The sequence below is a fragment of the Streptomyces sp. NBC_00461 genome, from assembly GCF_036013935.1.
Classification (GTDB): Bacteria; Actinomycetota; Actinomycetes; order Streptomycetales; family Streptomycetaceae; genus Streptomyces.
Genome location: NZ_CP107902.1, coordinates 4046160 through 4102464 on the forward strand (window position 1 = coordinate 4046160; position 56305 = coordinate 4102464).

Sequence of the window (56305 nt, forward strand, 5' to 3'; positions counted from 1 at the left end):
CGGTTTGTAGGTGCCGGTGAGGTCGGGGATCTCGATCGGGTCGCCGGACTTGATGGCCTCGGAGTTGGTCGGCCCCTCCACATGCACGGTGCCCTTGTCGGCGCCGCCCAGGGCCACCTCCATCGACGGTTTGACCGAACCCTTCGGGATGTCGGCCGGACTGTCCATCACCGACTTCTTGAACTGCACGGTGAGGGCGAAACTCCCGCCGTCCTTCTTGGCGTTGATCTGGATGGGCGAGGTCGCCTTCTTCTCTCCGATGGGCGACTGGCAGGTGTAGGGAGTGTCGACTTCCTTGCCGGTGAAGTCCGACTGGTCGCTGCCCGTGCCGTCACTGGCGGAAGCCGACGCGCTCGCCGTGTCGGAGGCCGACGCGGACGGCGATGCCGACTGCGAGGCCGAGCCCGTCGGGTCCGGCGTCGTGCTCGGCGAGCTTGTGCCCCCGGCGGCCACCTCGATGGTCGCCGCCTTCTGCACCGTCTGCGTGGGCGTGCACTTGGTGTCCGTCGACATGGCGTTGACGGTGTAGGCGTCCGGTGTCAGCGTCACCTCGCCCGGCGCCGTCAGTTTCAGGGTGCCCTTCATGTCGGACAGCACCATGGCGCCGCCCTTGGGGATGGCCGGGTTCTCCCGCGTCCCCTGCATCGCGACGGCGGCGGTCTGGGCGCCGGCCGCCTTGAGGGTGCCGGAGGGCTGGACCGAGTTCGCGGGCAGGTCGATGATGTCCGGGTTCTTGGAGGCGGCCTGGACGAACTTCCATACGACGTTCACCGTGTCGCCCACCTTCGCCGTGGCGGGCGCGGTGACCTCGACCTTCGTGGTGCCGTCGACGGGAGGGATGCCCGCGGGCGGCACGCAGTGCGTCGCGAACGACACCTCCGCGGCCTGCGCGGGCCCGGCGGCCAGCCCCAGCATGGCTCCCGCGCCGCCGAGCACCAGCGCGGCGGCCGCCGCGACCGGCCTCCCCGTGCCGGCCGGTGTGACTCTCCTTCGCTTTCTCACGTGGGTCCCTTCCTGGTGGGAGTCGTTGGACTCGTCGGGCTGTCGTCGTGCGGTGCGGAGAGCCGGCCGGCCGTCCCCGGATCGGAGTCCGGGGTGAACCACGGCAGGGTCGTAGGGGAGGCGGGCGCCTGTTCCGCCCGCGTGGTGAACTTCGGCAGGTGCAGGGCGAGTTCGGGCAGGCGCAGCCCCCGGTGCCGGATCCCGCCGGCGCGCCGTGGCCGTACCCGGTCCACGACGGCCATCCCGGTGCGGAACACCGCGGCGGGCACGACCAGGCAGACCAGGATCCAGAACAGGGTCACGCCCCAGGGCCGGCCCACGCCCCAGGGCTGTTCGGCGAGGACCTTGCCGCCGTACTTGAGCGAGACGGTGTAGTCGCCGTGCGCGCCCGCCGTGAGTTCGACGGGGAGCTTCATCTGTGCCTTGCGGCCGGGCTCGATGGTGCCGCGCCACTGCTGGTCGTCCCACTGCGGGGCGAACACGCCGTGGGACGTGCCGACCTGGAAGACGGGGTTCTTGACCGGGGTCGTGCCGGCGTTGCCGACGGTGAAGACGAGGGTGCGCGAGGCCGGAGCGCCGAACCAGGTGAGCAGTCCGCCGGCGCCGTCGAGCCGGGTGTCCGTGAGGACCGACAGCCGACCTCCGGACGCCACGGCGGGCAGCGGTTCGACCGCGTGCCCGGCCACCTGGAGGACCGCGTCGGCCTGCGCCTTCGCGCCCTCGACGGTCGCCACGTGCACCACGCACGGGCAGGGCACGGGCGGTTCGGTGACGGGCAGCTTCTTGCTGAAGGCTCCCCTGGCATCGGTGGTGACGGCTCTTCCGTCCGCGTTGGCACAGGAGTTGGTGCCGCCGATCACGCCCCGGGACGGCACGGACCGTCCGCAGACCAGCATCATCAGCAGGGCCTGCGACCGCCAGCCGCTGCCGCTGACGGTGACCGAACCACCGGTCCCGGCCTGGGACTTGGAGAGCCTCACGCTCGGCCCGTCCGCCGCGGCCGTGCCCGCCAGGGGCAGCAGGAGCAGCGCGAGCACCGCCAGCAGCGCCGGTATCCGCAGCTTGCCGTTCACATCACCGCTCCCGTCAACTCGACTTCCGTACGCGGGGATTCGAGGGCCTCGCCGTCGGCCTTGCGGCGCCTGCGACGTCGTACGAGAAGCAGCGCGGCGCCCGCCGTCACCGTCCCGGCGGCCCCCGCCACCGCGCCCCACGGCACGAAGCCTGCCGACGCTCCGGCCGAGTCGTGTGCGCCGCCCGCCGCGGTCACGGTCAGCCGGACGTCGACCGAGTCCAGGGCGGGGCGGTCGGGCCAGGGCTCGGTGAGCCGCAGCCGCCGGCCGGGCGGGAGGCGGACGGGCAGGGTGCGCGGGGCGCGGTCGAGGACCTGGCCGAAGAACCCGTCGGCGTGCACGGCGATCCTCGGCACGAGGGCCGTGGTGCCACGGTTGACCAGGTCGTAGGTGATGCGGTCGCCGCGCACGGCCACGTGCTCGACGGTGAGCGCGGACAGCGCCGGTCCGCCCACCCTCAGACGGACCGGGACCGTGGCCGTGCGGCCGTCCCGGTCACGGGCGACGATCGTGCCCGTGCGGTCGTCGCGCCCGCTCACCGTGAAGGGGACGTCCGCCCGGGTGCGGGCGGGCACCCGTACCCGTCCGTCGGCGAAGACGACCGGGACGCCGGTGCCGCTCAGCCGTACCGTGACCGCCCGCCCGCTCCGGTTGATCACCGACACCGTGTCCTGCAGGACCGCCCCGGGGGCGCCCTCGGCGTAGAAGGACGGGCGGGAGCCGCCGGAGGGCGACAGCGACCAGCCGTCGGCGGCCGAGGCCGACGGGGCGACGGTCAGCACCAGCAGCAGGGACACGAGCAGAACACGGGCGGCGGACGACATCCGGCGGCTCCAGCGGTGGTGGCAGCGGTTCAGCGGCGGGCCGGCTGGTTCCTCCGCGTGATCCACAGCGCCCCCGCCGCTCCGGCGAGGAGCACCGTGCCGCCGAGCGTGCCGAGGGCGATGGCGGAGTCGTCGGGGCCGGTCTGCGGGAGGGAGGAGCCTCCCGAGGACGAGCCGCTGTCAGCCGCCGCGCCGCCGCTCTGTCCCGTCCCGCCGGAGGAGCCGCCGCCCGCCGCCGTCACGTCCAGCGTGAGGGCCGGGCCGGGGTTGTTGGACGGCGTGCAGGTGGTCGTGGTGCCGAGCGCCTTGATGGTGAGGATGCCCGGGGTGAAGGTGACCTTGCCGGTCTTCTTCGGCGTGTACGTGCCCGTCAAGTCGTTGATCTTTATGGGGGTGTTGGCCGGGATGGCGGCCTGGTTGGCGGGCCCGGACACGGACACGGTGCCGCTGTCGGCGCCGCCCAGCCTGATGGTGGCGCTCGGGCTCATCGCACCCTTGCCCAGCTCGACCGGGCTGGAGGAGACGCCCTTCTGCCACGACATGGTGAGCTTGTAGCCGCTGCCGCTCCTGACGCCCTTGATGTCGATGGGCGAGACGGCGCTCTTGTTCCCGATCGGCGTCTTGCACTGGTAGTTGACGTCGACGACCGAGGCCTCGGCTGCGGGGGCGGCGAGCAGCACCGCCGAGCCGGCCAGGGCCGCGGCGGACGCGAGCGCGGCGGTTCGTTTCCGGTACGACACGGTTTCCGCTCCCTCTTCGAGTTCCTGACGGGACATCAGATTGGGCCGTCAAGGTACGCCCGGGGTCTTGAGGAAGGAAGAGACGGTGCGGGCCGGAGTTGTGGGGATCCGGCGCGCACGAAAGGGGGTTCGGGTGGAGGAGGCGGCCCGCGGGTGACCCTCGGTAACACCAGCCGGCCCGGTCCGAGCCGGCTCGACCGGAAGATGCCGGCCACGCCCCGGCGGCCGGCCGACGGCGCATGTCCTTCCCCGCGCCCGGGAGGGGACTCGCTCCGGAGCGCGAGGCGGCGTTCACAGCGGGTGGCGGCTCGCCGGGCTCGCGTGGGTCTGGGCTACGTGTCTCGTCGGGGCGAGGGCTGCTCCTTGTCCCCATCGGCGCAAGGACTCCTCGCCCGCGTCGGCGCGCGCAGACGAAGGCGGGCAGCCGCCGAGCGCCCGGCAGAGCGGATCACGCGGGTGCACCCGGCACACAGCGGACTACGCGGGTGCGCCCAGCTCCGCCCACACGCTCTTGCCCGTTGCCCCGGGCGTCCGTACGACGCCCCAGTCCAGGCACAGGCGCTGCACGATGAACATGCCGTGCCCGCCGGGGCGGCCCGCGCGGTGCGGGGTGCGGGGTGCGGGCTGGCCCGAGCCCTTGTCCGAGACCTCGATGCGGATCACCTTCTTGTCGCAGGAGATCCACAGCTCGTCCGGGCCGTCGGCATGGAGACAGGCGTTGGTGACCAGCTCGGAGACGACCAGCAGGACATCCTCCGCGGCGGCCCGCTGGTCGGCGGTGGCGGCGGGCAGCCACCCCCACGCGTACAACGCCTGGCGGGTGAAATCGCGGGCGAGCGGCACGACGCCGCTCTCTCCGTCGAAGTTCAGCCTGCGGACCTGGCCGCTCCCGGACGACACGGGTGCAGCCGACGATTCGGCCGCATCACCCTCGGACCCCCCGGAAGCGCCGCTGGGCTCCGGGCCGCGGTCGCCCGGCGAGTATGGCCGGGTGGTGCTCATCAGCGCTTCACCTCACCGATTCACCAGTTCACGATTCAAGAGTCAGTACGTAGATCGACGGTGGATCCGTCGCCGTGCTGCCGACATGTTCAGGATGTCTCCTGCCCGACCGAACCGGCAGAACACCCCCTTATTCGGCGCGGAGGGCCGGACGCCCGGAAATTGCGGTCCCGCAGGGGGACCGCGCAGGGGGTCTGGGGGCATGACACGGCCTCGGGCCCGCCGCCGCACTCAGCCGGCTTCGTCGGCCAGGGCCGCTTCGAGGGTGTCGTGGACGGTGAAGACCGCTTCCGCCCCGGTGATCTCGAAAACGCGCGCCACCACGGGCTGCATCCCCGCGAGGTGCACCCCGCCTCCGGCGGCCTCCGCCTTGAGGCGGGCGCCGAGCAGCACATTGAGTCCGGTGGAGTCACAGAACTCGAGCCGTGAGCAGTCCACGACCAGCCGGCTGAAGCCCTTGGCAAGACATGCCTCGAGTGGCTCACGCAACAGATCGGCGGTGTGGTGGTCCAACTCACCCGCCGGTGTCACGACGGCACTGAGGCCTTCTTCCCTGACCTCCACCAGTAGCCGGCCAGACTGTGCGCTGCCGACCGTCCCACGGTCCATGCCGTCTATCTCCCGACGTCGGGGCTGCTGACTCACGCCCTCGAACACTACGCCTTCCTCACACTCTCCGACACCCGAACAATCGCCCACAAACGGACATATCCCCAGGTAACGCACTTGCGGTGGGTGTGGGAAAACGGGTAGGGCTAGTAGAGATACGTAACCGACACGGCCGGCTTTGGAGGCGCCGCACACCGCAGTGCACAAACTGGCTTCGGCAGCCATATGCCGAGAACGATGGAGGACATCATGTCACCCCGGCTCGACGCATCGCACGCCCAGGAGGCGACGTCGACGTCCCCTCCGGAACATCTGGATCCCATCGAGAGCATCGAGAGCGACGACCCAGACGCGCTTGCCGGGCTTGCCGGGCTTCCGGAGATCCCCCCGTACGACGAAGTGGGACCGGTGGACGCCCGAGCGCTGTCCAAGACCCTCTTCGAGCGGCTGGAGTCCCTGGAGGAAGGCACGTACGAGTACTCGTACGTGCGGAACACGCTCGTCGAACTGAACCTCGCCCTGGTCAAGTTCGCCGCCTCCCGCTTCCGCTCGCGCAGCGAGCCGATGGAGGACATCGTCCAGGTCGGCACGATCGGCCTGATCAAGGCGATCGACCGGTTCGAGCTCGCACGCGGGGTGGAGTTCCCCACGTTCGCGATGCCAACCATCGTCGGTGAGATCAAGCGCTTCTTCCGTGACACCTCGTGGTCCGTGCGCGTGCCGCGCCGACTGCAGGAGCTCCGGCTCGACCTGGCCAAGGCCGGCGACGAGCTGGCCCAGAAGCTCGACCGGGCACCGACCGTGGCGGAGCTCGCGGAGCGCCTCGACCTCTCCAAGGACGAGGTCGTCGAGGGCATGGCGGCGTCGAACGCGTACACCGCCTCCTCGCTGGACGCCCAGCCCGAGGAGGACGACGCCGAGGGCGCGCTCGCGGACCGGATCGGGTACGAGGACCACGGGCTCGAAGGCATCGAGTACGTGGAGTCACTCAAGCCGCTGATCGCCGAGCTGCCGCCGCGGGACCGGAAGATCCTCTCGCTGCGCTTCGTCGCGGGCATGACCCAGTCGGAGATAGGCGACGAGCTCGGCATCTCGCAGATGCATGTGTCGCGACTGCTGTCGCGGACGCTGGTGCGATTGCGCAAGGGGCTGACCATCGAGGAGTGACGCCTCCCTGGTGGGACATCTCCCTCGTGGGACGCCTTCTGAGCGCGGTGCCGCCCGGACTGCCGGGCACGCCGCGCTCAGCCGTGTACCGGGTTACCCACAGAAACCCTTTCCCCAGAGGTTTCCATCCCTCACTATGGGCCCCCATACCCACCGGTAGGTCAGGACTCCGGCGGGCGCGGGGCGCAAGGAGGCGGGTGGATGGCTCGGGCCGACGGGACCGACAAAGGTGTCGAGACCGGGGGCGGGGTTCATGCGGACGCGCCCGACGCGCGGCTGACCGAACTGCTGCGCACCAGCTCCGCCACCGTCTATCCGGCCCTGCAGGAGCTTCGCACCCGGCATCAGCCGGGCGTTCTCGCCTATGCCCGGCTGTGCACGGCGAGCGAGTCCGCCGCACGGCAACTGGCCGCGCAGGCTTTCACCCTGGCCGCCCGGCAAACCGCGCGCGGCGCCGAGCCCCTCGTGCCGCTGCGGCTTCAACTCCTGCTGCTGACCGGGCGGCTGGCCGCTTCGTGGGCGGGCGAGGAGCGGGCCGGTGGCCTCGACCCCGGTCTGCTGCTGGTCCTGAGCACGGCGGGCGCCGAGGGCCCCGTACCGCCCATGCTCACCGCCTTCCAGTCGCTGCCCTCCCGCGTCCAGGGCCTGGTCTGGTACGGCGTCGTGGAGCGGGAGACGGACGACAGGACGGCCGGCTTCCTGGGCCTGACCCGCGAGGACGTGAGCCACGAGACCGCGTCCGCACTGCAGGCCATGGGCCAGGCCTGTCTGCGCGCCCGCCTCGCCGCCTCGGACGACCCGCGCTGCGGCAACTTCGGCCGGCTCATCGAGGAGTCGGTACGCCCGGACAGTCCGCGCGAGAGCGCCGACCTGCACGCCCACATGGCCCGGTGCCCGCACTGCACCACGGCCTACGAGGAGCTGTCGGCCCTGCGGGACTCCCCGCGCACCGCGCTGGCCGAGGGGCTGTTGCCCTGGGCGGGCACGGCGTACGTCACACGTGAGGCTCCGCGCCCGAGGGCCCTCGCGGACGTGTCGGCCTGGCCGCCCTCGCGCCGCTTCCTGCTGGCCTCGGTGGCCCTTGGCGTCGCCCTGACCCCCCTGCTCCTGTTCCTGCTGTCGCAGGGCGGTTCGTCGTCCTCCCCGTCCCCGCAGGCGGCGGGCGCCGTCAGCACACCGCCGAGCCGGCCACAGGTCACGGTCACGGCGACGGTCTCGCCCACGCCGTCCCCCTCGGCGACCGCCAAGTCGCCCTCCCCGACGAAGAGTTCCTCCCCCTCCGCCAAGCCCTCGACATCGCCGCGCCCCTCGCCCACCCCGGCCCACGCCCCGAACGGTGCCTACGCCCAGGTCGTGAACGTCGCCACCGGCTTCTGCCTGGACATCCGCGACGGCGACCTGGAGAACGGCACGGACGTGGTGACGGCACCCTGCTCCTCGTCCCGCACACAGCGCTGGCGCGTCGACTCCGCACGCGGCGTCGTGCAGTCCTCCGCCGATCCCGGCTTCTGCCTGGACAGCCGCGGCGACGTGGACAAGGGCGCGGGCATCTGGGACTGCGGCTCGGTCGACGGCGACCACGGCCGGAACCTGAGCTTCACCGTCGACCCCGACGGAGTGATCCGCCCCGCGATCGCCATCGAGACCGCCCTGACCCCGTACGACGGCGACGGGGTGGCCTTGCGTCCGCTGAGCGGGGGCGGCCGGCAGCGGTGGCGGGCGGGGGCGGCCTGATCGCCCCGATTGCCGTCTGATCATGGTCCGATCGCGGGTCTGATTGCCGCCTGATCAGGTCTGTTGTACGCCTCGGCGCCACACGGCGGCGACCAGGGGCACTCCCGGCCGGTAGGCGAGGTGTACGTGGCTCGGGGCGTCGAGGGTGATGAGGTCCGCGTAGGCGCCGGGCGTCAGCCGGCCGATGTCGTCGCGGCGCAGGGCCCGCGCTCCGCCCGCGGTGGCCGACCAGAGCGCCTCGTCGGGGGTCATCCCCATGTCGCGTACCGCGAGGGCGATGCAGAAGGGGACCGAGGAGGTGAAGGAGGAGCCCGGGTTGCAGTCGGTGGAGAGGGCGACGGTGACGCCGGCGTTGAGGAGGCGGCGGGCGTCCGGCCACTCGGCGCGGGTGGAGAACTCGGCGCCGGGGAGGAGGGTGGCGACCGTGTCGCCGTTCGCGAGGGCGTCGATGTCCGCGTCGGTGAGGTGGGTGCAGTGGTCGGCGCTGGCCGCGTCGAGTTCGACGGCCAGTTGCACGCCGGGGCCGTAGGAGAGCTGGTTGGCGTGGACCCGCGGGTGCAGGCCCTTGGCCTTGCCGGCGGTGAGGATCGTGCGGGCCTGGTCGCCGTCGAAGGCGCCCTTCTCGCAGAACACGTCGATCCAACGGGCGTACGGCGCGCAGGCGTCGAGCATCTCGCCGGTGACGAGGGCGACGTAGGCGGCGGGGTCGTCGGCGTAGTCCGGGGAGACGATGTGGGCGCCGAGGTAGGTGACCTCGTCGGTGTGCGCGGCGGCGATGCGCAGGGCGCGGGACTCGTCGGCGACGGTGAGGCCGTAGCCGGACTTGGTCTCGAAGGTGGTGGTGCCCTGGCGGAGGGCCTCGGCGAGGTAGCGGGTGAGGTTGGCCTCCAGCGCCTCGTCGCTCGCGGCCCGGGTGGCGGCGACCGTGGTGCGGATGCCGCCCGCGGTGTACGACCGCCCGGACATACGGGCGTTGAACTCCTGCGTCCGGTCGCCCGCGAAGACCAGGTGCGAGTGGGAGTCGACGAAGCCCGGGACGACCGCCCGGCCACCGGCGTCGACCCGGTTGTCAGTGGCGGGTGCTTTGCTTGATTCACCGGTCCACGCGACGCGGTCGCCGTCGATGACGAGCGCCGCGTCCTGGATCAGTCCGAGAGGACCGTCACCGAGGGAGGGGTCGTTGGTGACCAGCGTGGCGATGTTGGTGATGACGGTGCTGCTCATGGCGTCCTCAGGGATGACGGTGGGTTTCAGGCTCGCAGCGCTTCGACGGCGTCCGCGAGCGCTGTCGGCACATCGGGTACGAGTGTGTGGGCGCCGTCCCGCACGACGTGTCGGCCACCCACGACCGTATGGCGTACGTCCGCCGCTGAGGCCGCGAATACCGCCGTCTCCGCGCCGAGTCGCGGCAGGGGCCCGGCAGTCCTGACCGAGTCGAGCGCGATCGTCGTGAAGTCGGCGAGCGCGCCCGGTTCCAGGACGCCCGCACCTTCCCAGCCCAGGGCCGCATGGCCGTCCGCCGAAGCCGCGCGCAGCAGTGCCGCGGCGGTCCAGTGACCGCGGGTGCGGGTGCGCAGACGCTCGTTGAGCTCCATCGCGCGTGCCTCTTCGAGCAGGTCGATGACGGCGTGGCTGTCGGAGCCGAGGGAGAGCGGAGAGCCTGCCTTCTGCAGGGCGACGGCCGGGCCGATGCCGTCCGCGAGGTCCCGCTCGGTCGTCGGGCACATGCAGGTGCCGGTGCCGGAGCCGCCGATGAGCGCGATGTCCTCGTCCGTGAGGTGCGTGTTGTGGACACCGGTGGTGCGGGGCCCGAGCACGCCGTGCTCGGAGAGGAGCTGCGTGGGCGTGCACCCGTGGGCGGCCCGGCAGGCGTCGTTCTCGGCGGTCTGCTCGGACAGGTGCACATGCAGCGGGGCCCGCCGCTCCTCGGCCCAGCGCGCCACGGTCGCCAACTGGCCGGCGGGCACGGCCCGTACGGAGTGGATGGCCGCCCCGATCCGCGCGTGATCCCGTTCCTTGAGAACTGAACAGCGTTCGGCCCAGGCCTCCGCGCTGCCGTCGGAGAAGCGCAGCTGGTGGGTGTTGGGCGCCTCACCGCTGTGCTCGTTCACGATTCCGGCCGCGAGATAGGCGGTGTCGAGGAGGGTGATGCGGATGCCGGCGTCGGCGGCGGCCGCGATGAGCGCTTCGCCCATCGCGTTGGGGTCGGCGTAGGGGGTGCCGCCGGGGGCGTGGTGGACGTAGTGGAACTCGCCGACGCTCGTCACGCCCGCCAGCGCCATCTCGGCGTACACGGCGACGGCGAGTGCGTGGTAGGTCTCCGGGGTCAGCTTGTCGGCGACCGCGTACATGACCTCGCGCCAGGTCCAGAAGGTGCCGGAACCGACCTGGACGGTGGAGCGCAAAGCGCGGTGGAAGGCGTGCGAGTGGGCGTTCGCCAGCCCCGGGAGGGTCAGGCCGCGCAGGATCTCGGCGCCGGGGGGCGGGGTGGGCACGTCCGTGCGGACGGCGGTGATGCGGCCGTCCGCCACCTCCAGCGCCACGCCGGGCTCGACGTGGGTGTCGAGCCAGGCGTGCTCCAGCCAATACGTCCGCGTGGTCACCTGCAGGCCAGCCCTTCCAGTACGTCGGCGAGTGCGAGCACCCCGGCCACGCAGTCGTCCTCGGCGGCGAACTCGGCCGGGGAGTGCGAGACGCCCGTGGGGTTGCGCACGAACAGCATCGCGGTCGGGATGCTCCCGGAGAGGATTCCGGCGTCGTGTCCCGCACCGGTACCCAGGACGGGGACCGTGAGCTCGGTGTCCTTGCCCAGGATGCGGGCCAGTTCGTCCCGCAGGGCATGGTCGAACTCGACGACCGGCGTGAAGGACTCACGGACGACGTCGAGGTCGACACCGTGTGCGGCGGCGTACTCGCGGGCGGCCCGCTCGACACCGCCGACCACCTGGTCGAGGCTCTCCTGGTCGGCGGCGCGGGAGTCGAGCCAGCCGCGGACCAGCGAGGGGATGGCGTTGACGCCGTTCGGCTCGACGGCGATCTTGCCGAAGGTGGCGACGGCACCGGCGAGTTCGCCCTCGCGACGGGCGGCGAGGACGGTCTCGGCGTACGACAGCATGGGGTCGCGCCGGTCCACGAGCCGGGTCGTGCCGGCGTGGTTGGCCTCGCCCCGGAAGTCGAACCGCCAACGCCCGTGCGGCCAGATGGCGCTGGCGATGCCGACCCGGTCACCGGACAGGTCCAGCGCCCGCCCCTGCTCGACGTGCAGCTCGACGAAGGCGCCGATGCGTCCGAGGCGCTCCGGGTCCGCCCCGATGGCGTCGGGGTCGTAACCGGCGGCCTCCATCGCCCTGGGCAGCGTGATGCCGTCACCGTCGGTCAGCCGGTGCGCCTGCTCGACGGTCAGCTGCCCGGAGGTGAGCCGCGACCCGACACAGGCCAGTCCGAACCGGGCGCCCTCCTCGTCACCGAAGTTGACGATGGCGAGGGGCTTGTCGAACTGCGCGTTCCTGCCGCGCAGTTCATCGAGCGCGGCGAAGGAGGAGACGACGCCGAGGGGCCCGTCGAAGGCGCCGCCGTCGGGCACGGAGTCGAGATGCGACCCCGTGACGACTGCGTCCCCGGCGCCGGGGTCCCCGAGCCAGGCCCACTGGTTCCCGTTCCGGTCGACCTCGTGGCTCAGCCCGCGTGCCTCGGCCTGTTCCTTGAACCAGGCCCGGCACTCGGCATCGGCCCCGGTCCAGGCGAAGCGGCGGTAACCGCGGGAGTCGGGGTGCCGCCCGATGGGCCGCAGCTCACGCCACATGGAGTGGAACGAGCCGACACCGGCGGCCGGCCCAGGCTGTGGGCAGTCGTTCCGCAGGGCGATGGGGGTCCCCCCGCTCGAACGTAGTTGAGAGTGGGGGAGGGCGGGCACAGCCGAACCCGCACCCGCACCCGCACCCGCACCCGCACCCGCCGACGAGACCGCGGCCCCCACCGGACGGTTGCCGCCCCGCTCATCTCCCGGAAGGGTCACGCGTCGTCACCCTCGCGCATGGGAATCCGCACGCCCCGCTCGTCGGCGACCGACTCCGCGATGTCGTACCCGGCGTCGACGTGCCGGATGACACCCATGCCGGGGTCGTTCGTGAGCACGCGGTGGATCTTCTCGCCGGCGAGCTTGGTTCCGTCGGCGACGGAGACCTGCCCGGCGTGGATGGACCGCCCCATGCCGACGCCGCCGCCATGGTGGATGGAGACCCAGGACGCACCGGACGCCACGTTGACCATGGCGTTCAGCAGCGGCCAGTCGGCGATCGCGTCGGAGCCGTCGAGCATGGCCTCGGTCTCGCGGTAGGGGGACGCCACGGAACCGCAGTCGAGGTGGTCCCGCCCGATGGCCAGCGGAGCCGCCAGTTCACCGCTCGCGACCATGTCGTTGAAGCGCTCGCCGGCCTTGTCCCGCTCGCCGTAGCCGAGCCAGCAGATACGGGCGGGCAGGCCCTGGAAGTGGACGCGCTCCCCCGCCATCTTGATCCAGCGGTGCAGGGACTCGTTCTCCGGGAAGAGGTCGAGGAGGGCCTTGTCGGTCTTGGCGATGTCGGAGGCCTCGCCGGACAGGGCCGCCCAGCGGAAGGGGCCCTTGCCCTCGCAGAACAGCGGCCGGATGTAGGCGGGGACGAAGCCGGGGAAGGCGAACGCCCGCTCGTACCCGGCGAGTTGGGCCTCGCCGCGGATCGAGTTGCCGTAGTCGAAGACCTCCGCGCCGGCGTCCATGAAGCCGACCATCGCCTCGACGTGCCTGGCCATGGACTCACGGGCACGGGTGGTGAAGCCGGCCGGGTCCTTGGCCGCTGCGTCCGCCATGTCGTCGAAGTCGACGCCCACGGGCAGGTAGGACAGCGGGTCGTGGGCCGAGGTCTGGTCGGTGACGATGTCGATGGGGGCGCTCTCGGCGAGCATGCGCGGCAGCAGCTCGGCGGCGTTGCCCAGCAGGCCGATGGAGAGCGGGCGGCGGGCGTCACGGGCCTCGACGGCGAGCTGGAGGGCGTGCTCCAGGCTGTCGGCCTTCACGTCCAGGTAGCGGTGCTCGATGCGGCGCTCGATGGCGCGCGGGTCGACGTCGATACAGATCGCGACGCCGTCGTTCATGGTGACGGCGAGGGGCTGGGCGCCGCCCATGCCGCCGAGGCCGGCGGTGAGGGTGATCGTGCCGGCGAGGGTGCCCCTGAACTTCTTGGCGGCGACGGCGGCGAAGGTCTCGTAGGTGCCCTGGAGGATGCCCTGGGTGCCGATGTAGATCCAGGAGCCGGCGGTCATCTGCCCGTACATGGTCAGGCCGAGGGCCTCCAGGCGACGGAACTCCTCCCAGTTGGCCCAGTCGCCGACGAGGTTGGAGTTGGCGATCAGGACGCGCGGAGCCCACTCGTGGGTCTGCATCACGCCGACCGGGCGGCCGGACTGGACGAGCATGGTCTCGTCCTGCTTCAGCCCCTTCAGCGTCCGCACCATCGCGTCGAAGGAGCGCCAGTCGCGGGCCGCCTTGCCCGTGCCGCCGTAGACGACGAGCTTGTCGGGGTGCTCGGCGACCTCCGGGTCGAGGTTGTTCTGCAGCATCCGGAGGGCGGCTTCCTGCTGCCATCCCAGGGCGCTCAGTTCCGTACCGCGCGACGCTCGTACGGGGCGGGGTCCTGACATGGTCTGCCTCCTAGCGGATTGTTGCCATCGTTATTCACATCTTGGCTCCCTGAATAGAGCTAGTCAATACATGCGTGAGCCAGCGGTGGCGGGCCGCGGGTGTTTGGGTGGATGTACTGGATGTTCCGGCCGGACGCATCGGGGCCGGCGGCGAGATCACGGGGGACGCGATGAACAGCGGCAAGGACGGTCGGGTGAGCGGTGTCGACAGGGTGGTCCGGCGCGACGAGGCGGTGCGGGCCGCCGTGGAACAGGGGCTGCTGGGGCCCGGCACGCCCCTCGTGGGGCTGCTGGACGTCGTCGGCATCCGGGAGTCGGCCACGGAACTGCGCACGGCGTTCGACGCGGTCACGGCGCCCGGTACACCGGTGCTGCACGCCTTCGCGGTGAAGGCGAGCCCGCTGGTGCCGGTGTTGCGGCTGCTGTACGAGGAGGGCATCGGCGCCGAGGTGGCGAGCCCGGGCGAGCTGGCGCTGACGCGGGCGGCGGGGGTGCCGCCGAACCGCACCGTGCTGGACTCGCCCGCGAAGACACCGGCCGAGTTGCGCGAGGCGCTGGCACTGGGCATCGCCGTCAACGCGGACAACCCGCAGGAGCTGGAGCGCATCGACGGCCTGATGCGGTCGGCCACAAGCCGCTCCCCGCTCGGGATCCGGGTGAATCCGCAGGTCGGCGGGGGTTCCATCGCGGCGACCTCGACCGCCACCCCGACCTCGAAGTTCGGGGTGGCGCTGCGGGACGAGGGGGCGCGGGAGTGGGTCGTACGGGCGTACGCGGACCGCCCGTGGCTCACACGGCTGCACGCGCACACCGGGTCCCAGGGCATGCCGCTCTCCCTGATGGCGCAGGGCGTGGCCGAGACGTACGCGCTCGCCGAGGAGATCAACCGGCGGATCGGACGGCCGCAGATCGACACGCTCGACATCGGCGGCGGGCTGCCGGTGAACTTCGGCTCGGACGAGACGACCCCGACGTACGCGCAGTACGCGCGGCTGCTGAGCGAGGCGGTGCCGGGGCTGTTCGGCGGCCGGTACGGACTGGTCACCGAGTTCGGGCGGTCGCTGCTGGCCAAGCACGGGACCGTGGTGGCCCGGGTGGAGTACGCCAAGAGCGCGGGCGGGCGGCCGGTCGCGGTCACGCACGCGGGCGTGCAGGTGGCGACGCGGACGGTGTACGCGCCGGGGTCCTGGCCGCTCAGGATCGCCGCGTACGACGGCAAGGGGCGGCCCAAGGAGGGGCCCCGGGTGGTGCAGGACGTCGCCGGGCCGGCCTGCTTCGCGGGCGACCTGCTGGCCGAGGGGCGGGCGCTGCCGCTGCTGGAGCAGGGGGACTACGCGGCGGCGCTGGACACGGGGGCGTACTACTTCGCGCACCACTACGCGTACAACTCCCTTGCCCGGCCCGGGATCCACGGCTTCGCGCCGGACGGTGCCGGGGGCGTGGCCTTCGCGACCGTACGGGAGCCGCAGAGCCTCGACGAGATCGTGGCCGAGTCGGGAGGGGAGCACGCGGGCTCGCTCACCACCCTCCGCGCCCCTGACCACCGTTGACGCACCTCGGCCTGATGTGGTGGTCAACTACTTCGAAATCAAGGCAAGTTGACCCACCTTAGTCCCCTGGCGCATGTTCCACCGGAAAATGCCAGATCCCTCACCCGTCGCGCACACGTTGCGTAGTTTCGGCGTCACTCAGCCGAACCGCAGGCGGGAGGGGAGCCGGTGCCTGGAATCGACGAGTGTCTGCTGGAAGCCATGCGACTGCCCGGTGCCAGGGGCGCCGCACTGATCGACTGGACCAGCGGACTGGCCCTGGGCACCGTCGGGGAGTCCCCCGGCGGCGACCAGGAGACGGCCGCGGTGGAGGCCGCCGAGATCGCCCGGCTGGCCGCCGAGCAGCACGCGTTCGCGCCCGACGACGCCGTCGAAGGCGGCGCGGCCGCCGACGCGGATCCGCCGGTCGAGGACCTGATCGTCAGCAACCGGGACAGCTATCACGTGCTGCGGTTCGTGGGGGCGTCCTTCGACGGCAGCCTGTTCCTGCATCTGTGGCTGGCCCGCGCCGAGGGCAACCTCGCGCTGGCCCGCATCCGCCTGGGCGAGATGGCCGAACGGCTGGTGCTGGCATGACCGCCGTCCGGACCGCCGAGCACCCTCGCCTGCCCGTACGGGACAAGGAGGCGGCCCGCGAGCGGGCGTGGAGCGGCGTCTCACCGATGCTGACCCGGCTCGCCGCCGAGCGTGCCACCGGCGTCCTGGTCCGCGAACGCGGCACGCTCCATCTCGCCGAGGGCCTGGTCGTGCACGCCGAGAGCCCGTACGCACCCGGCCTGGACGTCCTCCTCACGGCCCACGGCGCGCTGACTCCCGAGGCCTGGCAGCGGGCGCTCGGGGAGGCGGACGACGGCCGCGGGGTGGGCCGCCGCCTGATCGACGACGGCCGGCTGCCGCCCGGCGCGCTGGAGCTGTGCCACCTGACGGCCCTGTACGACGCCGCGTACTTCGCCCTCGCTCCCAGCAGCACCCCGGGCCGCTTCCGCTACGGCACCGCCCACCGGCTCGGCCCCATCCACCCCGTCCCGGTGGCCGCCCTGGAGCACGAGACAGTGCGCCGCCGCGACCTCCTGCACCGCATCTGGCCGGACCCGGGCACGGACGAAGTCCCCCTGATCCGCGCGGACCCCGTCGCGGCCCCCGCCCTCACCCGCCGCCAGCGGACGGTGCTGGCCGCGGTGAACGGCAGCCGTACGGCGGCGGACATCGCCCGCGAACTGGGCCGCCTGGCGTTCCACACGCTGGTGGACGTGCGCCGGCTGACGGCGGCCGGCGTCGTCTCGGCCCGCGGCGAGCCACCCCCGCCGACCGGTTTCGACCACCTGCCGCCCGATCCCCACATCACCTTGCTGAAAAGGCTCAGAGATGCGCTGGAGGCCCTTTGAGAGGAGACACCGGATGGCCGCCGACCCCCAGGTCCTCGACGAGCTTCGCCGTCTGAGAGCCCGCGTCCCCCAGCTCACGGGCGCCCTCGCGACCGGAGTCGACGGGCGCGTCCTGGCACAGGACACCCCCGGTGTCGACCCGGACGGGATGGCCGCGCTCATCGAGAGCGCGCACGGGGCGGCCGTGAAGCTGGCGGACGCCACGGGCCAGGGCGAGCTGCGCGAACTGCTCGTGCGGGGCGTGTACGGCTACGTGGCGACGTACGCGGCGGGCGACGCGGCCGTACTGACCCTGCTCGCCCAGGACCGCGTCAGCCTCGGCCGTCTCCTCCTGGAGGGCCGCAGGGCGGCCGCCCGCATCGGCGAGTTCGGCGACGCCCGCAGGACACCCGCACACCACGCCCGGCCGGCCAGAGAGGCGAAGGAGGCCAAGGCGCCCAAGGACGCCAAGGACCCGAACGCGGCCGAGCCGCAGGCGACCGAGCCGGAGGCCGGACCGGCCGCCAAGACGGCCGCCGCACGGACCAGAACACCGCGCGCACCCCGCACCACCACCGCCAACGCGCGCACCACCACGGAAAGTTGAGAGGACCGAGGAGCACCGTCATGGCCAATACCGAGACCACACTGAAAGAGGCGCTCGCCTCCATCGAGGGCGCCACCGGCGTCGCACTCGTCGACTACACCAGCGGCATGGCGCTGGGCACGATGGGCGGCAGCAAGAGCTTCGACCTCAATGTCGCCGCCGCCGGCAACACCGATGTCGTCCGCGCCAAGATGCGCACCATGGAACACCTCGGGCTCAAGGGCCAGATCGAGGACATCCTGATCACGCTGAGCGACCAGTACCACCTGATCCGCCTGATCAGCGGCCGCGGCGGCAACGGCCTGTTCCTGTACCTGGTGCTCGACGCCAAGCGCTCCAACCTGGCGATGGCCCGCCACCAGCTGAAAGCGATCGAGGCCGATCTGGAGATCTGAGCTCACACGAGCGCCGCGGTGCGGCGTCGCGCCCCGCCCGGGGCCGCGTCGCCCGCGGCGATACCCGTGCTGCGGTACGCCCTGACCGCCTTGCCGACCGGGCGGCCGCCGCCGGCGGCGAGCCATCGCTCCAACCTGACGATGGCCCGCCACCAGCCGAAAACGATCGAGGCCGATCTGGAGATCTGAGCTCACACGAGCGCCGCGGTGCGGCGTCGCGCCCCGCCCGGGGCCGCGTCGCCCGCGGCGATACCCGTGCTGCGGTACGCCCTGACCGCCTTGCCGACCGGGCGGCCGCCGCCGGCGGCGAGCCAGTCGACCCGCACCCACAGCAGCGCACCCTGGGCCCGCTCGCGCTGTCCGAGCCAGGCGGCCTTGAGTCGCAGCCCGGTGCCGCATCCGGCGAGCAGCATTCCCCCGGCGGCCGGCACCGCGAACGAGCCGGCCAGCGCGGCCACGAACGCCAGCAGCAGCCACCAGCGGTGCCCGCGGCGCCAGTTGCGCACGGTGATCGCGCGGTCCTGGAGCACGTCGTGCCTGCCCGCGCGGGCGGCCGACCGGGCGAGGCCGGCGTACCGCCCGCGGCGGGCGCAGGCGACGACGGCCGCCGCGACGACGAACAACGCCGCTCCCGCCATGACCCCGATCCGCCGGCCCGTGATCCCCGGCGCCAGCACCCCGACGCCCGCCGCGAACACCCCGGCCCACCACAGGGGCGCGGCCCCGGCCCGTACGACGACGGCCACCCGGACCAGTCCCTGGGCTCTGCGATCTCCACGTGCCACGTTCCGCCTCCTCGCCGTACGGCACATGCCTTCGGCGGCGCAGGCTAGTGAGCCAACGTGAGACGAGCCTTAAAGCGGCCTCAGTCCTGTCCTCACTCCACGAACAGGCCGCGTGCGGCCGCCCGTGCGTCGAACTCCTCCAGGCGGGCCTGTGCGTCCGGCAGGTCGTCGCACATCGCCTCCAGCAGGACGCGGCCCAGCAGCATCGGCGCGCAGGCGGTGTCGAAGGCGAGGCCGGTGCCGACGGCGGCGGGCAGGAGGAGATCGGAGACCTTGGCGACCGGTGCGAACGCGGAGTCGGCGACGGTGACCACGGTCAGTCCGGCTTCCTTGGCGAAGGCCAGGGTGTCCACCACCTCGCGCGGATGCCGGGGCAGCGCGAAGCAGAGCAGGGCGCTCGCACCGGCCCGTACGGCTGCCTCGATGCGGTCGTGGATCATCGTGCCGCCCTCGTTCAGCAGCCGTACGTCCGGATGGACCTTGGCGGCGAAGTAGCCGAAGCCGTAGGCCTGGGAGGCGGCGGCGCGCAGGCCGAGGACGGGCAACGGGCGGGAGGCGGCGAGAATGCGTCCGGCCTTCTGCACCGGCCGCGGGTCGGCCAGCAGTTCCGCGAGGTGCCTGAGGTTCTCGATCTCCGCTTCCACGGCCTGCTGGTACTCGTTGTACGAGCCCGCGTCCGCCGCCTGTTCCGCCGGGGCGACCTCGCGCAGGTGCTTGCGCAGGGCGGGGTAGCCGTCGAAGCCGAGGGCGACGGCGAAGCGGGTCACGGACGGCTGGCTGACCCCGGCGAGTTCGGCCAGCTCGACGCTGGACAGGAACGGGACCTCGGCGGCACTGCGCACCATGCTGTGTGCGATGCGCCGCTGGGTCGGCGTCAGCCGGTGCCCCTCGAAGAGCGCCTGCAGCCGCCCCGCAGGACTGTCCACCACGCTGATGTCCCCCTCCGTGCTCATGACTCGTTCCCCCTCCAGATGTCCGTGAACCGGTCCAGCAGTGCGGCCGCCGCCGTCACGTCGTCCGTGAGCGGCCGGTCGGCCTGGTCCCCGGCCAGCACCGACTCGGCGAGCTCCAGCGCGCGGCACACCGGAAGGTCCGGTTCGGGCCGCAGGCCGCGCTGGTGCAGCGCCCGTACGGCGGCGACCAGTTCGCAGCCGACGACGAGTCGGAACGCGCGACAGGCGCGCAGCGTCTGACGTGCGGCGAGCGAGGCGAAGCTGGCCTGTTCCTCGACGCCTCGGGAGAGTACAGCGTGGCCGAGCGACGCGGGAGCGGAGAAGGCCCGCAGGTCGCCGAGGGCGGCCCCGGCGGCGTACTCCAGGATCATCACGCCCGAGGAGGCGGGCACGTCGTCGGCGAGGAAGGGGCGCAGACGGGTGAAGCCGGGCTCGTTCAGCGAGGACAGCCGGGAGGTCGACAGGCGGGCCACCTGGGTGACGGCCAGCCTGAAGTGGTCCAGGGCGAGGGCGAGCTGGGCCTGGTAGAAGCCGCCGTGGTGGTAGGCCGCCATGTCCTGGGCGGAGATCAGCGGGTTCTCGGCGGCCGCGTTGATCTCGATCGCCACGACCTCCTCCAGGGCGTCCGCCGCGTCCAGCGCGGGGCCGTGGATCTGGGGCAGGCAGCGGAAGCCGTACGGGTCCTGGATCCGGCCGAGGGGCGGGGTGGGCCGGTCCGCCGCGCCGATCAACTCCCGCATGCGGCGGGCGACTTCACTGGAACCCCGGTGCGGGCGGGCAGCGTGCACGGGGGCCGCGTACGCCTCGTGCGAGCCGTCGACGGCCAGCAGGGAGAGGGCGCCGACGACCTGGGTGGCCTGCACGAGTCCGCGCAGTTCGTGCAGGGCGAGGGCGGACTGGCCGAGGGTGAGGGCGTTGCTGCTGATGAAGGCCAGCGCGTCGTTGTTGTCGAGCTGCTGCGGCTTGGGCGCGCCCGGCCCCCGCCAGGGGTGTTCGCCGGCGAGTGCCAGTCCCGCCTGGGCGAGGGCGGCGATGTCGCCGGTGCCGACCGAGCCGAACTCGTTGACGGCGGGGTGGGCGCCGCTCTCCAGCGCCTCGCACAGCGCCGTGACGACGGTGGGCCGCAGGCCCGCACCGCCCGCGAGGAGCTGGTTGGCCCGGACGGCGATCATGGCCCGCACCTCCCGCGCGGGCAGCTCGTCCCCGATGGCGCCGGCATGGCTGCGCAGCAGTCTGAGGCCGTGCTCGGCGGCCGCCTCGGTGGGCACGTCCTCGTTCCGGTTGGCGCCGACGCCGGTGGAGCGGCCGTAGACGCGTCCGGTCGCGGCGATCCTGCGGGCGGCGTCCCAGGAGTCCTCCACGCGCCGCATCGCCTCGCTCCCGGGGACGGGTCGCGCGGTCCCTTCGGCCAGCCGCACGACGTCCAGGACGCCGAGACCGACCCCGTCGAGGACGATGAGACCGGTGCCCCCGGACAACGACATTCGCGACGTGTCCACGATCTGAGACGACATAAGACCCCAATCTCCCCTCAATCCGGACACTCGATCTTGCTCTCCGAGCATCTGTTACCTCGGATTAACGCGGAACCGTTGACAAGCTATTCAGATACAAAGAACTCTGCATGACGTTATACAGCCGGGCAAGGGACAACTCATGATCCAGTTCGATGCGGTCCACAAGCGCTTCCCCAACGGCACGACAGCTGTCCACGACCTCACCCTGGAAATGCCGGAAGGGGGCGTGACCGTCCTCGTCGGATCTTCCGGTTGCGGCAAGACGACCACCCTGCGGATGGTCAACCGGATGATAGAGCCGACCTCCGGGACCATCCGGGTCGGCGGCAAGGACGTCACCAGCCAGGACGCCGCCGAACTGCGCCGCTCCATCGGGTACGTCATCCAGCAGTCGGGCCTGTTCCCGCACCGCACGGTGCTGGACAACATCGCCACCGTGCCGCTGCTGCTGGGCCACGGCCGCCGCAGGGCCCGCGCGCGGGCGGCCGAACTCCTGGAGACCGTCGGCCTCGCCGCCGACGCGGGCAAGCGCTACCCCCACCAGCTCTCCGGCGGCCAGCAGCAGCGCGTGGGCGTGGCCCGTGCACTGGCCGCCGACCCGCCCGTCCTGCTGATGGACGAGCCCTTCGGCGCGGTGGACCCGGTGGTGCGCACCCAGCTCCAGGACGAGCTGCTGCGCCTGCAGAAGGAGCTGAACAAGACCATCGTCTTCGTCACGCACGACGTCGACGAGGCCGTGCGCCTGGGCGACCAGATCGCGATCTTCCGAACCGGCGGCCACCTCGTCCAGTGCGCCTCCCCCACCGAGCTTCTCGCCCGGCCCGCCGACGACTTCGTGGCCGACTTCCTCGGCGCCGAACGCGGCCTCAAGCTGCTGTCGCTGACGACCCTCGCGGCGCTCCCTCAGGGCCCGGCTCCCGAGGGCGGCGCCTGGACCCTCGTCCTCGACGAGGCGCGCAGGCCGCTGCACTGGGCGGACAAGGACACCGAGGTCCCCGTACGGCCGCTCAGGGACACCGACTCCCTGCTGTCGGCCCTCAACGAGTCCGTCGCCTCCCCCACCGGCCTGGTCGCCCGCGTCGACACGGACGGCGTCCTCACCGGCGTCACCTCCCGCGACGACATCCACCAGCACGCGGGCCAGGCGCACACGGAAGCCCGGGTGGCCGCATGACCATCGACTGGTCGTGGATAGGCGACCACACCGACGACCTCACCAGCCTCACGATCTCCCACCTCCAGGCCGCGATGACCGCCGTCTTCTTCGGCGTCCTGATCTCGCTCCCGCTCGCGGTGGTCGCCCACCGGGTGCGCCCCCTGCGCGGCTTCCTGCTCGGCTTCTCGAACATCCTGTTCACGATCCCGTCGATCGCGATCTTCGTGCTCCTGCTGCCGATCAGCGGTCTGACCCGGACCACGACCGTCATCGGCCTGACCGTCTACACCCTGGTCGTGCTGCTGCGGAACACGGTCGAGGGCCTGGACTCGGTCCCCGCGAAAACCAAGGAGGCGGCGAAGGCGATGGGCACGCGCCCCCTGCGCACGCTCCTCACCGTCGAGTTCCCGCTCGCGCTCCCCGTGATCATGGCGGGCGTCCGGATCGCGACGGTCATGTCGATCTCCCTGGTCTCGGTCGCCACCTACATCGGCGACGGCGGCCTCGGCCAGCTCTTCACCGACGGCTTCCAGCGCAACTTCCCGACCCCGGTGATCGTGGGCGTGGTCCTCACGATCCTCCTCGCGGTCGTCGCGGACGCCCTGCTGGTGGCCCTCCAGTACGCCCTCACCCCGTGGAAGAGGCGGCGAGCCTGAGATGTACGAACTCTTCAAGAACCTCGGCAGCTGGCTGACCAGCGGCGCCCAGTGGACCGGCCCCGACGGCATCGCCCACCGCCTCGCCGAGCACCTCCAGTACTCGCTCCTCGCGACCCTCATCGCGGCCGCGATCGGCCTGCCCCTGGGCCTGCTGATCGGCCACACCGGCAAGGGGGCGTTCCTCGCGATCAACCTCTCGTCCTTCGGCCGGGCGCTGCCCACCGTCGGCCTGGTCGTCCTGGTCTTCCTGGCCGGCGGCCTGTCGATGCTGCCGGTGTACGTGGCCCTCGTCGCCCTCGCGGTCCCGGCGATCGTCACCAACACCTACGCAGGCATGACCGCCGTCGACCCGGACGTGAAGGACGCGGCGCGCGGCCAGGGCATGCGCGGCCACCAGGTCCTGTTCCAGGTCGAGCTGCCCCTCGCGCTCCCCCTGATCATGACCGGTCTGCGCCTCGCCCTCATCCAGGTCGTCGCCACCGCCACGATCGCCGCGTACGTCTCCTTCGGGGGCCTGGGCCGCTACGTCTTCGACGGCCTCGCCCAGCGCGACCTCGTCCAGGTGCTGGGCGGCGCGGTGCTGGTCGCCGCGGTCGCCGTACTCCTCGACCTGCTCCTGAGCACCCTCCAGCGCTTCCTCTTCCGCCACCGCACCGCATAGGACCCTCGATGAACCGACGCACTCTCCTCGGCGGCCTCTTCGCAGCGGCCTCCGTCCCCGCCCTCTCCGCCTGCGCCGGCGGCGTCACCTCCCTCGACGGTCAGGGAGGCTCGGCCGGCGGCGGCGGCTCCAGCAAGGGCGGAGTCACCATCGGCACCGCCAACTTCACCGAGAACCAGGTCCTGGGCTACCTCTACGCCGCCGTTCTCCAGCAGGCCGGCGTGAAGGTGAAGGTCCGTCCCAACCTCGGCACCCGCGAGATCGTGATCCCCGCCCTCAGGAGCGGCGACATCGACCTCCTGCCCGAGTACCAGGGCGCCCTCCTGAACTACCTCGACCCGAAGGCCACGGCCGCGGAGGAGGGCGCCATGCAGAACGCCCTCGCCCTCGCGCTGCCGAAGGGCCTCCAGATCCTGCCGTACGGCATGGCCGAGGACTCCGACGCCTTCGTCGTCACCCGCCAGACGGCGAAGAAGTACGGCCTGACCTCCCTCGCCGACCTGAAGAAGCAGAACGGCAAGCTGGTCATAGGCGCGGCCCCCGAGGTGAAGAAGCGCCAGGTGGGCGCGGTCGGCCTGAAGGAGGTGTACGGCGTCGAGTTCAAGGAGTTCAAGTCGCTCGACTCCGACGGCCCGCTGGTCAAGGGCGCCCTGAAGAAGGGCGATGTGGACGTGGCGAACCTCTTCACCACCGACACCGACATCGAGGCCAACGACTGGGTGGTGCTGACCGACCCCCTGAACCTGATCCCCAGCCAGCACATCGTGCCCCTCATCGCCGACCGCAAGTCCGACGACACGGTCCGCAAGGCCCTCGCCAAGCTCGGCAACGTCCTGACCACCGCCCAGCTCACCGAGCTCAACCGCCAGGTGGACAAGGACAAGAAGGACCCGGAGGACGTGGCGAACGCGTACGCCAAGCAGCACGGCCTCGCGAAGTGACCTGAGCCGAGCCGATCAAGAGGCCCCACCGGCCCGCGCATCGGCCCACCGGCCCGTCGGCCCGCCGGCCCGCTCACGGCGAACCCGACTCCGGACAGGGGGGCTATCCCCAGTGCGGCGAGCGCCCCGGTTCCTTACCGTGGATTCCCATGACGGGAATGGAGACGGGGATGGACGCGCGGGACGCCGAGGTCAAGAAGGAACTCAACGCCACCCTGCAGGCACGCAGGGAACTGGGTGAGGAGTACGAGTCCGCGCTGGTCGATTCGTTCCTGGAGAAGGTCGACCAGCGCATCGACGGAGCGGTCGAGCGCCGGGTGCGCAGGCAGCTCGCCGAGCAGCAGATGGTGGTGGCCCGGGGCTCCCGGGCACCGAAGCCGACGGACTCCTGGAGCGAGCGCTTCGGCTTCGGCATCGTCACGCTGGTCCTGGCGATCCCGCTGTCCGCGATCGGCGGCGGCATCGCCCATCTGCCCGGCCTGCTCGTCACCTGGGTGGGCATCGTCGGCGTCAACGCCTTCCAGGCCGTCCGCGCCAACCCCGGCCTGTTCGGCGCCCGCGGCAAGTCCTCGAAGGACGGCGACCGCTGGGAGGAGTAGCACTCATGCCGCGCACGGCACCCGTACCGCCCATGGCACTCAAGGCGCTCATGCCACTCAAGGCCTCGTAGCACTCAAGAAAGAAGTATGCGCGGGGACCGCCGCACCCCCGTTACCGGGGGGCGGGACGACGGCGGTCCCCGCGAGGGACGTCGACCAGGTCAGGCCAGGTCTTACGTCCGGGCGTCCATGGAGGTCCGGGAGCCGCTCCGGAGGTCCTTGGACGTTCGGTGCCGGCCTGGGCGGGGAGCCGCTCCCGCCCTGCCGACATCCACTAATGTGCCGGACCCGTGTTAAGCGTGTGCTGCGTGCACGTGACGCCCTCGTACCACTTCCAGGAAGTCACGAACTTTCTTGATCACCGAAAGTTCGCCGTGGACACGGGCCGTTCACCGCAGGTTCGCCGCTACTTCTCGCCCTTTGCGAGGAAGGCCAGCAGGTCCTGTCGGCTGATCACGCCCGTCGGCTTGCCCTCGACCAGGACGATCGCCGCGTCCGCCTTGCCCAGTACGGCCATCAGGTCGCCGACCGGCTCGCCGGAACCGACCTGCGGCAGCGGGGCGGACATGTGCTTCTCCAGCGGGTCCTCCAGGGAGGCGCGCTTGGTGAACAGGGCGTCGAGCAGCTCCCGTTCGACCACGGAGCCCACGACCTCGGCGGCCATGACGTCCGGGTGGCCGGCGCCCGGCTTCACGATCGGCATCTGCGAGACGCCGTACTCGCGCAGCACCTCGATGGCCTCGCCGACGGTCTCGTCCGGGTGCATGTGGACGAGGGACGGGATGGCGCCGTGCACCTTGTCGTTGAGCACGTCGGCGACGCGGGCGCTGGGGCCCTCGTCCTCCAGGAAGCCGTAGTCGGCCATCCACTCGTCGTTGAAGATCTTCGAAAGGTAGCCGCGTCCGCTGTCCGGCAGCAGCACGACCACGACGCCGTTCTCGTCGAGGCGCTCGGCGACCCGCAGGGCCGCCACGACCGCCATGCCGCAGGAGCCGCCGACGAGCAGCCCCTCCTCCTTGGCCAGGCGCCGGGTCATCTGGAAGGAGTCCTTGTCGGACACCGCGACGATCTCGTCGGCGACGGTCCGGTCATAGGCGGTCGGCCAGAAGTCCTCACCGACGCCCTCGACCAGATACGGCCGCCCGGAGCCGCCGGAGTACACGGAGCCCTCGGGGTCGGCGCCGACGACCTGCACCGCGCCGTCACTGGCGTCCTTCAGGTACCGCCCGGTCCCGGAGATGGTGCCGCCGGTGCCCACGCCCGCCACGAAGTGGGTGATCTTCCCCTCCGTCTGCTCCCACAGCTCGGGGCCGGTGGAGTGGTAGTGGGAGAGGGGGTTGTTGGGGTTGGAGTACTGGTCGGGCTTCCACGCGCCGGGCGTCTCACGCACCAGCCGGTCGGAGACGTTGTAGTAGGAGTCGGGGTGCTCGGGATCCACGGCCGTCGGGCACACCACGACCTCCGCCCCGTACGCCCGCAGCACGTTGATCTTGTCGGTGCTCACCTTGTCGGGGCACACGAAGATGCAGTGGTACCCCTTCTGCTGCGCCACGATGGCCAGCCCGACCCCGGTGTTCCCGCTGGTCGGCTCCACGATCGTCCCGCCGGGCTTGAGCGCACCGCTCTCCTCCGCCGCCTCGATCATGCGCAGGGCGATGCGGTCCTTCACGGAACCGCCCGGGTTGAAGTACTCGACCTTGGCCAGGACGGTCGCCCGAATGCCCTTGGTCACGCTGTTGAGCCTCACCAGCGGGGTGTTGCCGACGAGGCTGATCATCGAGTCGTGGAATTGCACCGTTGTCTCCGGATGCTTGCAAAAGAAGTGGTCGTGATTGTTCCGTCAGCCTACGGCTCAACAGAGCCGTTCACGCGCCGTTGAGATTGGCGGGAGGTCGGTACGGGGCAAGGAGTGGATGTACGGCTACGAGGAGGTGGCGGCGACGTATGACGAGCATGTCGAGGGCGCGGGTGGCCCGGCGGATCGCGGCCGGAGCGGCGTACGGCGGTGGCGGGATCGGCCTGGCCGGCGCGGCCGCCGTGGGTCTGCTGCTGGCGGAGGTCCGGATGGCCAGGCGGACCGTGGGCAACGGCTCCAGCGGTCGGGTCCCGGTGGCCGACGGTCTCTACGGAAACTCGTACGCCATCCCCGACGAACCGCCCCTGCGCCTGACGATGCTCGGTGACTCCACGGCCGCGGGCCAGGGTGTCCACCGGGCGGGCCAGACCCCGGGCGCGCTGCTGGCCTCGGGCCTCGCGGCGGTGGCTGAGTGCCAGGTGGAGCTGCACAACGTGGCCCTCCCGGGGGCCACGTCCGACGATCTGGACCGCCAGGTGGCCCTGGTCCTGGCGAACCCCGCCCATGTGCCGGACGTCTGCGTGATCATGATCGGCGCGAACGACGTCACCCACCGCATGCCGGCCACCCGCTCGGTGCGCCATCTGTCGTCGACGGTGCGCAGGCTGCGTACGGCCGGCGCGGAGGTCGTCGTCGCCACCTGTCCCGACCTGGGCACGGTGGAGCGGGTGCAGCAGCCGTTGCGCTGGCTGGCCCGCCGGGCCTCCCGCCAGCTGGCGGCGGCCCAGACGATCGGCGCCGTGGAGCAGGGCGGCCGCACGGTGTCGCTGGGCGACCTGTTGGGCCCCGAGTTCGAGGCGAACCCCCGCGAACTGTTCGGCCCCGACAACTACCACCCCTCGGCCGAGGGCTACGCGACCGCCGCGATGGCCGTCCTCCCCACCGTCTGCGCGGCCCTGAACCTGTGGCCGGCGGAGGAGGAGCGCCCGGACGTCTCCCGCCGCGAGGGCTTCCTCCCGGTGGCCCGCGCGGCAGCGGAGGCCGCCTCGGAGGCAGGCACGGAGGTCACGGCAGCGATGCCGACGGGCCCACGCGGCCCATGGGCCCTGCTCAAACGAAGGCGCCGCCGCCGGGTACCGGAGCCGGAACGCTCCCCGGCCCAGCAACCGTCACCGTGACCTCACCTGCTGAGTTCAGCCCCCTCCGGACCTGCTGAACTCAGCCCTCCGGACCTGCTGAACTCAGCCCCTCCGGCGTTTGAGGAGCGGGGGTCCGGGGGCGGGCCCCCGGGTCGGGACGGGAAAGGGCGGCGGGGGCGAAAAAAGCAAGCGCTTAGAAAATTGCGGCCAGGGTCACACCCCGACACCGGTGACCGAGCTGATACGTACGGGTAACTTCCAAGAGCAGCCCGACACCCCGTACTCCCGCCCGTCACCCGCCCACCGCCCCTCAACGAGGCGCTACGCGCCGCCCCTTCTTGTCTGGAGCCGTAATGCCCGAAGCCGTGATCGTCTCGACCGCCCGCTCCCCCATCGGCCGCGCCTTCAAGGGCTCCCTCAAGGACCTGCGCCCCGATGACCTCACCGCCACGATCATCCAGGCGGCCCTGGCGAAGGTCCCGGAGCTGGACCCGAGGGACATCGAGGACCTGATGCTCGGCTGCGGCCTCCCCGGCGGCGAGCAGGGCAGCAACCTCGGCCGCATCGTCGCCGTGCAGATGGGAATGGACCACCTCCCCGGCTGCACGATCACCCGTTACTGTTCCTCGTCGCTGCAGACCTCCCGTATGGCACTGCACGCCATCAAGGCCGGCGAGGGCGACGTCTTCATCTCGGCCGGCGTCGAGATGGTCTCCCGCTACACGAAGGGGAACTCCGACAGCCTCCCCGACACGCACAACCCCCTCTTCGCCGAGGCCGAGGCCCGCACCGAGGCCGTCGCCCAGCAGGAGGGCACCACCTGGCACGACCCGCGCGAGGACGGCCTGGTGCCCGACCCGTACATCGCGATGGGCCAGACCGCCGAGAACCTCGCCCGCACCAAGGGCGTCACCCGCCAGGACATGGACGAGTTCGGCGTCCGCTCGCAGAACCTCGCCGAGGAAGCCATCAAGAACGGCTTCTGGGAGCGCGAGATCACCCCGGTGACGCTTCCGGACGGCACGGTCGTCTCCAAGGACGACGGCCCGCGCGCCGGCGTCACCCTGGAAGGCGTGGCGGGCCTCAAGCCGGTCTTCCGCCCGGACGGGCTCGTCACGGCCGCCAACTGCTGCCCCCTGAACGACGGTGCGGCCGCGGTCGTCATCATGAGCGACACGAAGGCCCGCGAGCTCGGCCTCACCCCGCTCGCCCGCATCGTGTCGACCGGCGTCTCGGGCCTGTCCCCCGAGATCATGGGCCTCGGCCCGGTCGAGGCCTCGCAGCAGGCGCTGCGCCGGGCCGGCCTGACCATCGACGACATCGATCTGGTCGAGATCAACGAGGCGTTCGCCGCCCAGGTGATCCCCTCCTACCGCGACCTCGGCATCGACCTCGACAAGCTGAACGTCAACGGCGGTGCCATCGCCGTCGGCCACCCCTTCGGCATGACCGGCGCCCGCATCACCGGCACGCTCATCAACTCCCTCCAGTTCCACGACAAGCAGTTCGGCCTGGAGACGATGTGCGTCGGCGGCGGCCAGGGCATGGCGATGGTCATCGAGCGCCTGAGCTGAACCTCTCGGTAGCCAACACGGCACCCACCGTGAGCCGATGGCCCGGAGTCCGGGAAACCCCGGGCCTCCGGGCCGTTTTGTGATCCAATCTCCCCCAGGATGTGACCTATCTCCCTTAGCAGGGGGATTTACGCAGGTCAGCCTGTTACGGCGCTAAACCCCGGGCCCAAACTCCTGCCCGTTTCGTGACGTTACGCACTGACAGCTGGTTAGTCCGCCCTTCAAGCTGATGTAGGAAGTCGGGGGTCGACTTTGAACCGGGAGTACGTCAGTGAGCGCCATGCCGATCGCCTTGTTGGTCATCACGGCCGCCACGGGCGCCGTGGGCGTCGCCGTCCTGCGCACGCTCATGGTGCTGCGCCGTGAGGTCGCGGTACTGCACACCCAGCTCGCCGAGAACCGCCCCGCGCGCGGTCTCGTGCCGGCCGCCCGTCTCTCCTCGGAGGCCGACGAGATACGCGCCGCCGTGGCCGAGGCCCTTGCCGAGGAGCGCGAGCGTGAACTCGCCGAGGCGCGTGCCTTCTGGGCCGCCCAGGAGGCCCGTGACGCCTCTGACACGCCCTCGCTGCTGGGCCTGGCGGACAGCGAGCTGTTCCTGCCGCGACAGAGCGATTTCCTCGGCCTGGAGCCGCTGGAGCCGGTGAGCGAGCCGACCGGGGACACCGAGGAGTTCGCCGGGGACTCCCCCGAACTGGCCGCCGCCCGCCGCCGCCACCCCTCCCACCCGGACTTCGTGCCGGTCCAGTCACCGGTCGTGAACGACCATGAGCGCACGGTGGCCACACTGGAGGAACTCGCCGCGTCCCGCGTGGAACTGGCCGACGTCCGCCCGGGCCCGCTGGGCACCCTCGACGTCTACGTCTTCGCCGACGGCACCACCCTGTGCATGACCCCGGGCCACCGCGAGACGGCGGAACGTCTCGCCGCCGCTCTCCGCGCCGGCGAAACCCCGGTTCTGCTGGGCGGTTCGGGTATCTCCGGCGCCTACACGCTGACGTTCGAGTGCGGCGAGGAGAACGTCTACATCCTGGCGGACCGGGTCATAGCGTCCCTGTAGGGATCACACCCCGGCCCGCTTCTGCGCCTGAGCCACGAGTCCCACCGCTTCCTCGACCGAGCCCTCGTCCGTCAGTACGAGGGCCAAGTCATGTGCGGCCACGGTGATCTGGTCGGCGGCGGCGAACATCCCGGCGTCCGGCATCTCGCGCGGCTCCACGCCCGGCTGCTCCAGAGCCTGCGCCCGCCGGGCCAACTCCCTGGCCAGCGCCAGGGCCTCGGAGGCACCCCCGCGTTGCAGCCGGCTCTGCGGCGCGGCCCTCAAACGGTCGGCAAAGTGATCCACAGCTCGCGTCAGGGGTGTCGTATCAACCACGGCAGGAGCCTACGCGGCGCCGCAGGACTGTTGCCAACAGGCGAACGCTCAGGCACGGTGACCTGAAGGACCGGCTTACATCCCCTTTGCGTTCGGAGGCGCCGATGTCCCACGTCCTCTCTGAGGAGACCCACCGCAACATGCTCGCCCGCATCCCCCACTGCACCGGTCGTGAAGTGTCCGACTGGCTGCGCACCGTCGAAGAAGGCCCCGCTCTCTTCCGCTTCGAGGAAAAGGTCAGCTGGCTCCGCCACGAGCACAACCTCGCGTACGGCCACGCGAAGGCGATCATTCACGAGTACGACCTGAGGAGGGCGGCGCGCAAACTGCTCTAGCGCGCACCACGACATGGCGAAGGGCCCCGGTGGAGAAAACACCCGGGGCCCTTCGCGACAGCCGCTGAGCGGACTGCCGGCGGACTAGTCGTTGCTGTTGAGGATAGCGATGATCCGCAGGAACTCCATGTAGATCCACACCAGCGTCAGCGTCAGGCCGAAGGCCGCCAGCCACGCCTCCTCGCGGGGCGCGCCGTACGCGATGCCGTCCTCGACCTGCTTGAAGTCCAGGGCGAGGAAGCACGCGCCGAGCAGGATGCCGACGACGCCGAAGAAGACGCCGAGCGGGCCGCTGCGGAAGCCGAGGCCGTCACCGCCGCCGAAGACGGCGAACAGCAGGTTCACCATCATCAGCAGCACGAAGCCGATCGCGGCCGCCATCACGAAGCCGTAGAACCGGCGGTTGACGCGGATCCAGCCCGCCTTGTAGGCGACCAGAACACCGGCGAACACCGCCATCGTGCCGATCACGGCCTGCATGGCCGCGCCGCTCGCGATGCGCTGGTCGACGATGCTGGAGACCACGCCGAGGAAGACACCCTCGAACGCGGCGTACGACAGGATCAGCGCAGGCGAGGCCTTGCGCTTGAAGGACTGGACGAAGGCCAGGACCATGCCGACCAGCGCGGCGCCGATGCCGATGCCGTAGGACCGGCTGATGTTGGCGTCGTCGACCGGCAGCAGCGCCCAGGCGAGCGCGGCCGTCACGATCAGGGTGCCGAGCGTGGACGCCGTGCGCAGCACGACGTCGTCCATCGTCATCCGGCCGGTGGTGGCCGGGGCCTGCGGCGGGGCACCCTGCTGCAGGCCCTGCTGGGCGTACGGGTTCTGCGCGTAGGGGTTCTGCGCGTAGGGGTTGCCGGCCGGCTGGGCGTACGGGTTGCCCTGCGTGCCGACGGCGGGTCCCCCGGCCTGCGGCGCGGCGTTGAAGCCCGCGTAGCCGTTGTCGCGGCTGAACCCCCGTCGCGAGAAGACCGGGTTTCTGCTCCTCATTGCACTCCTCCGTGGCCGCACTGCGCGGGCCTTGGCATCAGGGTAATGGGTAGGCAAAGGATTGACCCTAGTGCTTGGGGAGGATCTTTCCCTCGTCGTGCTGCGCAACACGCTACGCGGGTCCGTGATTCCCCTCACCGCAGGGGCCCATTCATGACCGATCCGCGACATGGCCGGAACCGGCCGGAGATCACCCCCTTATGCCACCCGTACCTCGCCCGGTCCCTCACTCCAGCGGGAAGCCCGTGTAACCCTCGGCGAGGTCGGTCTCGGCGGCGCGGGAGGTCGCGATGCGGTCGAGACGGGCGAGCTGGAGCCGGGCGTCGAAGGGGGTGGCGTCGGGGGCCGGATGGAGCATGGTCGTCATGTCGTACGAGAACCGCTCGGCCTGCCAGACGCGGCGCAGACAGGTCGCCGAGTAGGCGTCCAGGAGGTCGTCCGAGCCGGTCTCCTTCCGGTGCGTCAGCGCCCGCGCGAAGGTGACGACGTCCCCCACGGCGAGGTTCAGCCCCTTGGCGCCCGTCGGCGGCACGATGTGTGCCGCGTCGCCGGCGAGGAAGAGGCGGCCGTGGCGCATGGGCTCGTGGACGTAGGACCGCATGGGTGTCACCGACTTCTGGGTGATCGTCCCGCGCTCCAGCCGCCAGCCGTCCGCCGTCTCGAAGCGGCGCTCCAGCTCCGCCCAGATCTCGTCGTCGCTCCACGCCTCGGCGTCCGTGCCCTCGGGCACCTGGAGGTAGAGGCGGGAGACGGACGGGGAGCGCATGGACAGCAGGGCGAAACCGCGGTCGTGGCGGGCGTAGACGAGCTCGTCGTGCGAGGGCGGCACGTCGGCGAGGATGCCGAGCCAGCCGAAGGGGTACGTCCGCTCGAAGACCCGGGTGAGCTCGGCGGGGATCGCCTTCCTCGCGACGCCCCAGAAACCGTCGCAGCCGACGACGTAGTCGCACTCCAGAACGTCCTCGCGGCCCTCGTGGCGGAACCGCACCCGCGGGCTGTCGCTGTCCGCGCCCTCGACGGCCAGTGCCTCGGCCTCGAACAGCAGCGGTCCGCCCTCCTTGAGCTGCAGGGCGATGAGGTCCTTGCACACCTCGGTCTGGGCGTAGACGGTCACGGATCGCCCGCCGGTGAGGGCGGGGAAGTCCACGCGATGACGCCGCCTCTCGTACCGCAGCTCGATGCCGTCGTGCCGCAGCCCCTCACGGTCCATGCGCTCACCGGCGCCGGCCGCGCGCAGCACGTCCACCGTGCCCTGTTCGAGGATCCCGGCGCGCTGGCGCTGCTCGACGTAGGCGCGGTCGCGGCTTTCGAGCACGACCGAGTCGATTCCGGCGTTGTGGAGCAACCGGGCCAGGAGAAGTCCGGCGGGGCCGGCTCCGACGATGCCTACGGTGGTGCGCATCCCGCATCCTTTGTTCGTCCAGTGAAAATTACTTCACCAACCTTCGAAGGGAGTTTCCGTCCGCCCCGGCCCTCTGTCAACGGGTCGCGCGGTGAAGTCTTCAATGCAGGATGCAGCGAGCGAACGACGTGGTGGTGCCCGGAGCCGGACTTGAACCGGCACGCCCGCGAAGGGGCAGCGAGGTTTAAGCTCGCCGTGTCTGCATTCCACCATCCGGGCAGGCCATGGGCTCCGCATCGAGGTTCCGAGCCTATCGGGATACGTCCCCCGAACAGTGGAACGTCGGACCGATGTTGTCTTATTTTATTGACTTCTGAGGGTGCATCAGCCCGTGGACTGGGCCATCCGCACTTGCCAATAGCCTTGCGTGCGGCGGTCGCCCGCGCATGCGGAATGACGGAATTTCACCGCCCGAACGAGGGTGCTCCACCGGTTCTTGACGTAAGCGCTTGCCCATCGCGGCTGTCAGGGGTGCCCGTCATCCCCAGGTATGACACGAGGGCCGGGGGTCCGACCCGAGTCTGCCTTCGGAACCGGAACAGCGGCTGACTACACGGCAAGGATCAGCCACCACGATGGAACACGTCCCTTCCACACGTCGTCCCGCGAGGAGTTCCTTCCCGTGACCACCACACCCGTCGCCGGCCGGGCCACCAGCACCGTGGCCGCACGCGCCACGGATCTCTCGAAGATCTACGGACAGGGCGAGACCCAGGTGGTCGCCCTCGACCGGGTCTCCGCCGACTTCCACCAGGCAGAGTTCACCGCGATCATGGGCCCCTCCGGGTCGGGCAAGTCCACGCTGATGCACTGTGTGGCCGGACTCGACACCTTCTCCTCCGGCTCCGTGCGCATCGGCGAGACCGAGCTCGGATCGCTGAAGGACAAGCACCTCACCAAGCTGCGCCGGGACAAGATCGGGTTCATCTTCCAGGCGTTCAACCTGCTGCCGACGCTGACCGCCCTGGAGAACATCACCCTCCCGATGGACATCGCGGGCCGCAAGCCCGACAAGCAGTGGCTGGACACCGTGATCGGGATGGTGGGCCTGAGGGACCGGCTCGGGCACCGGCCCGCCGAACTCTCCGGCGGCCAGCAGCAGCGCGTCGCCGTGGCCCGCGCCCTCGCCTCCAAGCCGGACATCATCTTCGGCGACGAGCCGACCGGAAACCTCGACTCCCGCGCCGGCGCCGAGGTACTGGGCTTCCTGCGCAACTCCGTAAGGGAGTTGGGGCAGACCGTCGTCATGGTGACCCACGACCCGGTGGCGGCGGCCTACGCGGACCGGGTCGTCTTCCTGGCCGACGGCAGGGTCGTCGACGAGATGATCCAGCCGACGGCCGAGAAGGTCCTCGACTTCATGCGGCAGTTCCCTTCGGGCGGTCAGACCAGCGGCTCCGCCGCGCGGCCCCAGACCCCCGGATTCGACGCGAAGGGCCGTACGAGCTGATGTTCCGCACCGCCCTGCGCAACGTACTCGCGCACAAGGCCCGGCTCCTGATGACCGTGCTCGCCGTGATGCTCGGCGTGGCCTTCGTCTCGGGGACGCTGGTCTTCACCAACACCATCTCGGACGCGTACCAGAACAGTTCGGCCAAGGGCTTCGGCCAGGTCGACGTCGCCGTGCAGGCCAAGTCCCAGGAGGACAAGGGCAACACGATCAGCAAGAGGCCCGAGCTCACCCAGGCCGTGCTCGACCGGAGCGCGAAGGTGCCGGGGGCCGCGTCCGCGATCGGCGTGGTGGGCGGCTTCACTGCCATCGCCGACAAGGACGGCAAGCTCATCGGCGGTGGCTTCCAGTCGCAGGGCGGCAACTACTGGGGCGCCAAGGACCCGCGCTACCCACTGACGTCCGGCAGCGCGCCGCACGGCGGGAACCAGGTCGCCATCGACTCGGAGACCGCACACCGCGCCGGGTACAAGGTCGGTGACACGGTCCGGCTCTCCGTCGACGGCCCGGTCCTCACGCCGACGATCACCGGCATCTTCACCACGGACGACGGCAACGTCGCCGCCGGCGGCAGCCTCGCCCTCTACGACACTCCCACCGCGCAGAAGCTGTTCGGCAAGGCGGGCACGTACGACGAGATCGACGTGAAGGCCGCCACCGGCACCTCCCAGACCGCGCTGAAGGCCGGACTGGACAAGGCACTGGGCACGAAGCTGGTGGAGACCACCACCGCCCGGCAGCTCGCCGACGACCAGGCCGAGCAGATCTCGTCGTCGATGAGCGGGCTGAAGCAGGGCCTGCTGGTCTTCGCGGGTATCGCGCTCTTCGTCGGCACGTTCATCATCGCCAACACCTTCACCATGCTGGTCGCCCAGCGCACCAGGGAGCTGGCGCTGCTGCGGGCGGTCGGCGCCTCCCGCCGCCAGGTCACCCGCTCCGTGCTCATCGAGGCCTTCGTGGTCGGTGCGGTCGCCGGCGTGACCGGACTGGTCGCGGGCATCGGCATCGGCGCCGGCCTGCGCTCCCTCATGAACACCCTGGGTGCCACGGTCCCGGACGGGCCGCTGGTCATCTCGCCCGGCACGATCGCCAGCGCCCTCGTGGTCGGCATCGTCATCACCATGCTCGCCGCCTGGCTGCCCGGCCGCCGCGCCGCGAAGATCCCGCCGGTGGCCGCGATGAGCAGCGTGCACGCGAAGGCGACGACCAAGTCCCTGGTGCTGCGCAACACGCTCGGCGCCCTGTTCAGCGCCGCCGGCATCGCGGTGGTCCTGGCGGCCACGACGATGGACGGCTCGGACGGGCAGGCCCCCATGGGCCTCGGCGCGGTGCTGCTCATCATCGGCGTCTTCATCCTGACGCCGCTGCTGTCCCGCCCGCTGATCGCGGCCGCGTCACCGCTTCTGAGGGCCTTCGGTGTCTCGGGCAAGCTGGCCCGCCAGAACTCGGTGCGCAACCCGCGCCGTACGGCCGCCACCGCCTCCGCGCTGATGATCGGGCTGACCCTCATCACCGGCATGACGGTGATGGCGGGCAGCCTGCAGAAGTCGATCGACAAGATGGCGTCGTCCGCCATCAGGGCCGACTACGTGGTCTCCATGGCGAACGGCAACGAGCTCTCGCCGGACGTCGACAAGAAGCTGAACGCCACCGCCGAGGTGACCGCCACCAGCCCGCTGCGCAACGTCTATGCGCGCATCGACGGCACGGGCGAGTCCCTGACCGGGGTGAACGGCTCGGCGATCGCCGACCTGACCGATCTGAAGGTGGACAGCGGCGCCTTCAAGGTGGGCGCCACGCAGGCTGTCGTGGACGAGGACACGGCCAAGTCCCGTGGCTGGAAGGAGGGTTCGAGCTTCACCGCGCACTACGAGGACGGGAAGTCGTCCCGGCTGACGGTCTCCGGCGTCTACGAGGGCAACGAGTTCATCCAGGGCATCCTGGTCGACAGCGGGACCGTCACCCCGCACATGACCGATCCCGGCGACATGCGGGTGCTGGTGAAGACGGCCGACGGCGCCTCCGGCACGACCAAGGACAAGCTGGAGAAGGCCCTCGGCACCAACCCGGCCATCAAGGTGCAGAGCAAGCAGGACCTGTCCGACGACGTCGCGAAGATGTTCACGCTGATGCTGAACATGCTCTACGGCCTGCTCGCCATGGCGGTGATCGTCGCGGTCCTCGGCGTCATCAACACCCTGGCCATGTCGGTCTTCGAACGCTCGCAGGAGATCGGCATGCTCCGCGCGATCGGCCTGGACCGCAAGGGCATCAAGCGCATGGTCCGCCTGGAGTCCCTGGTGATCTCCCTGTTCGGCGGTGTGCTCGGCATCGGTCTCGGCGTGTTCTTCGGCTGGGCGGCCGGCGAACTCATCGGCACGAAGATGGCGACGTACGAACTGGTCCTGCCCTGGACGAGGATGGCGGTCTTCCTCCTCCTGGCCGCGACGGTCGGCATCCTCGCCGCCCTGTGGCCGGCCCGGCGTGCGGCCCGCCTGAACATGCTGACGGCCATCAAGTCGGAGTAGCCGTAAGGCAGTCGGGGCCCCGTCCGGTCTCACCGGACGGGGCCCCGACTGCCGTGCTCGTACGGCGTCACGCACCCCAGGTGCGGGAGCGCAGCGGCATCCCCGACGCGCCGTCCTCCGGCGCCCTGACCGCCAGCACCTGGTTCACGCCGATGCGGTTGCGCTCGAAGGCGAGGGCGCAGGCGGCCATGTACAGCAGCCAGACACGGGCGCGCCCCGGACTGGTCAGCCGTACCGAACGCGTCCAGTCCGCCTGCAGGTTGGCCACCCAGCGGCGCAGGGTGAGCGCGTAGTGCTCGCGGATCGACTCGACGTCGCGCACCTCGAACCCGGCGCGTTCGAGCTGGGTGACCGTCGTGCCGACCGGGGCGAGCTCACCGCCGGGAAAGACATACGCGCCGATGAACTCATCGAGGTTGTACGTCGATTCGTCGCGCTGCGGCCGGCGGGCGATCTGGTGGTTGAGCAGCCGGCCGCCGGGCCGCAGCAGCCGGTACAGGTCCTCGGCGTACTCCAGGTACCGCTCGGCGCCGACGTGTTCGGCCATCCCGATGGACGAGATGACGTCGAACGGGCCGTCGACGACGTCCCGGTAGTCCTGCACCCGGATCTCGACCCGGTCGGTCAGCCCCTCGCCGGCGACGCGCTTGCGGGCGTACGCGGCCTGTTCGTGGGAGAGCGTGATGCCGACGACACGTACGCCGTGCTCGCGTGCGGCGTGGATGGCCATCGAGCCCCAGCCGCAGCCCACGTCGAGCAGACGCTGACCGGGCGTCAGGTCGAGCTTGCGGCAGACGAGTTCCAGCTTGTCGCGCTGCGCCTGTTCGAGGGTGGCGTCCGGGGAGGGCCAGTAGGCGCACGAGTACACCATGGACGGGCCGAGGACGATCTCGTAGAAGTCGTTGCCCACGTCGTAGTGATGGCTGATGGCGCGTTTGTCGGTGCGCTTGGTGTGCAGATGGGTGCGGGCTCTTCGGACCTCCTCGCGGGGCGGTGCGGGCGGCAGCGGCAGTCTCGCGACCTTCACCAGTCCGCGGGCGGCGGCCCGCACCTGCGGGTCCCTGAGCGCCTCCAGGAGGCTCCTGGCGTCCTCGCCGCGCTCCCACACCAGCGTCGAGATCAGGTCGAGGGCCGTGTAGAGGTCGCCCTCGATGTCGAGGTCCCCGGCGACCCAGGCGCGGGCGAGACCCAGCTCCCCCGGTTTGAACAGCAGCCGCCGCACGGCCCGGCGGTTGCGCACGACCAGCGCGGGCGCGCCCGGCGGCCCGGCCTCCGAACCGTCCCAGGCGCGGATGCGCAGGGACAGCGGCACACCCAGCAACTGTTCGACGAGGCTCTTCAGCCGCAGCGCGGCGTCGGCCATGGCGCACACCTCCGTGAGGAGCGATCCCGGAATGTCCAACACCACGTAAACAAAAAAGGGGTGGCTGCGCAGTCCCCCAGCAGCGTTACAGCTGGGCAAAATAGGTGCAGCGGCCATGTATCAGCCCGTCCGGCGTTTGAGGACGAGGCCGTCCAGGCCGAAGGGGGGCCGGGGGCTCAGCCCCCCGGGAACGCCGAAGGGCCTCCCGCACCACGGATGGCGGGAGGCCCTTCGGTTCGTTCAGTGACCGGAGGCGGTCAGGAGGCCTTGGCCTCGGTCTTCTCCGGCTTGGCCGCCGCGGGCGCAGGCACCGGCTTGGCCGCCTCGTAGAACTCCTCGCGCGGGTGCTCCATCGCGCCGAGGGAGACGACCTCGCGCTTGAGGAACATGCCGAGGGTCCAGTCGGCGAAGACGCGGACCTTGCGGTTCCAGGTCGGCATGGCCAGACCGTGGTAGCCGCGGTGCATGTACCAGGCGAGACGGCCCTTGAGCTTGATCTTCATCTTGCCCATGACGATCATTGCGACGCCCTTGTGCAGGCCCAGACCCGCGACGGCGCCCTTGTTGCCGTGGCTGTAGTCCTTCTGCGGGAAGCCCCGCATGCCGGAGATCACGTTGTCGCCGAGGACCTTGGCCTGACGCAGCGCGTGCTGGGCGTTCGGCGGGCACCAGGCGTTCTCGTTGCCCGCCTTGCGGCCGACGAGGTCCGGGACCTGGGCGTTGTCGCCGGCGGCCCAGATGTAGTCGGTGCCCTGGACCTGGAGGGTCGGGGCGCAGTCGACGTGACCGCGGGGGCCCAGCGGCAGGCCGTAGCGGGACAGCACCGGGTTCGGCTTGACGCCCGCCGTCCACACGATGGTGTTGGAGTCGACCTCGAGGCCGTTCTTCAGGACGACGTGGCCGTCGACGCAGGAGTCCATCGAGGTGGAGAGGTAGATCTCCACGCCGCGGCTCTCCAGGTGCTCCTTGCCGTAGGCGCCCAGCTTCGGGCCGACCTCGGGAAGGATCTTGTCGGCGGCGTCGACGAGGATGAAGCGCATGTCCTCGCGGGACACGTTCTTGTAGTACTTGGCCGCGTCGCGGGCCAGGTCCTCGACCTCGCCGATCGTCTCGGCGCCCGCGAAGCCGCCGCCGATGAAGACGAAGGTGAGCGCCTTGCGGCGGATCTCCTCGTCCTTCGTGGAGTCGGCCTTGTCGAGCTGCTCAAGGACGTGGTTGCGCAGGCCGATGGCCTCCTCGACGCCCTTCATGCCGATGCCCTGCTCGGCGAGGCCGGGGATCGGGAAGGTGCGGGAGACCGCGCCGAGCGCGATCACCAGGTAGTCGAAGGGCAGCTCGTACGCCTCGCCGACCAGCGGGGCGATCGAGGCGACCTTGCGGTCCTGGTCGATGGTGGTGACCCGACCGGTGAGAACCTCCGCCTTCGGCAGCACGCGTCGCAACGGGACGACGACGTGGCGCGGGGAGATGTTGCCGGCGGCGGCTTCGGGGAGGAAGGGCTGGTAGGTCATGTACGACCGGGGGTCGACGACCGTGACGGTCGCCTCGCCGTAGCGCATCTTCTTCTGGATACGCCGAGCTGCGTACAGGCCTACGTACCCACCGCCTACTACGAGGATCCTGGGACGCTCCGTGGTGCTCATGCCATCGAGTATCCACCCGCCTCAGGGGGGTCGCTCGTGCGCCCCTTCACAAGCTCTTGCAGGGGGTGTGTTATCCTCCGCGACTCACATGCCACAGGCCTCGGCAGGGCGGGTGGCTCCGGGAGCGGTACGTCCCGTTGTCAATGCCGCGTGAGCTGCCTCTCCGGGTCCAGAAGGTGGCCGTGAGACCCTCCGGAACACCCCCGCGGAAGGCCCTCTCGCGACCCTCTCACCTGCCCCTATTGAACGCGTTCAAGGGCCTGTTGACCCCCGGAAGGTCCAACGGGGCGCTCTTTCGTGCTTCCACCGGGCGGAATTCCTTGTGAAGAACTTCACGAACTTTCCCGGCGGCGTGTCGCCGAAGGGCCCCGAAAGGCCCCACGGCCGCGCTCATACGCTATCCGACCTGCTCGTCCGAGAGCTACTGATCGGTAACGAAGGAGACCTAAGCCACCGACCACGCGATGCCGTCGAGGATGTCGTGCTCGCTCACCACGACCTCCTCCGCCCCGGTCCGCTCCATGATCGAGAGCAGTACGAGGGCCCCCGCCGCGATGACGTCGACGCGCCCCGGGTGCATGGAGGGGACGGCTGCCCGCTCGGCGTGGGTGGAGTGAAGCAGCCACTCGGTGATCTCGCGGACCTTGTCGTGCGGGACACGGGAGTGGTGGATGCGCCGCGAGTCGTACTCGGGCAGTTCCTGCGCGATCGCCGAGATCGTCGTGACCGACCCGGCGAGCCCGACCAGCGTGCGCGCCTCGCTGAGCGGAACCGTCTCCTCGGCGACATCGAGGGCCCGCTCGATGTCGGCCCGCATCGCCGCGATCTGCTCGTCGGTCGGCGGGTCGGTGACGGCGCCCTCCCGCACCAGGTGCCGCTCGGTCATCCGCACACAGCCGACGTCGACCGAGCGCGCCGCGCGCACGTGCTCCTCGCCCACGACGAACTCGGTCGAGCCGCCGCCGATATCCACGACGAGATACGGCTTGGCGAGGTGGTCGCTGCCCGTCAGTTCCCTGGTCGCGCCGGTGAAGGAGAACTCGGCCTCCTGGTCGCCGGAGATGACCTCGGGTTCGACGCCGAGGATGTCGAGCACGCCGCGCACGAACTCGTCGCGGTTGTCGGCATCCCGGGAGGCCGAGGTGGCCACGAAGCGCAGTCGCTCGGCGCCGTGCTCCTTGATGATCGCGGCGTACTCACGGCAGGCGGCGAACGTCCGCTCCAGCGCCTCGGGGGCGAGCCGCCCGGTCCGGTCGACGCCCTGTCCGAGCCGCACGATGGTCATGCGCCGGTCCAGATCGACCAGTTCACCGGTGTCCGGGTCCGCGTCGGCGACGAGGAGACGGATGGAGTTGGTACCGCAGTCGATGGCAGCGACCCGGGTCATGGTGTGAGCCCTTCTGCGTGAGCTTTTGAACGCCGGCCAGGTGTCTTCAGACCGACCGGCACTTGAGAACACCGGTCAGGCATCGTCAGCCCGTCCGGCGTTTGAGGACGAGGCCGTTCAGGCCGAATCGGGGGTCCGGGGGCGCAGCCCCGGGGGGTCGCTGCCCCGGGGACGCGATGGCACCACCGGTCACTCCTCGGCTGCACCCGGCGGCACAACACACGGCCCCTTGAGCCACCACTCCGGCAGCATCGCCAGTGCCTCGTCGCCGAGGGGGTTCACGCCAGGCCCCGCGGCCAGAGAGTGCCCCACCAGCACGTGCAGACACTTCACCCGGTCCGGCATGCCACCGGCGCTCGGGAACCCCTCCAGCACCTCGATCTCGTCCCGGCGCCGGATGTAGTCCTCATGCGCGGAGCGATACGCGGCGGCAAGTTCCGGATCGGACTGCAGCCGCTCCGTCATCTCCTTCATGACGCCGTTCGCCTCCAGCGTGCCGATCGCCGAGGCGGCGCGCGGGCACGTCAGGTAGTACGTCGTCGGGAAGGGCGTGCCGTCGGGCAGGCGCGGCGCCGTCTCGACGACGTCCGGCTGACCGCAGGGGCAGCGGTGCGCGATGGCGCGCAGCCCGCGCGGCGGCCGCCCTAGCTGCTGCTTGAAGGCCTCGACGTCCGCGTCGGTGGGCTCGGTGCGCGGGGTGGGCGGCGGGGGCGTTTCCATGCCTGTACTGAATTCCTCTGTCGGTTACTGGTCGGAGGCGTCTGACTTGTCGACCCCGTCCCAGACGTTCGTGTACCAGGGGCGGTCGGCGGCGCCGAGTTCGGCCCGCGACTGCTTGGCGGCGTTCGGGTCGATGACGACGTAACCCGTCTCGCCCGGCATCACATAGTGCAGCCGCAGCCGGATCTGCTGCTCGGCGTACGCGTCGTCCTGCCAGCGTGCCTTCAGGTCGCGCAACTGCTCGACCCGCTCCTTGGCCTGTGCCTTCTGCCGCCGGAGGTCGGCGATGTCGGAGCGCTGGGAGACGTACTGCCTTATGGGATACGCGAGGGCGACGACCAGCGAGCACAGGACCAGGGCGAGCAGCGCCGCCCGGCCGGTGAGGCGCGAGCGGCGGGCCTGGCGCTTGGTCTGGGAGCGGTAGACACGGGCCGCCGTCTGCTCGCCGAGCAGCTTGATCCTGGTCGCGGTGGAGAACCGGTCCCGGTCCTTCACGGCCATGTTCCCCGCCTCCCGTTCACACGCGCGTACGTCCCCGCACACGGTACGGGACCGGTACGGGGACGTACGTACGACTGGCTAAGGATTGACCCCGGAGGGTCAGCCCGGAAGGTCAGACCTTGAAGCGCGGGAAGGCCGAGCGGCCCGCGTACTCCGCGGCGTCGTCGAGGATCTCCTCGATGCGCAGCAGCTGGTTGTACTTGGCGACGCGGTCCGAGCGGGCCGGGGCGCCGGTCTTGATCTGGCCGCAGTTCACCGCGACCGCGAGGTCGGCGATGGTGACGTCCTCGGTCTCGCCGGAGCGGTGGGACATCATGCACTTGAAGCCGTTGCGCTGGGCCATCTCGACGGCGTCCAGGGTCTCGGTCAGCGAGCCGATCTGGTTCACCTTGACGAGCAGGGCGTTGGCGGTGCCCTCCTCGATGCCGCGGGCCAGGCGCTCCGGGTTGGTGACGAACAGGTCGTCGCCGACGATCTGGACCTTCTCGCCGATCCGGTCGGTGATGACCTTCCAGCCGGCCCAGTCGTCCTCGTACAGCGGGTCCTCGATGGAGACGAGCGGGTACGCGGAGACGAGCTCCTCGTAGTACTCGGTCATCTCGGCGGCCGAGCGGGACTTGCCCTCGAACTCGTACTTGCCGTCCTTGTAGAACTCGGACGCGGCGACGTCGAGCGCGAGCGCGATCTGCTCGCCGGGGATGTAACCGGCCTGCTTGATGGCCTCGATGATGAGATCGAGCGCGGCGCGGTTGGACTCCAGGTTCGGGGCGAAGCCGCCCTCGTCGCCGAGGCCGGTGGACAGGCCCTTGGTCTTCAGCACCTTCTTGAGGGTGTGGTAGACCTCGGCGCCCCAGCGCAGGGCCTCGGAGAAGGACTCCGCGCCGATCGGGGCGATCATGAACTCCTGGATGTCCACGTTCGAGTCGGCGTGCGAGCCGCCGTTCAGGATGTTCATCATCGGAACGGGCAGCAGGTGCGCGTTCGGGCCGCCCAGGTAGCGGAAGAGCGGGAGGTCGCTGGCCTCGGAGGCGGCGTGGGCGACGGCCAGGGAGACGCCGAGGATGGCGTTGGCGCCGAGGGAGCCCTTGTTGTCGGTGGCGTCCAGGTCGAACATGGCCTGGTCGATCAGGCGCTGCTCGGTGGCGTCGTAGCCGACGAGCTCCGGGCCGATCTGCTCGATGACGGCGAGGACGGCCTTCTCGACACCCTTGCCGAGGTAGCGGTTGGGGTCACCGTCGCGCAGCTCGATGGCCTCGAAGGCGCCCGTGGAGGCGCCGGAGGGGACGGCGGCACGACCCGTGCTGCCGTCGTCGAGGCCTACCTCGACCTCGACCGTGGGGTTGCCTCGGGAGTCCAGGATTTCCCGGGCTACGACGACGTCGATGGACGGCACGAGCATCTCCTTCATGAATGTGACGCGGCTACCGCAGTAGCGCAGTGGCTCTGCGAGACGAGCCTAACCGCCTCCGGCCGATCGGCCACGCTGCCGACCATCCCTTGAGCAGAACCGAGAGTAAATTGTTTCCGAACGGAACAAAGCGTGGACGCAAAAAGAACCCCGCCCCGGTGCGTACGGGGGAACACGCACCGGAGCGGGGAGCCCGTGGGGACGGGGGCCTCACGTGTCCTCCATGGTGGAGGACACGGATGGGCGGGCGCTGTGGTTCAGCTACCGGCGGGCCGTCACTTCAGGTGCAGCTGCTGGCCCGGGTAGATGAGGTTGGCGTCGGAGACGATGTCCTTGTTCAGCTTGAACAGCTTCTGCCAGCCGCCCTTGACGCCGTGCTTCTCGGCGATCGAGCTGAGGGTGTCGCCCTTGACGACCTTGTACTCGCCGTCGCCCTTCTTGACCTTCTTGCCGGTCGGGGTGGTGACGGTCTTCTGGCTCTTCTCGGTCTTCGCGGCCGGGCGCTCGGAGGAGCGGGAGGCGGCCTGCGAGTCGGCCGAGCGGTTGGCGGTGCTGTTGCTGCTGGAGGCACCGGCGCCGTTGTAGGCGGCGCTGGACAGGCCCGTGCCGCAGACCGGCCAGGCGCCCTTGCCCTGAGCGGCGAGAACCTTCTCGGCGACGGCTATCTGCGCCGACTTGGAGGCCTGGTTGGCCTGCGCGGCGTAGGCGGTGCCGCCGTACGCGGCCCAGGTGGACGCGGAGAACTGCAGGCCGCCGTAGTAGCCGTTGCCGGTGTTGATGGACCAGTTGCCGCCCGACTCGCACTGGGCGACGGCGTCCCACTCGGAGGCGGTGGCGGCGGAGGCGCTGCCGGCCGCCATCAGCGGGGCGGCGATGGCGACACCGGTGACGCCGGCGATCGCGGCGGCGCGGGTGGCCTTGGACGGACGACGGTGCTTGCCCTTGCCGGAAAACAGCATGGTGGATCCCCTCACCGACGCCTGCGAGGTGAGCTGTCGGGTTCGGGCCGGTTGAGTTGCCCGGCCACGCACCTCCCGGTGCGCGGCTTAACCCCAAGCCGGTTCCGGCGTCGGAGGCCGTGAGGCCTCAACTGCCGGACCCGGCGCCTACCTTGGGTCCCCCGCTCCTGCCTACGGCGCTTTACGCGACGACTGTTCCCGTACGGCCGCTGGCAGGATTCGGCGTTGCGGCAGCCGGGGCTCGTGTTGACGAGCGGTGACGACCGTAGACACGCGATCCGGGGAATTTCAAAGACGATCAGGGCTTCTGAGACTCATCCCACACTTTCACCAAACCGGACATTCCACAGCGAAAGGTGACGCGAACTCCCGTTGTTTTTCGCCCTATTCGGCAGGGAGTCGCAGGGTCTGACCGGCGACGATACGGTTCGGGTCGCTACCGAGAGCCTTCTCGTTCTCGGCATAGAGCGCGTGCCACCCGCCGTCCAGGTCAAGGGAGTCGGCGATGGAGGCGAGGGTGTCGCCGGCGTGGACCGTATACGTGTCGTCCGTGCGACTGTCCGTCTTGACCCCTTCGGCCCCCTCGGCGCTGGCGCCGCGATGGCGGCCGGTGCCGATCGAGCCGGTGTCGACGAGGCTCCAAGAACCCACTTCCTCCTGGATATTGCCCGAGTCGTCACCCTTTGCCCGATCTGCGGACGAACCGTCGCGACGCTGTGCGTCACGCGAGGCCGTCTCGGACGGGGAGGTGGAGGGTGAGGCCGATGTGCCGGATTCGGTGGAGTTGTCCTTCGCGTCCCCGGAGGCGGAAGGGGAAGTGCTGGACGACGCACCGGAGGATGAATCCGACGAAGAGGAATCACTGGACCCACTGGATCCATTACCGGAGGAGTTGGACAAACCGGTGGAGTCGGAGGAGTCAGAGGAATCGGACGAACCCGAACCGTCGTCCAGAATGCCCGTGTCGACGTCGGCCGAGTCCGAGTCCTTGTTCAGGCCCGAGGTCAGTCCGCAGAGGTGGAAGGCGCCGACGCCCTGGTCGTCCAGGAGCTTCTCGGCGACGGCTATCTGCTGGCTGCGGCTGGCCAGGTCGGCGCTGGGGGCGTAGTCGAGGCCGCCGTACTTCTCCCAGTTCTTCTGGGTCAGCTTGAGTCCGCCGTAGAACCCGTTGCCGCTGTTCTCGCTCCAGGCGCCGCCGGTCTCGCACTTCGCCACCTTGTCCCAGGTGGTGCCGTCGGCCGCGTGCGCGGAGGCTGCCCCGAGGAGGGGGATGGCGATGGCGGAGCCGGTCACCCCGGCCGCGACGAGGAGTGCCGGAGCCTGACGGGGGCGACGGTGTCGACCGTTCCCGGAGAGCATGCGGGGGCCTTTCGCGAGACAGCAGTGATCGGCGCGGCGCATGGTGCTCGGCACCGCGCTGGTGGGTGAACGTATCGGCAGTCGATCACTTGTCACAAGTTAATGCCGCGTAGATCACGTGAAGATCACGGAGTTGAACGCGTGTCATCTTTGACCGGTCCGCCGCGGCGGGACGTTCACCAGCGGCTCCCGATACGGTCGTCCTGTGAACGTCCCCAACACCGCCCCCGAACTCTTCACCTGGGAATTCGCCGGTGACCCCTACCCGGCCTACGCATGGCTGCGCGAGCACTCCCCCGTCCACTGGACGAAGCTTCCCAGCGGGGTCGAGGCGTGGCTGGTGACCCGCTATGCCGACGCGCGTCAGGCGCTCGCGGACGGGCGGCTGTCGAAGAACCCCGCCCATCATGCCGAGGACGCGCAGGGCAAGAGCAAAACCGGCATCCCGGGCGAGCGCAGCGCCAATCTGATGACGCATCTGCTCAACATCGACCCGCCGGACCACACCCGGCTGCGGCGCCTCGTCTCCACGGCGTTCACTCCGCGCCGGGTGGCCGAATTCGCGCCGCGCGTGCAGGAGTTGACGGACGATCTGATCGACCGGTTCGCGCCGAACGGCGAGGCCGACCTGATCCACGACTTCGCCTTCCCCCTCCCCATCCACGCGATCTGCGACCTGCTCGGCGTCCCCCGCGAGGACCAGGACGACTTCCGCGACTGGGCGGGGATGATGATCCGGCACGGCGGCGGCCCGCGCGGTGGCGTCGCCCGCTCCGTGAAGAAGATCCGCGGCTATCTCGCCGAGCTCATCCACCGCAAGCGCGGCGACCTCGGCGACGACCTGATCTCGGGCCTCATCCGCGCCTCCGACCACGGTGAGCACCTCACCGAGAACGAGGCCGCGGCCATGTGCTTCGTGCTGCTGTTCGCCGGCTTCGAAACCACCATCAACCTGATCGGCAACGGGACGTACGCGCTGTTGCGCAACCCCGAGCAGCGGGGGCGGCTCCAGGAGTCGATCGACCGCGGTGAGACCGGGCTGCTCGACACCGGTATAGAGGAGCTGCTCCGCTACGACGGCCCTGTCGAACTGGCCACCTGGCGCTTCGCCACCGAGCCCCTCACTGTCGGCGGGCAGCGCATCGCCACCGGCGATCCCGTCCTGGTCGTCCTCGCCGCGGCCGACCGCGACCCCGCACGCTTCTCGGAGCCCGACACCCTCGACCTCACCCGCCGGGACAACCAGCACCTCGGATACGGCCACGGCATCCACTACTGCCTCGGCGCCCCCCTGGCCCGCCTCGAAGGCCGCACCGCCCTCGAAACCCTGCTGCGCCGCCTGCCCGACCTCGAACTCGCCGCCGACCCCGCCGACCTCCGCTGGCGGGGCGGCCTCATCATGCGCGGACTACGAGAGCTGCCCGTGCGGTTCGCCGCCGCCTGAGCGGGCCCGGTCCTCGGTCTGTCTGATCGCGTCCCGGTAGGCCCGGGCCGCCGCCCGCAGGGCCGCCTCCGGGTCCACGCCCTCCGCCTCGGCGCGCACGGCCAGTGCCAGCAACTCGTAGCCGATGCCCTCGGCTCGGGGCAGCGGGACCTCGAAGCCCGCGGTCCGCACCCGCGACGCCAGCTTCGACGCGAGGGCCAGTCCCGGCTGGCCGAGGGGGACGCCCTCCGTCACGGAGGTGCGCTGCTTCTCGACCGCCTTGGTGCGCAGCCAGTGCTCCTTGACCTCCTCGGGCGTGGACGCCGTCTCGTCACCGAAGACGTGCGGGTGGCGGTGGATGAGCTTGGTGACGATGCCGGCGGCCACGTCGTCGATGGAGAAGGGGCTCTCCAGGTCCTCCTCGGCTATACGGGAGTGGAAGACCACCTGGAGCAGGACGTCGCCCAGTTCCTCGCGCAGTTCGTCGCGGTCGCCCTCCTCGATCGCCTCGACGAGTTCGTACGCCTCCTCGATGCCGTACTTCGCCAGGCCCTTGTGGGTCTGCTGGGACGACCACGGGCACTCGGCGCGGATCTGGTCCATGACCTGGACGAGGTCCAGGAGACGGGCGCCGGGGAGGTCGTAGGAGGCGGGGAGCAGCTCCAGCTCCGGCATGTGCACGCGTCCGGAGCCGGCGAGACGGGCCAGTCCGTCGGTCAGGGCCGACTCGCCCTCGCCCGTCGCGACCACGACGACCGTCCGCCCGCCCGCACACGCGTCGACCAGTTCCTCGGCGGCGGGGGCGGCCTCGTCGACCGCTGTGCCCGCCTCCCGCAGATACGGCAGCTGCGGGTGGGCGGCGTCCGCGCACAGCACGCGGTCGGCGGCGTGCAGTGCCTGCCAGGCCGGCCAGGACAGCAGGCCGGGCGCGACACGGTGGCTGGTGGTGAGCAGGACGATGCGGCCGGGGTCGGACTCTGCGGAGCTGGTTGCGTTCACGATCCGAACGTAACGCACCGCGCCGACGGCCCCCGAAGTTATCCACAGGGGCCGGCCCTGCCGGACCGTTACGCCGTCTGCTGCGTCCCCGTCGCCGTGACCTCACGCACCCAAGGGGTCTTCGCGTCCACGCGGCTGCTCTTCTGGACGTCCCAGACGCCGTAGCGCGGGTTGAGGTCGACGTGGAGTTCCCTGGACGCCTTGGACAGGGCGTTCCAGAAGGCCGGCTTGCTGGTGTCGGTGCCGAGCGTCCGGGCCAGCTTCTGAGCCTCCAGCTGGAGGCGGAGGTTGTCGTCGAGGCGCTTCGGAGCGACGCCGTACTGCTGGAGCCAGGCCGTCTCCAGGGCCTTGGAACCGCCGACCTGCTGCTCCAGGCCGGAGCGCATCCGCTGGACCTCCATGGCGGTGACACTCACGCCCGAGTCCCGGGCGGCGCGATGCAGCACCCGGTCCAGAACCATCCCGTGCAGGGTGTCGCGGGTGATGCCACCGGTCTGCTCGACGGCCTGCTTGTACTGCGCCTGGTCCTTCACGGCCGCCCGCTGCGCCGTGCGCACCTCGTTCACCCGGGTCTCCAGTTGCGCCACGGTGATCCGTTGGCCGCCGACGACGGCTGCCGCGCCGGGATGCGCGTCGTTTCCGCAGGCGGTGAGGGCGGGGGCCGCGGCGGCGATCGCGGCGGTGAGGAGGAGCGCGGTGCGACGGCGGCGGTGCAAGGAAGCCTCCCGAGGAGATTGTGCGACGGTGCACAAGGTCTTGCGGTGATCGATGGTAGGCAGTGGCCAAGCTCTGGCCAACCCATTCGACCAACGATTCACCGCGACTTCGGGCACCGCCGCGTCCCTCGGGCGTCGGAGGTCAGCCCGTGATGGCCACCGGAGCGTCCCAGGCGTCGCGGTCCACGGTGATCGTGTAGCCGTTCCGCGTCTCCTTGCTGTTGACCATGTACTGGTGACCGCGGCTGTGGCCGGTGAACTGGGTCGAGCCGAACGGCCAGTCCGCGGTCGTGGTGTTCTGCTTGTCCCACAGCGCGTACCAGAGGTTGCCCGGCAGGTCGGTCTTGTCCTTGGCGTTGGCGATCGCCTTCGCGCTGGAGCTGGTGAAGCCGTAGTAGCCCGCGCGGTAGATCTTGGCGTGCAGGGCCTTGTCGAAGGCGCGCACATAGGTGAGCACGGCGTCGTTGCACGACGTGTTCGTGATGTCGTACGACTCCATGTCGAGGTAGATCGGGCTGCCCGCCTTCATGCCGAGCGCCGATGCCTTGGAGACGGCGTCCGCCCCGTCCTTCGCGCCGAGGGAGGCGGCGGTCGCGGCGGTGAGCTTCTCGGGGTTGGAGCCGGACTGGCAGGGCGGCTGGGCGCCCACGTAGAGCGGGATGAGCTTCCAGCCGACCGCGCTGACCGACTTCACCCAGGAGGCGGTGAGGTTGGGCTGGGAGCAGCCGCGGTTGCTGCCGCCGACGTAGACGGCGGCGGCTCCGTAGAGGCCGCCGTGCCAGGCCTTCATCGCGGAGAGGGAGGGCGCGGCGCAGGTGTCGAAGGCACGTCCGGTGTACGTCTTCTGCGCGGGCCAGGTGGTGGCGGCCATGGAGGTCTGCGCGGCGATGCCGGCTCCGGCGACGACGGCGGCACCCGCGACACCCCAGGTGACGTATCTGCGCTTCTTGGACTGCCGATGGCCTGCCATGTGTCCCACCCCTGGTTGTGCGTTGCATGCGACGTGCGCCGCATGCGGTGTGCGTTGCCCTGCGGATGCCGTGTGGCGCCTCGCGGTTGACGTGCGTCGCCTGGCGAAAAACGCACCGCAACCTATCCGGGTCCGTGCATCAGTTCGGGCAACCGAACCCCCGGAAGATCACAAGAATCTCCCAGGGCTCGGCAAAATCTAGCCGCGCACCTGGCCCAGCCACTGCAGCGTCCGCCGTATCTCCGCCGCGAGCGGGTGTCCGGGGCCGCGCAGCCGGTCCACGTCCATCAGCAGGCGCGCCAGGGTCTCGTGGGCGGCGGCCCGGTCGCCGAGGGCGAGCAGGAGGAGGCCGATGCGGCGGCGGACGTCGTGGGCGAGCTCGGGGTCGCCGGCCACGTACTGGTTCTCGTAGTACGGCAGCAGCGCGCGGTACTCGGCGAGCGCGGCCGCCGGTTCGCCGAGCGACTCCAGGCACTGGGCGGCCTCGTAGCGGAAGCGGAGCGACTGCGGGTCGGCCTGGCCGGCCTCGGTGGCGCGTTCGTCGGCGAGGCGGCGCAGTTCGGGCAGCGCGCGCCGGTACTGGCCGTCGTCCATGAGGGTGGCCGCGTACTGCTTGCGCAGGGTGCGGACGACCGGGGAGTGCTCACCGTGCTGTTCGGCCGCGGCGGGCAGGATCGCGCCGAGGATGTCGACGGCCTGGGTGATACGGCCCTCGCCGAGGAGGCGCTTGACCTCGTCGACGGCGCGGGCGACGTCGGGTTTCTCCGGCGCCGGCGCCATCGGGGCAGGCTGCGGCGCGGGGGTTCGCGCACGGTCCGGCCAGGGGGCGTGCGGGCGCAGGAAGGGACGCGTGGGGTCGAGCGGCGCTCCCGTGGGCATGCCGCGCGCGGGCAGGAGCAGCGCCAGGTGCTCGTACACCTCCTGCGCGGAGGCCGGGCGGTGCTGTGGGTCCTTGGCGAGCAGGCGCAGCACGAGCGCCTCCAGCGCCTCGGGCACCTCGGGGCGCAGACGGCGCACGGGCAGCGGCGGCTCGTACAGGTGCCGGTGCAGCACGCCGAGGGCCGTCGAGCCCGCGAACGGGACGTCTCCGCTGAGGAGTTCGTGCAGCAGCACCCCGAGCGCGTACAGGTCGGTGTAGGGGCCGACCGCGCCGCCCATCGCCTGCTCGGGCGCCATGTAGGCGGGCGAGCCGATGGGCGTGCCGGTGTGGGTGAGGCGGGTGGTGTCGGCGTCCATGACGGAGGCGACACCGAGGTCGAGGACGGTGACCGTGCCGTCCTGCTTCACCATCACGTTGCGCGGCTTGAGGTCGCGGTGGACGATCGGCACGGCGTGTACGGCGCTGAGCACGGCGCACAGTTGGGCCGCGACCGCGACCGCCCACTGCCAGGGGTACGGGTCGTGCTCGGCGAGGTGGTCGGAGAGGTCGGCGCCGTCGACGTACTGCATGACGAGGAACAGCTCCTCGCCCTCGCTGCCCGCGTCGTGCACGGTGACCAGCCCGGGGTGGTCGACCTGCGCGGTCACCCGGCACTCACGCACGAAGCGGCGGCGCAGCTCGTCCGCCTCCTGGCCGGCCACCTTGTCGGGGCGCAGCAGCTTCACCGCCACGCGCCGGTCGAGCCGCTGATCGTAGGCCGTCCACACCTGGCCCATGCCGCCCTGCCCGATGAGGGTGGACAGTTCATAGCGGCCGGCGACGACACGTCCTGCCGCCACGGTCACCTTCCGCCCTCGGGGTGGCCGTCGGAGTGGCCGGGGTGCTGGCGCAAGTAGTCGCTCAGCTCGTCGAGTTCGGCGCGCACCTGGTCGATACGGGCGGGCGCGGGGCGCTGCGGCGGGTGCGGCGGTACGGGGCCGGCGGGCGGCGGGGTGGTGGGCACGGGGCCGGGTACGGGTGCCGCCGGCGTCTGCGGCTGGGTGGCCGCGTACGGCGACGGGGGCTGCGGGTAGCCGTAGCCCATGCCCTGGACCGGGGGCGCCGGATAGTCGGTGGGGTACGGCCGGTGGTGGTGTATGTCCGCGTACAGGTAGTAGCCGGCGCAGGCCGCGGCGTTGAGCAGCAGGATGATCATGCCCGCGTTGCCGCTCGGCGTGCTGAAGTCGTCGGTGTGGTCGGCGGCCAGGAAGGAGAAACTGATGCCGAGGACCGCCAGCGAGCCGCCGAAGATCCACCAGTCGCTCCGTTTGCGGGTCACGATCGCCGCCCGCAGCGGCGCCACCCACGCCAGGAATCCGATGCTGAGGATCGGCACCGCCACGAAGATCACGCGCAGCACGACGAGCACCCCGGTCGAGGGTCGACGCGGCGGGGACGGGGCGTAGCCGTGGCCCTGCATGGCTGCTCCTGGAGGCCTGATGGGGACGAACGTGGGTACCGGGTCCGAGCGTATAGGCCGACAAGGACAACCGGTCCCGGGTTGTACCGAACCGTTGTCGCACTGATCACTTCACCGGTCGGCCGGGGCGACCGTCCCGTCCGTCAGCCCGTCGTACATCCCGCGTACGAGCTGCTCTCCGAGCCGGCCCGCCTGCCTGAGCGCCCGCTCGAAGTCGTCCAGCGCGCGGAAGTGCGCGCCGTAGCGCCGCTGTTCGTCCAGGGCGAGCCGGGGCAGTTGGAGACGGCGCACATCGAGGCGGGTGGCCGTGGACGCGTAGCTGCTGGCCTGGCGGTTGTTGGCGGTGCCCCGCAGGAAGCCGGCGAGGAACCAGGGGTCGAGCGCGGCAGGATCGGGGCGCAGGAGCACGAGGTTGCGCCCCAGGGCGGCGCCCCCGGTGGCGTCGTCGATCACCCGCGCCACCGAGCCCCCGCCGAGCACTGGCACGACGACGTCGCCCGGTTCGGTCAGCACGGCTTCCTCGTCGCTCTCGGGGAGCGCGCCTGAGGGTGCCGTCCCGGCGAGGACGTCGTGGTCGGTGAGGACGGGCACGCGCGCGTGGCCGCCGTTTCCGCCGGTGCGCATCACCAGGGCTCCCCCGCGCGCGAGTTCACCGACCGTGGTGAGCGGCCAGCGCGCCGGCCGCGCGGGATCCGCGGGGGGCGGGGTGAGGTCGGCGGTCAGGCGCAGGGTCTCGCCGAGGCGTTCACGTAGGGAGGTGAGTGAGTCGCCGCCGTCGGCCGCGGTCGGGGGCGGGAGGTGGCGGGCCGGGGCGAGGTCGACGTCGTCGTCGAGGAGGTCGATGACGGGGAGGGAGCGGGCCAGGCCGGGGCGCTCCTCGAACGTGCCGGCGCGGTCGAAGGCCCGCCAGGCGTCGAGGACGGCCTCACGCACGGCCCGCCAGTCCGGCCCACCGCGCCCTTCAGTGGCGTACTGCCCGGTGTCGGCGAGCAGCACCTCGGGCTGCGCGGGCGCCTTGTCGGGCCGGCGCAGCACCCACAGGTGAAGCGGGATGTTGTACGGGGGTGCCGCGCCGATCGGCAGGGTGATCACGGCGCGCAGCGCGCCGCGACGCAGCAGGTCCGCGCGGATACGGCGGCCGGAGCGGCGGGAGGCGGCGGCGGGCGGCATGAGGAGGACGGCGGTGCCGCGGTCCCTGAGGCGGGCGAGCGCGTGCTGCACCCAGGCCAGCTCCGACTCGTTGCGGGCCGGGAAGCCGTACTCCCAGCGGGGGTCGTAGGCGAGGTCGTCGTGGCCCCAGTTGCGTTCGTTGAACGGCGGGTGGCACAGGACGGCGTCGGCGCGCAGCTCGGGAAAGGCGTCGGCGCGCAGGGTGTCGCCCGCGGCGCCGCGCACGGTGGACCGGGCGTGCAGGGCGAGGCGGAGTGCGGTGAGCGCGGCGAGGTCGGGGGCGCTGTCCTGGGCGTACAGCTCCTGGTCGGGGCGGGGGGCGACGGCGCGGAGCAGGGCGCCGGTGCCGCAGGCGGGGTCGAGGAAGGTGCGGGCGGGGCCGGCGAGGTCGGCCATGAGGCCGGCGAGTTCGGCGGGGGTGAGCGTGTACTGGCGCGGGTTGGCGTCGAGGTGCCTGCCGAGCAGGAACTCGAAGGCCTGGCGGGCGCCCATCTCGGCGGCGAGTTCGGCGGCGCCGCGCAGGAGGGGGGCGGAGGGGAGGAGTTGGGGGCCGGCGGGGGCGTGAACGGCGGGCGGGGTGTTGGCGGGGTCCGGGGTGTTCACGGAGTCCCGGGCGTTCACGGGCTGCGGGCTGTTCACAGCGGGGGGCGCGTGAACCGGTGAGGCCGTGTGCGTGGCAGGTGGGGTGTTCACAGCTGTCTCTGCGCCTCCACCGGGCGGTGGCGTGTTCACAGCTGCTCCCGCCCCTCCACGGGGCGGTTCGGTGTGAACAGTCGGCTCCGGGCTTCCGGTCGACTGCGCGTGAACACCCGACGCCGCGCCACCGGCCGCGGCGCCGTGAACACCGCGGTGACTGTGAACACCGCGAGCGCCATGCGCACCGCGCCCCTTGGGCACCGCACCGAACCGCGGCACCAGCACCTCTTCCAGCGCTCCCTGCAACATCGCGGCCAGCCGTACGTCCGACCCGGCACTCACCTTGAGCCACACGGTCGGCCGGTCATGGATGAGCAGCAGGACGCAGCCGGCGTGCGTCAGCGCCGTGACCGGGCCCTCGGGGTGTCCGGCGAGTTGCTGCCAGACGCGTTCCCGCAGCGGGACCTCGGCGAGTTTGCCCTGCTTGCGCAGCCACGCCTCGACCTCGGTGAGCGCGAAGGACGGGCTCGTCTCGGTGCCGCCGACCGGCTTGGGGAAGTCGGCGTGCCGGCGGCGCCAGTTGCTGACGGCGGCGCGGCCCACGCCGGCGAGCCGGGCGATCCCGGCCGCGGTCACCTCTGTCGCGTTGTCCTGCACCCGCCGGCTCCCCTCGCCGCCCCGATCGTCGTGTGTGACGCCGAGCATACCGACGTGCGCAAGATCTAGGCATTCACGGCCGTGTACACGAACGTAGCCGTGAACCGTGTTGACTCGGTTCACATGCCCTGCTCTTATTGACCCAGCGAACAGCGGCCGCCGAGCAGCGGCGGTCGGCAGGTCCTAGGGGGGACATCGTCATGGGCATGAAGGGCAAGGTTGCGCTGGGCGCCGTCGTGGGGGTCGTGGTCATCGGGGTCGTGTCAGCGAATGCCGGCGACAACGCAAACAGCTCCGCCGACAACGGCAAGGGCAAGGACAAGGGTTCCTCGACGTCCGCCCAGCACCCCTTCGGCAACGGCTCCGGCTCCGGCTCCGGCAGCACGGGAGCTGCGAAGGGCACGAAGGCCGCCGAGAAGACGGAGGCCGCGTTCGCCGGGGACGGCGACTTCC

The 56305-nt window shown here is 71.1% G+C and carries 52 protein-coding genes, 1 tRNA gene and 1 riboswitch (2 of these 54 only partly in view); of the genes, 20 read left to right on the plus strand and 33 right to left on the minus strand.

Annotated features, from left to right (window positions below; translation table 11 throughout):
• The 6 genes from OG870_RS18915 to OG870_RS18940 all read right to left on the minus strand — a co-directional run.
• Nucleotides 1–1002, minus strand: the 5' portion of a protein-coding gene (locus OG870_RS18915; RefSeq protein ID WP_266584025.1) for a hypothetical protein. It extends 318 nt beyond the left edge of the window; only the first 1002 of its 1320 coding nucleotides appear in the window; the start codon lies at nucleotides 1000–1002; its stop codon lies off the left edge, out of view.
• Entirely contained in the window at nucleotides 999–2075 is a 1077-nt protein-coding gene (locus tag OG870_RS18920; protein ID WP_266584023.1) for a hypothetical protein, read from the minus strand. The genes OG870_RS18915 and OG870_RS18920 overlap by 4 nt, the downstream gene beginning before the upstream one ends.
• Nucleotides 2072–2899: a hypothetical protein gene (locus OG870_RS18925; protein ID WP_266584021.1), complete on the minus strand. Its 828-nt coding sequence runs from the start codon at nucleotides 2897–2899 to the stop codon at nucleotides 2072–2074. The genes OG870_RS18920 and OG870_RS18925 overlap by 4 nt, the downstream gene beginning before the upstream one ends.
• Before the next feature lie 29 nt (nucleotides 2900–2928).
• Nucleotides 2929–3639 carry an LPXTG cell wall anchor domain-containing protein gene (locus OG870_RS18930; protein WP_266584019.1) on the minus strand — a complete coding sequence of 237 codons (711 nt, stop codon included), beginning with the start codon at nucleotides 3637–3639 and terminating at the stop codon, nucleotides 2929–2931.
• A gap of 477 nt (nucleotides 3640–4116) precedes the next feature.
• Nucleotides 4117–4641 (minus strand): ATP-binding protein, encoded by a 525-nt coding sequence (locus OG870_RS18935; protein ID WP_266515635.1) that lies wholly within the window; start codon nucleotides 4639–4641, stop codon nucleotides 4117–4119.
• Between the two features lie 231 nt (nucleotides 4642–4872).
• On the minus strand, nucleotides 4873–5250 hold the full coding sequence (locus tag OG870_RS18940; protein WP_266515638.1) for an STAS domain-containing protein: 378 nt from the start codon (nucleotides 5248–5250) through the stop codon (nucleotides 4873–4875).
• Between the two features lie 237 nt (nucleotides 5251–5487).
• On the opposite strand from OG870_RS18940, the gene OG870_RS18945 reads away from it, so the two are divergent.
• Together OG870_RS18945 and OG870_RS18950 are read left to right on the plus strand one after the other, a co-directional pair.
• On the plus strand, nucleotides 5488–6417 hold the full coding sequence (locus OG870_RS18945; RefSeq protein ID WP_266515641.1) for an RNA polymerase sigma factor SigF: 930 nt from the start codon (nucleotides 5488–5490) through the stop codon (nucleotides 6415–6417).
• A 201-nt stretch (nucleotides 6418–6618) separates the two neighbouring features.
• The gene (locus OG870_RS18950; protein ID WP_266584017.1) at nucleotides 6619–8151 is read left to right on the plus strand and encodes an RICIN domain-containing protein; all 1533 of its coding nucleotides are present in this window, start codon (nucleotides 6619–6621) and stop codon (nucleotides 8149–8151) included.
• A gap of 54 nt (nucleotides 8152–8205) precedes the next feature.
• On the opposite strand, the gene hutI is transcribed toward OG870_RS18950, so the two are convergent.
• The 4 genes from hutI to hutU all read right to left on the minus strand — a co-directional run bounded on the left by hutI (nucleotide 8206) and on the right by hutU (nucleotide 13827).
• A complete protein-coding gene (gene hutI, locus OG870_RS18955) occupies nucleotides 8206–9375 on the minus strand; it encodes an imidazolonepropionase (protein ID WP_266515646.1) in 1170 nt (389 codons plus the stop codon).
• Between the two features lie 26 nt (nucleotides 9376–9401).
• Nucleotides 9402–10754, minus strand: a complete 1353-nt coding sequence (locus OG870_RS18960; RefSeq protein ID WP_266515649.1) for a formimidoylglutamate deiminase — start codon at nucleotides 10752–10754, stop codon at nucleotides 9402–9404.
• On the minus strand, nucleotides 10751–11953 hold the full coding sequence (locus OG870_RS18965; RefSeq protein ID WP_327691172.1) for an allantoate amidohydrolase: 1203 nt from the start codon (nucleotides 11951–11953) through the stop codon (nucleotides 10751–10753). Before OG870_RS18965 ends, OG870_RS18960 begins: the two co-directional genes overlap by 4 nt.
• A gap of 209 nt (nucleotides 11954–12162) precedes the next feature.
• Nucleotides 12163–13827, minus strand: a complete 1665-nt coding sequence (gene hutU / locus OG870_RS18970) for a urocanate hydratase (protein WP_266924594.1) — start codon at nucleotides 13825–13827, stop codon at nucleotides 12163–12165.
• A 170-nt stretch (nucleotides 13828–13997) separates the two neighbouring features.
• Here hutU and OG870_RS18975 point away from each other — a divergent pair, with 170 nt between their 5' ends.
• From OG870_RS18975 to OG870_RS18995, 5 genes are all read left to right on the plus strand, one after another.
• Nucleotides 13998–15377, plus strand: coding sequence for a diaminopimelate decarboxylase (locus OG870_RS18975; RefSeq protein ID WP_266588378.1), 1380 nt, complete (start codon nucleotides 13998–14000; stop codon nucleotides 15375–15377).
• 168 nt (nucleotides 15378–15545) lie between these two features.
• On the plus strand, nucleotides 15546–15953 hold the full coding sequence (locus tag OG870_RS18980; protein WP_266515662.1) for a hypothetical protein: 408 nt from the start codon (nucleotides 15546–15548) through the stop codon (nucleotides 15951–15953).
• On the plus strand, nucleotides 15950–16762 hold the full coding sequence (locus OG870_RS18985; RefSeq protein ID WP_266515665.1) for a transcriptional regulator: 813 nt from the start codon (nucleotides 15950–15952) through the stop codon (nucleotides 16760–16762). The genes OG870_RS18980 and OG870_RS18985 overlap by 4 nt, the downstream gene beginning before the upstream one ends.
• Before the next feature lie 13 nt (nucleotides 16763–16775).
• Entirely contained in the window at nucleotides 16776–17348 is a 573-nt protein-coding gene (locus OG870_RS18990) for a roadblock/LC7 domain-containing protein (protein WP_266515667.1), read from the plus strand.
• A 20-nt stretch (nucleotides 17349–17368) separates the two neighbouring features.
• A complete protein-coding gene (locus tag OG870_RS18995) occupies nucleotides 17369–17743 on the plus strand; it encodes a hypothetical protein (RefSeq protein ID WP_266515670.1) in 375 nt (124 codons plus the stop codon).
• 2 nt (nucleotides 17744–17745) lie between these two features.
• On the opposite strand, the gene OG870_RS19000 is transcribed toward OG870_RS18995, so the two are convergent.
• The 4 genes from OG870_RS19000 to OG870_RS19015 all read right to left on the minus strand — a co-directional run bounded on the left by OG870_RS19000 (nucleotide 17746) and on the right by OG870_RS19015 (nucleotide 20995).
• Entirely contained in the window at nucleotides 17746–17877 is a 132-nt protein-coding gene (locus OG870_RS19000) for a hypothetical protein (protein ID WP_266584011.1), read from the minus strand.
• A gap of 57 nt (nucleotides 17878–17934) precedes the next feature.
• The gene (locus OG870_RS19005; protein WP_266515673.1) at nucleotides 17935–18528 is read right to left on the minus strand and encodes a hypothetical protein; all 594 of its coding nucleotides are present in this window, start codon (nucleotides 18526–18528) and stop codon (nucleotides 17935–17937) included.
• Between the two features lie 92 nt (nucleotides 18529–18620).
• Complete coding sequence (locus OG870_RS19010; RefSeq protein ID WP_266515676.1) at nucleotides 18621–19481, minus strand: MurR/RpiR family transcriptional regulator; 861 nt, start codon at nucleotides 19479–19481, stop codon at nucleotides 18621–18623.
• Nucleotides 19478–20995 carry an aromatic amino acid ammonia-lyase gene (locus tag OG870_RS19015; protein ID WP_266515679.1) on the minus strand — a complete coding sequence of 506 codons (1518 nt, stop codon included), beginning with the start codon at nucleotides 20993–20995 and terminating at the stop codon, nucleotides 19478–19480. The genes OG870_RS19010 and OG870_RS19015 overlap by 4 nt, the downstream gene beginning before the upstream one ends.
• 142 nt (nucleotides 20996–21137) lie before the next feature.
• On the opposite strand from OG870_RS19015, the gene OG870_RS19020 reads away from it, so the two are divergent.
• The 5 genes from OG870_RS19020 (at nucleotide 21138) to OG870_RS19040 (ending at nucleotide 25014) form a co-directional block, all read left to right on the plus strand.
• On the plus strand, nucleotides 21138–22172 hold the full coding sequence (locus OG870_RS19020) for an ABC transporter ATP-binding protein (RefSeq protein ID WP_266924601.1): 1035 nt from the start codon (nucleotides 21138–21140) through the stop codon (nucleotides 22170–22172).
• Complete coding sequence (locus tag OG870_RS19025; protein WP_266515685.1) at nucleotides 22169–22810, plus strand: ABC transporter permease; 642 nt, start codon at nucleotides 22169–22171, stop codon at nucleotides 22808–22810. The genes OG870_RS19020 and OG870_RS19025 overlap by 4 nt, the downstream gene beginning before the upstream one ends.
• Before the next feature lies 1 nt (nucleotide 22811).
• Nucleotides 22812–23474 carry an ABC transporter permease gene (locus tag OG870_RS19030; protein WP_266515688.1) on the plus strand — a complete coding sequence of 221 codons (663 nt, stop codon included), beginning with the start codon at nucleotides 22812–22814 and terminating at the stop codon, nucleotides 23472–23474.
• Between the two features lie 8 nt (nucleotides 23475–23482).
• Entirely contained in the window at nucleotides 23483–24415 is a 933-nt protein-coding gene (locus OG870_RS19035) for an ABC transporter substrate-binding protein (protein WP_266515691.1), read from the plus strand.
• A 170-nt stretch (nucleotides 24416–24585) separates the two neighbouring features.
• Nucleotides 24586–25014: a hypothetical protein gene (locus OG870_RS19040; RefSeq protein WP_266520346.1), complete on the plus strand. Its 429-nt coding sequence runs from the start codon at nucleotides 24586–24588 to the stop codon at nucleotides 25012–25014.
• Between the two features lie 406 nt (nucleotides 25015–25420).
• Here OG870_RS19040 and OG870_RS19045 read toward each other — a convergent pair whose 3' ends face one another.
• A complete protein-coding gene (locus tag OG870_RS19045; RefSeq protein WP_266515694.1) occupies nucleotides 25421–26809 on the minus strand; it encodes a cystathionine beta-synthase in 1389 nt (462 codons plus the stop codon).
• 149 nt (nucleotides 26810–26958) lie between these two features.
• Between OG870_RS19045 and OG870_RS19050 the strand changes: the two genes are divergently transcribed.
• The 3 genes from OG870_RS19050 to OG870_RS19060 all read left to right on the plus strand — a co-directional run bounded on the left by OG870_RS19050 (nucleotide 26959) and on the right by OG870_RS19060 (nucleotide 30579).
• Nucleotides 26959–27987, plus strand: coding sequence for an SGNH/GDSL hydrolase family protein (locus OG870_RS19050; RefSeq protein WP_266515696.1), 1029 nt, complete (start codon nucleotides 26959–26961; stop codon nucleotides 27985–27987).
• A gap of 314 nt (nucleotides 27988–28301) precedes the next feature.
• Nucleotides 28302–29522: an acetyl-CoA C-acetyltransferase gene (locus tag OG870_RS19055; protein WP_266515698.1), complete on the plus strand. Its 1221-nt coding sequence runs from the start codon at nucleotides 28302–28304 to the stop codon at nucleotides 29520–29522.
• Nucleotides 29523–29802: 280 nt separating this feature from the next.
• On the plus strand, nucleotides 29803–30579 hold the full coding sequence (locus OG870_RS19060; RefSeq protein ID WP_266588376.1) for a hypothetical protein: 777 nt from the start codon (nucleotides 29803–29805) through the stop codon (nucleotides 30577–30579).
• 3 nt (nucleotides 30580–30582) lie between these two features.
• Here OG870_RS19060 and OG870_RS19065 read toward each other — a convergent pair whose 3' ends face one another.
• On the minus strand, nucleotides 30583–30894 hold the full coding sequence (locus OG870_RS19065; protein ID WP_266515701.1) for a hypothetical protein: 312 nt from the start codon (nucleotides 30892–30894) through the stop codon (nucleotides 30583–30585).
• A 104-nt stretch (nucleotides 30895–30998) separates the two neighbouring features.
• Here OG870_RS19065 and OG870_RS19070 point away from each other — a divergent pair, with 104 nt between their 5' ends.
• Nucleotides 30999–31229 carry a DUF4287 domain-containing protein gene (locus OG870_RS19070; protein WP_266515704.1) on the plus strand — a complete coding sequence of 77 codons (231 nt, stop codon included), beginning with the start codon at nucleotides 30999–31001 and terminating at the stop codon, nucleotides 31227–31229.
• Nucleotides 31230–31313: 84 nt separating this feature from the next.
• Here the strand turns inward: OG870_RS19070 and OG870_RS19075 are convergent, their stop codons facing one another.
• The 3 genes from OG870_RS19075 to OG870_RS19085 form a co-directional block, all read right to left on the minus strand.
• Nucleotides 31314–32222 (minus strand): Bax inhibitor-1/YccA family protein, encoded by a 909-nt coding sequence (locus tag OG870_RS19075; RefSeq protein ID WP_266515707.1) that lies wholly within the window; start codon nucleotides 32220–32222, stop codon nucleotides 31314–31316.
• A gap of 226 nt (nucleotides 32223–32448) precedes the next feature.
• Nucleotides 32449–33624, minus strand: a complete 1176-nt coding sequence (locus OG870_RS19080) for a 4-hydroxybenzoate 3-monooxygenase (protein ID WP_266515710.1) — start codon at nucleotides 33622–33624, stop codon at nucleotides 32449–32451.
• A gap of 132 nt (nucleotides 33625–33756) precedes the next feature.
• A tRNA-Leu gene (locus tag OG870_RS19085) sits at nucleotides 33757–33843 on the minus strand.
• Nucleotides 33844–34246: 403 nt separating this feature from the next.
• On the opposite strand from OG870_RS19085, the gene OG870_RS19090 reads away from it, so the two are divergent.
• The gene (locus OG870_RS19090) at nucleotides 34247–35074 is read left to right on the plus strand and encodes an ABC transporter ATP-binding protein (RefSeq protein ID WP_266515713.1); all 828 of its coding nucleotides are present in this window, start codon (nucleotides 34247–34249) and stop codon (nucleotides 35072–35074) included.
• Nucleotides 35074–37602, plus strand: coding sequence for an ABC transporter permease (locus tag OG870_RS19095; RefSeq protein ID WP_266840074.1), 2529 nt, complete (start codon nucleotides 35074–35076; stop codon nucleotides 37600–37602). Before OG870_RS19090 ends, OG870_RS19095 begins: the two co-directional genes overlap by 1 nt.
• Before the next feature lie 67 nt (nucleotides 37603–37669).
• Here OG870_RS19095 and OG870_RS19100 read toward each other — a convergent pair whose 3' ends face one another.
• From OG870_RS19100 to OG870_RS19135, 8 genes are all read right to left on the minus strand, one after another.
• Complete coding sequence (locus OG870_RS19100) at nucleotides 37670–38965, minus strand: class I SAM-dependent methyltransferase (RefSeq protein ID WP_266584003.1); 1296 nt, start codon at nucleotides 38963–38965, stop codon at nucleotides 37670–37672.
• Between the two features lie 257 nt (nucleotides 38966–39222).
• Nucleotides 39223–40608 (minus strand): NAD(P)/FAD-dependent oxidoreductase, encoded by a 1386-nt coding sequence (locus OG870_RS19105; protein ID WP_266515721.1) that lies wholly within the window; start codon nucleotides 40606–40608, stop codon nucleotides 39223–39225.
• A gap of 445 nt (nucleotides 40609–41053) precedes the next feature.
• Entirely contained in the window at nucleotides 41054–41995 is a 942-nt protein-coding gene (locus OG870_RS19110) for a Ppx/GppA phosphatase family protein (RefSeq protein ID WP_266840071.1), read from the minus strand.
• A gap of 189 nt (nucleotides 41996–42184) precedes the next feature.
• Nucleotides 42185–42715 (minus strand): DUF501 domain-containing protein, encoded by a 531-nt coding sequence (locus OG870_RS19115; protein WP_266515727.1) that lies wholly within the window; start codon nucleotides 42713–42715, stop codon nucleotides 42185–42187.
• 24 nt (nucleotides 42716–42739) lie between these two features.
• Nucleotides 42740–43216, minus strand: a complete 477-nt coding sequence (locus tag OG870_RS19120) for an FtsB family cell division protein (protein ID WP_266515730.1) — start codon at nucleotides 43214–43216, stop codon at nucleotides 42740–42742.
• A 112-nt stretch (nucleotides 43217–43328) separates the two neighbouring features.
• Complete coding sequence (gene eno / locus OG870_RS19125; protein ID WP_266520351.1) at nucleotides 43329–44615, minus strand: phosphopyruvate hydratase; 1287 nt, start codon at nucleotides 44613–44615, stop codon at nucleotides 43329–43331.
• Between the two features lie 284 nt (nucleotides 44616–44899).
• The gene (locus tag OG870_RS19130) at nucleotides 44900–45583 is read right to left on the minus strand and encodes a transglycosylase family protein (protein WP_266515733.1); all 684 of its coding nucleotides are present in this window, start codon (nucleotides 45581–45583) and stop codon (nucleotides 44900–44902) included.
• 3 nt (nucleotides 45584–45586) lie between these two features.
• Nucleotides 45587–45772, minus strand: a riboswitch (cyclic di-AMP (ydaO/yuaA leader).
• Nucleotides 45773–45967: 195 nt separating this feature from the next.
• Nucleotides 45968–46942, minus strand: a complete 975-nt coding sequence (locus OG870_RS19135) for a LysM peptidoglycan-binding domain-containing protein (protein WP_266583998.1) — start codon at nucleotides 46940–46942, stop codon at nucleotides 45968–45970.
• Between the two features lie 205 nt (nucleotides 46943–47147).
• On the opposite strand from OG870_RS19135, the gene OG870_RS19140 reads away from it, so the two are divergent.
• The gene (locus OG870_RS19140) at nucleotides 47148–48386 is read left to right on the plus strand and encodes a cytochrome P450 family protein (RefSeq protein ID WP_266583996.1); all 1239 of its coding nucleotides are present in this window, start codon (nucleotides 47148–47150) and stop codon (nucleotides 48384–48386) included.
• Here the strand turns inward: OG870_RS19140 and OG870_RS19145 are convergent.
• The 6 genes from OG870_RS19145 to OG870_RS19170 all read right to left on the minus strand — a co-directional run bounded on the left by OG870_RS19145 (nucleotide 48351) and on the right by OG870_RS19170 (nucleotide 55852).
• The gene (locus OG870_RS19145; RefSeq protein WP_266583994.1) at nucleotides 48351–49364 is read right to left on the minus strand and encodes a nucleoside triphosphate pyrophosphohydrolase; all 1014 of its coding nucleotides are present in this window, start codon (nucleotides 49362–49364) and stop codon (nucleotides 48351–48353) included. The two genes, OG870_RS19140 and OG870_RS19145, sit on opposite strands and share 36 nt — an antisense overlap.
• Before the next feature lie 68 nt (nucleotides 49365–49432).
• Nucleotides 49433–50080: a SurA N-terminal domain-containing protein gene (locus OG870_RS19150; RefSeq protein ID WP_266515745.1), complete on the minus strand. Its 648-nt coding sequence runs from the start codon at nucleotides 50078–50080 to the stop codon at nucleotides 49433–49435.
• Between the two features lie 142 nt (nucleotides 50081–50222).
• Nucleotides 50223–51050: a glycoside hydrolase domain-containing protein gene (locus tag OG870_RS19155; protein WP_266583992.1), complete on the minus strand. Its 828-nt coding sequence runs from the start codon at nucleotides 51048–51050 to the stop codon at nucleotides 50223–50225.
• A 198-nt stretch (nucleotides 51051–51248) separates the two neighbouring features.
• Nucleotides 51249–52733, minus strand: a complete 1485-nt coding sequence (locus OG870_RS19160; protein WP_266588375.1) for a serine/threonine-protein kinase — start codon at nucleotides 52731–52733, stop codon at nucleotides 51249–51251.
• Between the two features lie 38 nt (nucleotides 52734–52771).
• Nucleotides 52772–53389, minus strand: a complete 618-nt coding sequence (locus OG870_RS19165; RefSeq protein ID WP_327691173.1) for a hypothetical protein — start codon at nucleotides 53387–53389, stop codon at nucleotides 52772–52774.
• Nucleotides 53390–53500: 111 nt separating this feature from the next.
• Nucleotides 53501–55852, minus strand: a complete 2352-nt coding sequence (locus tag OG870_RS19170; protein WP_327691174.1) for an N-6 DNA methylase — start codon at nucleotides 55850–55852, stop codon at nucleotides 53501–53503.
• A 200-nt stretch (nucleotides 55853–56052) separates the two neighbouring features.
• Here OG870_RS19170 and OG870_RS19175 point away from each other — a divergent pair, with 200 nt between their 5' ends.
• A protein-coding gene (locus tag OG870_RS19175) for a hypothetical protein (protein ID WP_327691175.1) crosses the window boundary here: on the plus strand, nucleotides 56053–56305 show its beginning. Its footprint extends 470 nt past the window's final position; 253 of the gene's 723 nt are visible here — the first part of the coding sequence; it begins with the start codon at nucleotides 56053–56055; the stop codon falls past the right edge of the window.

Coding starts and splice junctions, on each gene's coding strand:
- OG870_RS19035 (WP_266515691.1), top strand. CDS start 23,483: ATGAACCGACGCACTCTCCTCGGCGGCCTCTTCGCAGCGGCCTCCGTC.
- OG870_RS19070 (WP_266515704.1), top strand. CDS start 30,999: ATGTCCCACGTCCTCTCTGAGGAGACCCACCGCAACATGCTCGCCCGC.
- OG870_RS19075 (WP_266515707.1), bottom strand. CDS start 32,222: ATGAGGAGCAGAAACCCGGTCTTCTCGCGACGGGGGTTCAGCCGCGAC.
- OG870_RS19015 (WP_266515679.1), bottom strand. CDS start 20,995: ATGTCGTCTCAGATCGTGGACACGTCGCGAATGTCGTTGTCCGGGGGC.
- OG870_RS18950 (WP_266584017.1), top strand. CDS start 6,619: ATGGCTCGGGCCGACGGGACCGACAAAGGTGTCGAGACCGGGGGCGGG.
- OG870_RS19105 (WP_266515721.1), bottom strand. CDS start 40,608: ATGAGCACCACGGAGCGTCCCAGGATCCTCGTAGTAGGCGGTGGGTAC.
- OG870_RS19030 (WP_266515688.1), top strand. CDS start 22,812: ATGTACGAACTCTTCAAGAACCTCGGCAGCTGGCTGACCAGCGGCGCC.
- OG870_RS18940 (WP_266515638.1), bottom strand. CDS start 5,250: ATGGACCGTGGGACGGTCGGCAGCGCACAGTCTGGCCGGCTACTGGTG.
- OG870_RS19115 (WP_266515727.1), bottom strand. CDS start 42,715: ATGGAAACGCCCCCGCCGCCCACCCCGCGCACCGAGCCCACCGACGCG.
- OG870_RS18990 (WP_266515667.1), top strand. CDS start 16,776: ATGGCCGCCGACCCCCAGGTCCTCGACGAGCTTCGCCGTCTGAGAGCC.
- OG870_RS19100 (WP_266584003.1), bottom strand. CDS start 38,965: ATGGCCGACGCCGCGCTGCGGCTGAAGAGCCTCGTCGAACAGTTGCTG.
- OG870_RS19095 (WP_266840074.1), top strand. CDS start 35,074: ATGTTCCGCACCGCCCTGCGCAACGTACTCGCGCACAAGGCCCGGCTC.
- OG870_RS19050 (WP_266515696.1), top strand. CDS start 26,959: ATGACGAGCATGTCGAGGGCGCGGGTGGCCCGGCGGATCGCGGCCGGA.
- OG870_RS18965 (WP_327691172.1), bottom strand. CDS start 11,953: ATGTGGCGTGAGCTGCGGCCCATCGGGCGGCACCCCGACTCCCGCGGT.
- OG870_RS18925 (WP_266584021.1), bottom strand. CDS start 2,899: ATGTCGTCCGCCGCCCGTGTTCTGCTCGTGTCCCTGCTGCTGGTGCTG.
- hutU (WP_266924594.1), bottom strand. CDS start 13,827: ATGTCAGGACCCCGCCCCGTACGAGCGTCGCGCGGTACGGAACTGAGC.
- OG870_RS19130 (WP_266515733.1), bottom strand. CDS start 45,583: ATGCTGTTTTCCGGCAAGGGCAAGCACCGTCGTCCGTCCAAGGCCACC.
- OG870_RS19110 (WP_266840071.1), bottom strand. CDS start 41,995: ATGACCCGGGTCGCTGCCATCGACTGCGGTACCAACTCCATCCGTCTC.
- OG870_RS19060 (WP_266588376.1), top strand. CDS start 29,803: ATGCCGATCGCCTTGTTGGTCATCACGGCCGCCACGGGCGCCGTGGGC.
- OG870_RS19025 (WP_266515685.1), top strand. CDS start 22,169: ATGACCATCGACTGGTCGTGGATAGGCGACCACACCGACGACCTCACC.
- OG870_RS18995 (WP_266515670.1), top strand. CDS start 17,369: ATGGCCAATACCGAGACCACACTGAAAGAGGCGCTCGCCTCCATCGAG.
- OG870_RS18975 (WP_266588378.1), top strand. CDS start 13,998: ATGAACAGCGGCAAGGACGGTCGGGTGAGCGGTGTCGACAGGGTGGTC.
- OG870_RS18985 (WP_266515665.1), top strand. CDS start 15,950: ATGACCGCCGTCCGGACCGCCGAGCACCCTCGCCTGCCCGTACGGGAC.
- OG870_RS18935 (WP_266515635.1), bottom strand. CDS start 4,641: ATGAGCACCACCCGGCCATACTCGCCGGGCGACCGCGGCCCGGAGCCC.
- OG870_RS19155 (WP_266583992.1), bottom strand. CDS start 51,050: ATGGCAGGCCATCGGCAGTCCAAGAAGCGCAGATACGTCACCTGGGGT.
- OG870_RS18945 (WP_266515641.1), top strand. CDS start 5,488: ATGGAGGACATCATGTCACCCCGGCTCGACGCATCGCACGCCCAGGAG.
- OG870_RS19055 (WP_266515698.1), top strand. CDS start 28,302: ATGCCCGAAGCCGTGATCGTCTCGACCGCCCGCTCCCCCATCGGCCGC.
- OG870_RS19165 (WP_327691173.1), bottom strand. CDS start 53,389: ATGCAGGGCCACGGCTACGCCCCGTCCCCGCCGCGTCGACCCTCGACC.
- hutI (WP_266515646.1), bottom strand. CDS start 9,375: ATGAGCAGCACCGTCATCACCAACATCGCCACGCTGGTCACCAACGAC.
- OG870_RS19020 (WP_266924601.1), top strand. CDS start 21,138: ATGATCCAGTTCGATGCGGTCCACAAGCGCTTCCCCAACGGCACGACA.
- OG870_RS19080 (WP_266515710.1), bottom strand. CDS start 33,624: ATGCGCACCACCGTAGGCATCGTCGGAGCCGGCCCCGCCGGACTTCTC.
- eno (WP_266520351.1), bottom strand. CDS start 44,615: ATGCTCGTGCCGTCCATCGACGTCGTCGTAGCCCGGGAAATCCTGGAC.
- OG870_RS19120 (WP_266515730.1), bottom strand. CDS start 43,216: ATGGCCGTGAAGGACCGGGACCGGTTCTCCACCGCGACCAGGATCAAG.
- OG870_RS19135 (WP_266583998.1), bottom strand. CDS start 46,942: ATGCTCTCCGGGAACGGTCGACACCGTCGCCCCCGTCAGGCTCCGGCA.
- OG870_RS19040 (WP_266520346.1), top strand. CDS start 24,586: ATGGACGCGCGGGACGCCGAGGTCAAGAAGGAACTCAACGCCACCCTG.
- OG870_RS19010 (WP_266515676.1), bottom strand. CDS start 19,481: ATGAGCACGGAGGGGGACATCAGCGTGGTGGACAGTCCTGCGGGGCGG.